Here is a 57,671-nt window from a genome sequence, read left to right as displayed (position 1 = left end):
TCGTTGATTTTTACACCTTGCAAACGGTACACCTCTTGAATTTCATTAACCAAATACTGTTGAACAGCAGCCGGCCCTTGAATTCTCAAGATATCATCTGGAGTAATAGCACCATCAGACAATGGAACTCCAGCTCTAACAAAGTCATTTTCTTGAACAAGAATCTGGCTTGAAAGTTTTACAAGATATTTCTTGACTTCACCAAATTTAGATTCGATAACAATCTCACGGTTACCTCTTTTGATTTTTCCAAAAGAAACAACACCATCAATCTCAGAAACTACTGCCGGGTTTGAAGGATTACGAGCCTCTAACAACTCTGTAATTCTTGGAAGACCTCCTGTAATATCACTCGATTTAGATGAACGACGTGGTATTTTCACCAAAATCTTACCTGCTTTGATCTTCTCACCATTTTCAACCATCAAGTGGGCTCCAACTGGTAAGTTATAAGAACGGATCAATTCACCATCTTTACCGTAAACCAATAAAGTTGGGATTAATTTTTTGTTTCTTCCTTCAGAAATTACTTTTTCCTGGAATCCTGTTTGCTCATCGATTTCAACCATGAACGATTGTCCTTGCTCTAAATCTTCGTAAGCAATTTTACCAGTAAATTCAGAAATAATAACTCCATTATATGGATCCCACTTACAGATTACAGTTCCTTTTTCTACTTTATCTCCGTCTTTAACGAAAATACTAGAACCGTAAGGTAAGTTATGCGTATTCAATATAATACCTGTTTTATCATCAACCAATTTCAATTCAGTTGAACGTGAAACCACAATGTCAACAGTATTTCCTTCAGAATCTTCACCTTTAACCGTTTTCAAATCTTCTATTTCTAGACGACCGTTGAATCTTGTAACGATGCTTGACTCTTCAGATAAACCTCCCGCAACCCCTCCAACGTGGAAGGTACGAAGTGTCAACTGTGTTCCTGGCTCTCCAATTGACTGTGCAGCAATTACACCAACAGCCTCACCTCTTTGAGTCATTTTTCCAGTTGCAAGGTTACGACCATAACATTTGGCACAGATACCTTTTGTAGCTTCACAAGTTAATGGAGAACGTACTTCTACTTTCTCGATTGGAGAAGCTTCAATAACTCTCATTATTGCTTCGGTAATTTGCTGACCAGCTTTCACTAAAACTTCAGTCGTCAAAGGATTGATTACATCTTGCAATGCAACACGCCCTAGGATTCTTTCACCTAAAGTTTCAACTATTTCTTCATTCTTTTTCAATGCAGAAACTTCCACACCTCTTAAAGTACCACAATCTTCGATGTTAACGATAACATCTTGAGAAACGTCGTGAAGTCTTCTTGTCAAGTATCCAGCATCGGCCGTTTTCAAAGCCGTATCCGCTAGACCTTTACGAGCACCGTGAGTAGAGATAAAGTACTCAAGGATCGAAAGACCTTCCTTAAAGTTAGAAAGAATCGGGTTTTCAATAATTTCACCACCACCGGCTGTAGATTTTTTAGGCTTAGCCATCAAACCACGCATACCAGTCAACTGACGAATCTGTTCTTTAGAACCCCTCGCTCCAGAATCAAGCATCATATATACAGAGTTGAAACCTTGTTGGTCTTCTCTAATATTTTTCATTGCCAATTCTGTCAATTGAGCATTTGCTGAAGTCCAGATATCAATAACTTGGTTGTAACGTTCGTTATTGGTAATAAGACCCATATTATAATTCGCAGAAATACCTTCAACTTGTTCTCTGGCATCGGCGATTAATTGTGTTTTTTGTTCAGGAATTCTAATATCCCCTAATGAGAATGACAATCCACCTTTAAATGCAAACTTGTACCCCATATCTTTCATATTGTCCAAGAAGGCAGCCGTTGTAGGTACATTGGTTACACTTAAAATGTGACCGATAATATCTCTAAGGTTTTTCTTAGTCAATACATCATTGATATAACCAGCAGCTTCTGGAACTACTTCATTAAACAATACACGACCAGCGGTTGTTTGAATGATTTTGTATACCAATTCTCCATTTTCGTTGAAATCTTTTGCTCTAATTTTCACTCTAGCATTCAATTCAACTTTACCTTCATTCAAGGCAATGTTTACTTCTTCTGCAGAATAGAAAGTTAAATCTTGTCCTAAAATTTTCATTTCTGGAGTTGACAGACGCTCTTTGGTCATATAATATAGACCCAAGACCATATCCTGAGAAGGTACCGTAATTGGAGCACCATTTGCGGGGTTCAAGATATTATGAGAAGCCAACATCAATAATTGAGCTTCCAAAATAGCTTCTGGTCCAAGTGGCAAGTGAACTGCCATCTGATCCCCATCAAAATCCGCATTAAATGCCGTACAAACCAATGGGTGAAGCTGAATGGCTTTTCCTTCAATCAATTTTGGCTGGAATGCCTGAATACCTAGTCTGTGCAAAGTTGGAGCACGGTTAAGCAATACAGGGTGCCCTTTAATTACGTTTTCAAGAATATCCCAAACTACTGGCTCTTTCTTGTCGATGATTTTTTTGGCCGACTTAACTGTTTTTACAATTCCTCTTTCTATCAATTTACGGATCACAAAAGGTTTGTAAAGCTCAGAAGCCATATCTTTTGGCAAACCACACTCAAACAATTTCAATTCAGGTCCAACGACGATTACCGAACGAGCAGAATAATCCACACGTTTACCCAAAAGGTTTTGACGGAAACGACCTTGCTTACCTTTTAACGAATCAGAAAGTGATTTTAATGGTCTGTTTGATTCTGTTTTAACAGCAGATGCTTTTCTTGTATTATCGAATAACGAATCTACAGATTCCTGCAACATACGTTTTTCGTTTCTCAAGATAACCTCAGGAGCTTTGATTTCCATCAATCTTTTCAAACGATTGTTACGGATGATTACTCTTCTGTACAAATCATTCAAATCTGAAGTTGCAAAACGACCTCCATCAAGTGGCACCAACGGACGTAATTCTGGTGGAATAACTGGAACTACTTTCATAATCATCCATTCAGGGCGATTTTCTCTGTTCAAGTTAGACTCACGGAACGATTCAACAACTTGAAGTCTTTTTAAAGCCTCAGTCTTACGTTGTTTAGAGGTTTCGTTATTAGCAGCGTGTCTTAAATCATAAGACAAAGTATCCAAATCGATTCTTGCCAATAAATCCATAATACATTCAGCACCCATTTTGGCGATGAATTTATTAGGATCATTGTCATCTAAATATTGGTTTTCCATTGGAAGAGTGTCCAAGATATTCAAGTACTCTTCTTCAGTTAAGAAGTCCAATCTTTGTAAAGATTCTCCATCAGGATTTTGAGCGATACCAGCTTGGATTACTACATATCTTTCGTAGTAGATAATCATATCTAATTTCTTAGATGGAAGACCAAGGATATAACCAATTTTGTTTGGAAGAGAACGGAAATACCAGATATGAGCGATTGGCACAACAAGGTTGATGTGTCCTACTCTATCACGACGTACTTTCTTTTCTGTAACTTCCACACCACAACGGTCACAAACGATACCTTTGTAGCGGATTCTTTTATATTTACCGCAAGCACATTCGAAATCCTTTACAGGTCCGAAAATTCTTTCGCAGAAAAGACCATCACGTTCTGGCTTATGCGTTCTGTAATTGATCGTTTCAGGTTTTAAAACTTCACCTCTAGATTCTGCCAAGATAGATTCTGGAGAAGCCAAACCGATTGAAATTTTATCAAACCTTTTTACGGTATTTTTGTCTTTATTATTATTTCTATTATTCATCATAGTTTTTACTATTGATTTATTTGCAATTAAAATTGATTTTGTTGTACAGCCGTTGTACTGCAACGGCTCTACCCACGAATTACTTCTCTAAACTTCAAGCGACTCTTGAAGTGCTAATTATTAAACTATTTGCTTAATAAAAAATCGGAACGGTTTACGGGTATAAATCCTAAAAACTTTATAAACATCAAAATAGAGAACGTTGCAATGCAACGTCTCTACAATGATCTATTTATTATTCTTCTAAACGAATGTCTAATCCAAGACCTTTCAATTCGTGCATCAATACGTTGAACGATTCTGGCAATCCTGGTTCTGGCATGCTTTCACCCTTAACGATAGCTTCGTAAGTTTTAGCTCTACCAATAACGTCATCCGATTTCACTGTCAAGATTTCTCTAAGTGTGCTTGATGCTCCATAAGCTTCAAGTGCCCAAACCTCCATCTCTCCAAAACGCTGACCTCCAAATTGAGCTTTACCTCCAAGTGGTTGTTGTGTAATCAACGAGTATGGTCCGATAGAACGAGCGTGCATCTTATCATCAACCATGTGTCCAAGTTTCAACATGTAGATCACTCCGACAGTTGCAGCTTGATGGAAACGCTCTCCAGTTCCACCATCATAAAGATAGGTGTGACCGAAACGTGGAATTCCAGCTTCATCCGTCAATTCATTGATTTGGTCTAGAGTTGCACCATCAAAAATTGGAGTAGCAAATTTTCTACCCAAATTCATACCTGCCCAACCTAAAACTGTTTCATAAATCTGACCGATATTCATACGTGAAGGTACCCCAAGTGGGTTCAACACGATATCAACTGGTGTTCCGTCTTCCAAGAAAGGCATATCTTCGTGACGAACGATTCTTGCAACAATACCTTTGTTACCGTGACGTCCCGCCATCTTATCCCCAACTTTCAACTTACGTTTTTTAGCGATATATACTTTAGCCAATTTCAAGATACCAGCTGGCAATTCATCTCCAACAGTAATCGTGAATTTCTCTCTTCTCAATGCACCTTGTAAATCGTTCAGCTTGATTTTATAGTTATGGATCAAATCATTAACCAACTTGTTAGTTTCATCATCAGCAACCCATTGACCTTTACTCAAGTGAGCGAAATCTTCAACAGAATTCAACATTTTTTGAGTGTATTTTTTACCTTTTGGCAAAACTTCTTCACCCAAATCATTCATAACTCCTTGCGAAGTTTTTCCGTTTACGATATTGAAAAGTTTATCAACTAATTTGTCTTTTAACTCAACAAATTTCACTTCAAACTCCATTTCAAGAGAAGACAAATCGTCTTTATCTTTACCTCTCTTACGTTTATCTTTTACGGCTCTTGCGAATAATTTTTTATCCAAGACAACACCGTGCAATGATGGAGAAGCTTTCAAAGAAGCATCTTTTACATCACCCGCTTTATCACCGAAGATCGCTCTTAAAAGTTTTTCTTCAGGAGTTGGATCCGATTCTCCTTTTGGAGTAATTTTCCCGATTAGGATGTCGCCAGGTTTTACCTCTGCTCCAATTCTAATCATACCGTTTTCATCTAAATCTTTGGTAGCTTCTTCAGAAACGTTCGGGATATCGTTCGTTAATTCTTCGTTACCTAATTTAGTATCCCTAACATCCAATGAATAATCATCAATGTGGATAGAAGTAAAAATATCGTCTCTTACAACTTTTTCAGAAATCACAATCGCATCCTCGAAGTTATACCCTTTCCAAGGCATAAATGCTACTTTAAGGTTTCTACCTAAAGCAAGTTCTCCGTTTTGAGTTGCATAACCCTCAGAAAGTACTTGGCCTAATTTCACCCTGTCACCTTTTCTTACGATAGGTTTCAAGTTGATAGAAGTACTCTGGTTGGTTTTTCTGAATTTGATCAAATTATAAGTTTTTTCATCTGGGTCAAAACTTACCATTCTCTCTTCTTCGGTCCTGTCGTATTTAATGGTGATGATATTAGCATCAACATATTCAACAGTTCCATCACCTTCTGCATTGATCAATACTCTAGAATCAGACGCCACTTGTCTTTCAAGACCCGTTCCAACAATTGGAGCTTCTGGTCTCAACAATGGTACCGCCTGACGCATCATGTTCGATCCCATCAAGGCTCTATTCGCATCATCATGTTCCAAGAAAGGAATCAATGAAGCTGAAATCGAAGCAATTTGGTTTGGAGCAACGTCAGCATAATCAATTCTAGATGGCTCAACTACTGGAAAATCTCCTTCTTCTCTTGCAATTACTTTATCAGCCATGATGTTTCCATCAGCATCAATTTCAATATTCGCTTGAGAGATTAATTTTCCTTCTTCTTCTTCAGCACTTAAATATACTGGAGTAGAAACCAAGTCAATTTTACCATTTGTTACTTTACGGTATGGAGTTTCAATGAATCCCATTCCGTTTACTTTCGCATAAACTCCAAGAGAAGAAATCAAACCAATGTTTGGTCCCTCTGGTGTTTCAATCGGACATAAACGACCGTAGTGTGTATAGTGAACGTCACGTACCTCAAATCCGGCTCTCTCTCGCGAAAGACCCCCTGGTCCAAGGGCAGACAATCTTCTTTTGTGTGTAATCTCTGCTAATGGATTCGTTTGATCCATAAATTGAGACAACTGGTTCGTTCCAAAGAAAGAGTTGATAACTGACGATAATGTTTTTGCATTGATCAAATCAATTGGTGTAAACACCTCGTTATCTCTAACGTTCATTCTCTCACGGATGGTTCTTGCCATACGAGCCAAACCTACACCGAATTGAGCAGAAAGCTGTTCACCCACTGTTCTAACACGACGGTTTGACAAGTGATCGATATCATCAATCTCTGCTTTAGAGTTGATCAATTCGATTAAGTATTTAACAATGGTAATGATATCTTCTTTGGTAAGCACTTGCTTTTCCATTGGAATATCCAAACCAAGTTTTTTGTTCATTCTGTAACGACCTACTTCACCTAAATTGTAACGTTGGTCAGAGAAGAACAATTTATCGATAATACCACGAGCAGTTTCTTCATCAGGCGGTTCTGCATTACGCAATTGTCTGTAGATGTGCTCAACGGCTTCTTTTTCAGAGTTGGTTGGATCTTTTTGAAGCGTGTTGTGGATGATGGCATAATCAGCTTGATTAGCATCTTCTTTATGCAACAAAATAGATTTAACGTTAGCCTCAATGATCTCTTCCACATTATCTTTATCGATAATAGTGTCACGATCAAGGATGATCTCGTTACGTTCGATAGAAACTACCTCACCAGTATCTTCGTCCACGAAATCTTCGTGCCAAGTATTCAATACACGTGCAGCTAATTTTCTACCTACATATTTTTTTAAGCTTGTTTTAGAAACCTTAATTTCTTCAGCTAGGTCAAATATTTCAAGGATATCTTTATCTCTTTCAAAACCAATTGCTCTAAATAGAGTGGTAACTGGTAATTTTTTCTTTCTATCGATATAAGCATACATTACGCTGTTGATATCGGTAGCAAATTCTATCCAAGAACCTTTGAAAGGAATTACTCTGGCAGAATATAATTTGGTTCCATTTGCATGGAAAGATTGTCCAAAGAAAACACCTGGTGATCTGTGCAATTGCGAAACAACAACACGTTCAGCACCATTGATAACAAATGTACCACTTGGCGTCATATAAGGAATTGTTCCAAGATAAACATCTTGTACAATAGTTTCAAAATCTTCGTGTTCAGGATCTGTACAATATAGTTTTAGCCTAGCTTTTAAAGGCACACTATAAGTAAGACCTCTCTCTATACATTCTTGAATTGTATAACGTGGTGGATCAACAAAATAATCAAGGAACTCTAAAACGAATTGGTTTCTAGTGTCAGTGATTGGAAAGTTTTCCATGAAGGTGTTATAAAGGCCTTCGTTGCCTCTTTCGTCAGATTTGGTTTCCAATTGGAAAAAATCTTTAAAAGATTTAACCTGAATATCCAAGAAATCAGGATATTGAGGAATATTTTTTGTAGAGGCAAAATTCAATCTTTCAGTCTGATTTGTTATCATCAATGGACAAAATTTTGATTAAAAAAAAGTGATTTTTTTGTGTGTAAACACTAAGTAATCCTTACTTTCTTTTATAATCTGTACATCTTTAAAAATAAACCAAGTTGGAGTTTATTTCTTTCTTCGTACGGATTAAAAGCTATTCGTATTCAACTCAATGACTAATAAAACCGGATATAATTTTATTATACGAAAAATGGTTTAGGTCATTGAGCATAACTCAAGACCTAAACCTAGTTCTTAAAACTGAGTAAACTTATTTAAGCTCAACTACAGCTCCAGCCTCTTCTAATGATTTTTTAAGACCCTCAGCCTCATCTTTAGAAACACCTTCTTTAACGTTTGCAGGAGCTCCGTCAACTAAATCTTTAGCTTCTTTAAGACCTAAACCTGTAAGTTCTTTTACAGCTTTAACTACTGCTAATTTAGAAGCACCAGCTTCTTTAAGAACAACTGTAAATTCAGTTTGCTCTTCAGCAGCAGCAGCATCACCACCACCACCAGAAACTACAACAGCAGCTGCAGCTGGTTCAATACCATACTCGTCTTTTAATATTGTTGCTAAATCGTTAACTTCTTTAACTGTCAAGTTAACTAATTGTTCTGCGAATTGTTTCAAATCTGCCATTTTTTCTATCGTTTAAAATGATTTGTAAAATATAATTTATTATTGTGCGCGTTTTTTTGACTTAATTCAAAAGAATTAAGCAACCTCTTCGTCTTTGAATTGGTTTTTAAGAGCTGAAATAACTCTTTGAGCAGGAGATTGAAGCAATCCGATGATTTCTCCAATAACCTCTTCTTTAGATTTAAGCGATGCTAATGAATCTAACAAGTTATCTCCGATGTAAATTTCAGAATTGATGTAAGCTCCTTTAAGAACTGGTTTATCTGATTTTTTACGGAACTCTTTCATGATTTTTGCTGGAGCATTTGCAGTATCAGAAAGGAAAATAGATGTATTCCCTTTCAAGATAGATGGCAAATCACCATAATTATTATCTGAAGCTTCCATTGCTTTTTCAAGCAAAGTGTTCTTAACAACTTCTAATTTGATACCTGCTTTAAAGCAAGCTCTTCTTAAGTTTGAAGTAGTTTCTGCATTTAATCCAGAAATGTCTGCTACATAAACAACATTTGTCCCGGCTAACTGTGCAGTTAAATCTTCAATCGCGATTGATTTTTCTTCTCTAGTCATACTAAAAATTTTTAACTACCAATTATACAGCTTTAGGATCTAAAGCTATAGCAGGACTCATTGTTGATGAGATGTGGATACTTTTGATATAAGTACCTTTCGCTGCAGTTGGTTTCATTTTGATTAATGTTTGAATAATTTCATGTGCGTTTTCAGTAATCATGTCAGCTCCAAATGAAACTCTTCCGATTCCAGCATGAACGATACCAGTTTTATCAACTTTAAAGTCGATTTTACCAGCTTTTACTTCAGTTACAGCCTTAGCAACATCCATAGTAACTGTACCAGTTTTAGGGTTTGGCATAAGACCTCTTGGCCCTAAAATTCTTCCTAATGGACCTAATTTACCCATTACAGCTGGCATAGTGATGATTACATCAACATCCGTCCAACCGTCTTTGATTTTTTGTAAATAGTCATCCAAACCTACGTAGTCAGCACCAGCAGCTTTTGCTTCAGCTTCTTTATCTGGAGTTACAAGAGCCAAAACTCTTACATCTTTACCAGTTCCGTGAGGTAATGTAACCACACCTCTAACCATTTGATTTGCTTTTCTTGGATCTACACCCAATTTTACAGCGATATCTACAGACTCGTCAAATTTTGCAGAAGCAATATCTTTAATCAATGCAGAAGCATCTTTCAAAGAATACAATTTGTTCTTTTCAATTTTTGAAGCAGCCTCTTTTTGCTTTTTTGTCAATTTTGCCATGTTTCTCTTATTTTAAAGGAGAATCTCCAGTTACAGTTATACCCATTGATCTAGCTGTTCCTGCGATCATACTCATAGCAGACTCGATAGTGAATGCATTTAAATCAACCATTTTGTCTTCAGCAATTGTCTTGATTACATCCCAAGACACGTTTGCAACTTTCTTACGATTAGGTTCACCTGATCCAGACTTTAGCTTTGCAGCTTCCATTAACTGAACAGCAGCTGGTGGAGTTTTTACAACAAAATCAAATGATTTGTCTTTATAAACTGTAATTTGCACAGGGCAAACTTTGCCGGCTTTATCTTGGGTTCTAGCATTAAATTGCTTACAGAATTCCATGATGTTAACACCAGCAGCTCCCAAAGCAGGTCCAACCGGTGGCGACGGGTTCGCAGCACCTCCCTTAACTTGTAGTTTAACTACTTTACTAATTTCTTTAGCCATTTCTTAAATTTTTACATCTATCAATTGGAAGCGATTGATGCGGTTATTATAATATGTGTGTAACAAAAAATTATACTTTTTCAACTTGCATAAAACTCAATTCCAAAGGTGTTTTTCTTCCGAAAATTTTCACCATTACTTCAAGTTTACGCTTTTCTTCATTAATTTTTTCAACCGTTCCATTGAAACCGTTGAAAGGACCATCAATAACCTTGATTGTTTCTCCTATGTTGAAAGGAATAGAATGTGTATCGGTTTTAACAGCCAATTCATCGACCTTACCAAGCATTCTGTTTACTTCTGATAATCTTAATGGAACTGGGTCTCCGTTTTTAACTTCTCCCAAGAAACCAATAACACCTGTAATAGACTTAATAATATGAGGAATTTCGCCAGCAAGATTAGCCTCTATCATTACATAACCAGGAAAATAAACTTTGTCTTTTGTGATTTTTTTACCCTCACGCACCTGCACTACTTTTTCAGTTGGCACAAGAACCTGAGAAATATAATCACTCATTCCTAATCTGCTGATTTCGGTTTCGATATAAGCTTTCACTTTATTCTCTTGTCCGCTAACCGCTCTAACAACGTACCATTTTTTCACATTACTGTCTGTCATCACAAATTAAGCTTTTATCCAATTAAAAAAACCAGCCAATGCTTTTGCAAAAACCTCATCTACTCCCCAAGTTGCCAAGGCGAATAATATTGAAAAAACAGCAACTACAATTGTAAGACGTTGTACTTCTGCCCATTCAGGCCACGTTACATTTGATCTTAATTCAACAAATGCTTCTGATATATAATTAACAACTTTTGACATTATAATTTTGTTTTATTGCACGGGCGGAGGGATTCGAACCCCCATCAACGGTTTTGGAGACCGCTATTCTACCCTTGAACTACGCCCGTATTAAAAACCAGTCTCGTTTTCAGAACGAGACTGGTTTTGGAAAATATTCTTATAGATTAACCTACAATTTCAGTTACCTGTCCAGCACCTACAGTTCTACCACCTTCACGGATAGCGAAACGTAAACCAACGCTCATTGCGATTGGGCTCAACAAAGAAACATTGATAGTTAAGTTATCTCCTGGCATTACCATCTCTACTCCCTCTGGTAAAGTAATAACTCCTGTTACGTCAGTTGTACGTACGTAAAACTGTGGACGGTAGTTATTGTGGAATGGAGTATGACGTCCACCTTCTTCTTTTTTCAAGATATAAACCTCAGCTTTAAAGTTAGCGTGTGGTTTTACTGATCCTGGCTTAATGATAACCATTCCTCTTTTGATAGATTCTTTATCAATACCTCTTAACAATAAACCTACGTTATCTCCAGCTTCACCTCTATCAAGGATTTTACGGAACATCTCAACTCCTGTAATAGTAGAAGTTAATTTATCAGCTCCCATACCAATGATTTCAACAGCATCACCTGTATTAGCAATTCCAGTTTCGATACGACCTGTAGCAACAGTTCCACGACCTGTAATTGTAAATACATCCTCAACTGGCATCAAGAAAGGTTTTGCAGTATCACGAACTGGCTCTTCGATCCAGCTATCAACAGCCTCCATCAATTCAAGAATTTTAGGAACCCATGTAGCATCTCCATTCAATCCACCTAAAGCAGAACCTTGAACTACAGGACCATTATCTCCATCATATTCGTAGAAAGACAATAAGTCTCTGATTTCCATTTCAACTAGCTCTAAAAGCTCAGCATCATCAACCATATCCACTTTGTTCATGAAAACAACCATTCTAGGAATACCTACCTGGCGACCTAAAAGGATGTGCTCACGTGTTTGTGGCATTGGTCCGTCAGTTGCAGCTACAACTAGGATAGCTCCATCCATTTGAGCAGCTCCAGTAACCATGTTCTTTACGTAATCCGCGTGACCCGGACAGTCAACGTGAGCATAGTGACGGTTAGCTGTTTCATACTCTACGTGAGATGTATTAATTGTAATACCTCTTTCTTTTTCTTCTGGAGCGTTATCAATCTGATCGAAAGATTTTGCAGCATTTTTAGAAAAACCAGCTTCAGTCAATACTTTAGAGATTGCTGCAGTCAATGTAGTTTTTCCGTGATCTACGTGTCCAATTGTACCTATATTAAGGTGTGGCTTGGTACGACTAAAATTTTCTTTTGCCATTTTACTTAATTTTTAATCTTAGTTATATATTAGTGTTCAAATTCTTACTTATTGAGCCAATGTCGGGAATTGAACCCGAGACCTCTTCCTTACCAAGGAAGCACTCTACCCCTGAGCTACACCGGCAGAGTTCTAATTTCAGATTGCAGATTTAAGAATTTAGATTTAAAACCTCAAATCTACAACCAAAAGCCTAAAACTTTAGTGGGGAGAGCAGGATTCGAACCTGCGAAGTTCTCACAGCAGATTTACAGTCTGCCCTCGTTGGCCGCTTGAGTATCTCCCCAGACAATTTATGATTTTAGATTAATGATTTTAGATTTAATCCAAAACCATCACCAACCACAAATCAAACCTTTTTTATTTTTTGCCTTAAATAGAAATCTGAAATCTAAATTCCGAAATCTATAATTTTTAGAGCCGGCGGAGGGACTCGAACCCACGACCTGCTGATTACAAATCAGCTGCTCTAGCCAACTGAGCTACGCTGGCAAATACAATAAAAAAAGTCCGCTATTTCTAACGGACTGCAAATGTATATCTTTTTGTTTTTTAATCAAAACATTTTTAATAAAAAATTCATATTAAATATGAGTTCTAATTTTTTCTTTTCTCTTAACCAATAATCGCTCTAAAGCTTCTGCTGATTGTTCTACCGCTTCTTCAAAAGTCTTACATTGTTTTTTTACCATAAAATCATCTCCCGGGACGTGAACTTTTATCTCCACAATCTTATTTTCCTTATCGCTTGTTTTTTCAACCTTCAGAAAAACATCTGATGACACTACCTTATCATAATACTTCTCCAGCTTATCCATTCTTTCTTGGATAAAATCTACTAACTTTCCGTCAACAGTAAAGTTAACTGCGTGAACATTTACCTTCATAATCGATATTTTAATTGGTTATACATTTCGAATTACTATCTGTTTCTTGGATGAGCATCTTTGTACACTTTTTTCAACTCACTTAAACTACTATGAGTGTAAACCTGTGTTGATGCCAAGCTAGAATGTCCTAATAATTCTTTAACTGAATTTAAGTCGGCCCCGTTGTTTAAAAGATGAGTCGCAAAGGTATGCCTCAAAATATGCGGGCTCTTTTTTACCTTCTCGGAGACATTACTAAAGTAGTAATTTATTAATCGATAGACAAGTGAATCATTCAATTTAACGCCTTTTTGAGTGAGAAAGAAAAACTCAGGATTGACAATCACCTCTAAATTAGACCTTTCCCGAAGATATACCTTTATTTGTTTTGATATAATTGGCAAGACAGGCAAAATTCTTTCTTTATTTCTTTTACCCAAAACCTTGAGTGTATTAGTAACCAAATCAACATTACTCACTTTTAAATGAATGAGTTCGGCTCTTCTAATTCCAGTTGTGTAGAACAAATCAATGACAAGCTTATCTCGCAGACCTTCAAATCCGTCCGGATAAACTATCTTAACAAGCACATCATCAAGTTCTTTTTCTGAAAAAGGAATCTGGATTTTTTTTGGAGATTTCAAAGCTTTGTGCTTCAAAAGAGGACTTGCAGTTATTTGCTTCGTCTTGAGCAGAAATTTATAATAGGCTTTTAAGGAAGATATTTTTCTGTTTACCGAACTATTAGAAATTCCACCGTCGATCATTTCAACAATCCAGCTACGGATTTGACTGTAATTTACTTCATCTATATTTTCCTGTTCGAAATTAACTTTATTGAATTTCTCAAAATCAAGCAAATCATTACAATAAGCAGTAACGGTGTGAGGAGAATAATTCTTCTCCTTTTCCAAATAATCTTTAAAAGACAGCTTGTTATTTTCCATAAAAAAAACCGTTAGCATCAAAAGTATAAAACTTTGATGACTAACGGTAAGTATTTATCAAAAAGACTTAATTTAGTTTTCTAAATTATCTTTCATGTTTTGAATATAAGCAGCTTTCTGAATTTTCATTCTGTTCACAACAGATGGTTTCGTGAAGGCTTGACGTGCTCTTAATTGACGAACAGTTCCTGTTTTATCAAATTTTCTTTTGTAGCGCTTTAATGCTCTATCGATATTTTCTCCGTCTTTAATTGGTATAATTAACATAATATGACACCTCCTCTCGTTAAGGGTGCAAATGTAATCATATTTTCGGATTACAACTTACTAATTCCGATTTATTTTACCGCAGGTTTATAATTTTGTTTATCAATGATCATTTTCGATAAAATTTCTTTTAAAATTTCTGAAGTTCCTCCACCGATTGGCCCCAAACGGCTGTCTCTCCATAAACGAGCTAAAGGATATTCTTCCATATAACCATAACCTCCCAACATTTGCAAACAGCTGTAAATGGTTTCGTCAGCCACTTTTGTAGATTTCAATTTTGCCATTGTAGCCTCTTTCACTACATATTCTTTTTGGTTTAATCGTGCAACTGCAGCATAATTGAAGATTTTGCAATGCTCAACATCTGTAGCATGCTCAACTATTGTGTGACGTAATGCTTGGAATTTATTAATTGTCGTTCCAAAAGCTTCTCGTTCCGACATGTAACCAATTGTATATTCAATTGCATATTCAGCTCTTGCATGTGCATTTATTGCCATTATTAATCTTTCAAGTGCAAAATGTTGCATGATATAAGGAAAGCCTTTTCCTTCTTCTCCCATTAGATTTTCTAAAGGAATTTCAACATTATCAAATGCAATTTCTGCAGTATCTGAAGCCCTCCATCCTAATTTATCCAATTTTGTAGCGGCAATTCCTTTTAAATTTGAATCTACTAGAAACATACTTATTCCTTTGTTGCCAGATTCAGGATTTGTTTTTGCAGCAACTATATAATAGTCTGCATAAACTCCGTTTGTAATGAACGTTTTTGAACCATTTATGACATACTTATCTCCTTGCTTTACAGCTGTAGTTCGCATTCCAGCAACATCACTCCCTCCAAAAGGTTCAGTAATACACAAAGCTCCAATTTTATCTCCAGAAATACTTGGTGCTAAATACTCCTGCTTGATTCTTTCGTCTCCTTCGGCATTTAAGTGTGTCATTGCTAAATAGGCATGAGCCCACATTGCAGCTGCAAAACCGGAGGATTTAACTTTTTGAAGTTCTTCTAAAAAAACTACTGTATAAAATAAATCCAAGTTCATTCCTCCATAAGCTTCCGGATAATTGATTCCGAAGAAGCCCATATCGCCAAATTTTCTCCAAATGAAGCGTTCGATTGTTCCTGTCTTTTCCCATTTTTCAATGTGTGGAACTACTTCCTTTTGCAAAAAATCTTGTAGACTCTTTCTAAATGATTCGTGTTCTTCTGTAAAATATGTTGAATTCATATAAATATAAGTGAGTGTTTTTATCTTATTTTTTTAGAATTCCAAATATAAGGCATTTATTTTTTTGTTTTAAACAGAAATGTTATTATTTTTTATCAAATCCGCAATTTAAGAAACATTTAAGTAGTAATGAATCATTTTAGGGAAAATACAAAAGCTAGTTTTATGAGAACATACATTTATATTTCAAAGCTAATACTTCAAATATTTGTCAATTATGCTTATTTTTTCAATAGGAAAGCCTTTAATGTTCACCAAATCTTCAGCACTTTTAATTCCACCCTTCATGCTTCTGTAGATCACAATTTCCTTTGCCAAAGCATATCGAAAATAAGGAAATTGAGTCAGCTCTTTTATTGAAGCATTATTGATGTCTATTTTTTCTATTTCGGGTAATGTTTTAATTTCGAAATGTTTGTTGAGATTTTCTATAACTTCAGGAGAAAGTCCCCAAATATCCTGCATCTGCTCCATGGTCATAAACGCCCCGAACTTTGCCTTTTCTTTCAATATCCTTTCAGAAAGTGCAGGCCCAATTCCATATACTTTTATCAAATCCTCTTGGGTTGCATCGTTAATGTCCATTACCACAATTTTTGGCTTGCTCTTCTCAAATTTTGATTTTGAATAATCAACAAATGGTTTGCTCTTTTTGTTGTTTACCCAATCTGGAAATTTGAAATAAGGCGACATGGTTTTGAGCAATGAATCCGACACCAAAGTGACTTGCTGAAATTCTTGGGCAGAATTCACATATCTATTTGTTTTTCGAAAAGCCAACAATCGGTCAATTTCCTCAACCGACATTCCGAGCTTATATCCTTTGAAATCGGTTATAAAATTTGGATTAAAAGGATAAATCTTGGGCACATATTCTTCCTTTTCTTTTTTCAAAGAATCTACAACAGGCTGAAGTGCCATCCATTTTTGTTTTGCTGGATCCTGATTTTCTACAACAGAAAAATCACAGAAGAAGTATAATAATTGGATACAAATTATGATAAATAAAAGCATAATGATTCCGTTTCGCTGTATCCGCGAAAACTTTAAAAACGATTTTTTCATAGCAAAATTTTTACAAATCGAATACCGACGTGCGTTTTGCCCTAATCAAATCTTTAAGTTTTATCCAGAAAGCCAAAGTTAAATAGACTCCAAACCAAAGGCCTGCAGTTACAAAAGAGATGTAGATGAAGAACAAACGAACGCTACTGGCTCGCATGCCCAATTTATCTGCCAATCGCGAAGTGGCATTAAAGCCGTGCTTTTCGAAGAAATATTTGAGCCTGAGTACGAATGACATTTTGTTCTTTACTTTGGATTGGTAAAATTAATGAATTTAATTAAGAGCTGATTAATTTTTTAAAAGTTCTGTTCCAATTGCACATTCCAAACATTTACCTTTATTGCAGTATTCATTTTTGAGTTGCAACAAGGCTTGAGTTGAAAATGCATTTTCAGATTTGATTCCGAAAGAGGAAAATTTTTCGATTATGGCGTTGTTTTCCGGGGCAACTTCATTTGACAATTCAATAAGATCTTCATAGACTTCTTTGTTTTGGTTTTTGTAATAGGTGAACTGAATTGGTATAATCGTATTGATGATAATCAAATCGATGAACGACTTTGAGAGTTGTTTTTTCTTTTTTGGACTTTCCTTGTCAAACTGATAATGGTTTTGCCAATATGGAGAAACGGCAACATCGAGGATTGAATAAATTTCTTTTGCCTTTTTCACAGTCATCAATTTTGAGAATAAATTGTGCTGATTAAAATACAAATGGGCAAATTGCGACAATCGGATGGTTGGGAAATTATCCGGCCGATGCTTGAAAAACTGTAACGGAGCGACAGTAGTTTTTTCAATTTGGTATTTATGAAGCAAATAAAAATACCTGAATTTTAAATCCTGGAAATAATTATCTTCCTTTTCCACATCAAGTAAACCCGATCTTCCAAAAAGCAAGGCTTCTATATTTTCAACTTCGGCATTTTCTTTTCTAATGATTTGAAAAGGTATTGATGTGGCAATTTTAAGAAAACTTTCGCCATTGGTATTCAATCCGAAGTTTTTCGCCAAGAGGCAAAATAACACGGCTTCCCAATCTTTGCTTAAAGTCTCAAACAAATCCTGGATGGGGAGTGATTTTCGTTCAAGACGCTCCAAAAACAAACGCTCTTTCCAATTTTCGAAAGTAAAATCATTAATTTCTTTCAACTGTTTTTCGCAGAATATCCAAGATTTAGGCGACATTAACGATTGATAATTATCTAAAGAATCTTTAGAAACGTAATGTTTTAATTCTAAAACAGGAATCTCGGTATTGTTCTTCCTGAAAATTTCGGCATCGTGTTCCCAAACTACGTGAAGGATTACGTTTTCATAAGCTTCGTCCCGTTCGTGATGATGCACATACCAATCCGAAGATTTAAGATGGATTTCTACATTTCCAGCCCATTTTTGATTTCCAATAATGATTTGGGCATTAAAAAAATCCGGTCCGGCCAATTGGAGATATTGACCCGAATGCAGAATTGTAATTTGCTCCTTGTTTGAAGTTTCTAAATTCGAAGTATCGAACTTTTTGAATTTCCAGAGATAGTGTAGGAAGTCTTCTTTCATCTATTTGGCGTTTAGTTATTTAATTGGGTCTAACTCAAAACTAAATTAGAAAATATTTATAACTAAAACAACAAAATCAACCATTTTTTCAACAACAATACCACAGATTGAAACTTCACAAATTAAAAAACATAAAAAAACCTAACAGTTTTTGACTGTTAGGTACTTTTTTATAAACTTCAAGTATACTATATTTTTCGCAATTCCGAAGCTTTTATAGTTATAACTTTTCCTTCTCTCATAATTACGACAGATTGATTTTTTTCGATTTTGCTTTGAATTAATCTTTCATAAGATAATTTCAAACCCTTCATTACTTTTGCATGAAAATCATCAGTTTTAGTCACAGCTTTTTTACTCATATCTAGCTCTTAAAATTGTTAATTGAATTCCAACTTTGGTTATCGAAAATTTCGCTTTCTTGATTTATAATTCCTTGAGCGATTATTTCAGGTTGAGATTCATTTTCATAAATCATCCAACTATCGCACAAAGGTAAATAAATTTTAAATAGGTTTTCAATTCCACGTTGGTATCTTCTTGCAACTACTTCACTTGGAATATTATGTCCGCCTTCTGATACCCTTATGGCCACTCTGTTGATTGCCATTTCAATGGTTGGCAACCAAAAAAACAATAATTTTACCTTAAACCCATTTGCTTTTGCTTTAAGTAATTTATGTTTGTATGTTTTGGTAGATAGCGTTGTTTCGAACGCAAAATTTTCATTCGATTTTAATAACGTATCTATTCTTTCAAGCATAATTCTTCCTGCTTCAAAGGCAACTTTTTCAGGTTGAAAAGGCGATAAACCCTTTGCAATCTCGTCTGCATTTACAAACTCTTTGCAATCTAATATTTCTGGCAATATGGTAAAAGAAGCTGTTGTTTTTCCAGCTCCATTACAACCTGCAATAATATAGATGTTTTTTTCTTTCACGATTTTATAAATACATAACAGGTTTTGAAAACCTGTTAGGATGCTATTTATTTTATTGAACCAATAATATCATATTTGGTAATGATATGATGCTTTCCGTTTCCTAAATCAACCAAAACAGCCTGATTGTCTTTTGTGAAAAGCTTTGAAACTTCCTCAATTGGTGTTCCAATTTTCACAATTGGATAAGGTTTTCCCATTACTTCACGGATTGGCTTTTCGGCTACATTCTTATCAGAAACATAACTTTGGAACAAATCTGTTTCGTCAACAGAACCTACAAAACCGTTGATGTCTATAACTGGAATTTGAGAGATTTTATATTTACGCATTCTTTCGATGGCGTGGGAAACCAATTCTTCTGTACGAACTATTACCAATGGCTTGTCGATATGGTCTTTGATAACGTCTTCTGCCTTTTTGATATCCTCATCAAGGAAACCTCTTTCACGCATCCAATCATCATTAAACATTTTACCAACGTAACGACTTCCTGAATCGTGAAACAAAACTACGACCACATCTTCCGGCTTGAAATGTTCCTTTAATTGCAACAATCCCTTGATAGCCGAACCAGCGGAATTCCCAACAAAAATCCCTTCTTCTAGGGCAATTTTCCTTGTATAAACTGCAGCATCCTTATCGGTTACTTTTGTAAAACCATCAATTAAAGAGAAATCAACATTTTTAGGGAGGATATCCTCCCCGATTCCTTCAGTTATATAGGAATAAATTTCATTTTCGTCGAAAATACCAGTTTCATGGTATTTCTTGAAAACAGAACCGTAAGTATCGATTCCCCAAATCTTAATGCTTGGATTTTTCTCCTTTAGATATTTTGCTACTCCAGAAATAGTTCCTCCAGTTCCTACTCCAACCACAAAATGTGTAATCTTGCCTTCTGTCTGTTCCCAGATTTCGGGACCCGTTTGCTCATAATGTGCAATTGCATTCGAAGGATTATCATATTGATTCACATACCAAGAATTTGGTGTTTCTTCTCCCAATTTTTTTGATACTGAATAATATGATCGTGGATCGGTTGGTTCAACATCAGTAGGGCAAACCACAACTCTAGCACCAACGGCACGAAGAATGTCCATTTTTTCTTTTGATTGCTTGTCGGTGATCACGCAAATAAGCTTGTAGCCTTTTACGATTGCCGCCAATGCCAATCCCATTCCTGTATTTCCTGATGTTCCTTCGATGATTGTTCCGCCTGGTTTTAAGCGTCCGTCGGCTTCGGCATCTTCAACCATTTTAACGGCCATTCGGTCTTTTACGGAATTTCCCGGATTAAAGGTTTCTACTTTGGCCAAAACCAATGCATTCACTTCTTTTGTAACCTTATTTAGTTTTACCAACGGTGTGTTCCCGATGGTTTCTAATATATTTTTAGCGTATTTCATTTTTATTTGCTGTTTTATTGCGAAATCCTTGCAAAGGTATTGATATTTAAATGGTTTCCAAAAGTACTATGGCTTTTTCTCTAACCCTGATTACTTCACTATACATTTATTTTCATTTGAGTTCAGTGAATTTCATTTGGAGCAAATAGCTTTTTGTTCTGGGGTTCAGAACAAAAACTATTGTGGAAAGCAGGAATATGGATTGCTGAAAATGCCCGAGCGTTTCGTTCCTAAATTTTATTGGAAGAAATTCCACACTAGACCGAAACGCACCATAAAATCTCTATATGGGTAGCTTGGTGCAGAATAGAAATCGTTGCCTGTGAGGCTTGAATTGAAATGTTCGGCTTTGAGATAGATTCGGGTTTGGCGAATTTTAGCGTTGATGAAGAAATCGAACATGGGAAATTCACCTATTTCCTTTTTATCTTGGACATAGAATTCGCCGATCAATGGATTGTAGTCGTTGGCGAAATATTTGGTAAAATAATTAAATGTTATACCGGTTTGGAGGAACATTGCCTTCTTGAAAAAGTGATCAGAGAAGTAAAGTGTATTTCTCGTAACAAGTTCGGGCACATTCAAGATTGGACTATCCTGATCTACTTTTTGATAGAGAATGGTATTGTCTAGGGCAAATTTGCCCACTCTTATTTCCTTGCTTATTTTTAGGGATAGGTAATTTATAGTATTACCGTATTGCTTTGGCGATACTAGAAGGGTATCTTGTGCAGTACTATTATCGCTGAAATATAGTTTATTGTTTAGGGTTGTTAGCTGTAGCGATGCACTTGCCCATTGCGTTTCGGCTTTTACTTCGAAATTATTTATCTTTTCGTTATTAAAATCGTTTACCCAATTGTAAGCCTTATAGCTACTTTGGTACAGATTGTAGATATGATCGGGCAACTTGCTTATATTTTGGTATTGGAATGAAAACAGGTTGTCTTCATTTAGGGTATAAGTCGCCGTTAGATCTAAATTGGACATTTCTTGGTCTGAAATCGAATTTGAATAAAGTGCTTTTCCGTTCCAATTTCCTTTCTGGTAACGGTATTGACCGCCAACAGTATTGATTCGGTCGCCAATAGAGCTTGGAATTGTGGGTTTATCATCAAAAATCAAGATGGAATTGTAGTAATGATTGTATCTGAAATCTTCGACGAAAAACTGAAATTGACCTAGGGTTTTGTTTTCATAGGTTGCTCCAAGTTTATTGTACATCCTGTTGTAACGGGTTTTGTCTCTGATGTTTCCAGATGTGTAAGAATCTCCAAAACGTTGCACTACAATATCCAGTGGTTCACTTGGAATCAAGGATGTTAGATTTGTTTGGGTGTATTCGAAAAACTTATTTTCGTAATTGAATTGATGATCAATGTATAGATTATTTTCTCCTTCTTCTTTATTAAATCGGAAATGATGGTCAACAAAATAGCGATTTCCATCAAGCAGAGAAGTTGCGTCTTGAAAGTAAACATTTAGCCTTGCCCGATCCCTAAAGTCTTGATCTTTGCCTTCAAAATCTTCTGGATTTGTAATTCCGCCATTTTCTCCGTTGGACATGTCCTGTGAGGTGATGTGCATATTGACTGCGTATCGCTTACTTGAGGTATGATAACTGGTTGTAAAACGAAAATTCCCTGTGCTTGATAGCTGATTGACATATTTACCTAACGAACGGAGCCCTTTGTAGGCTATGGAAAAATTTAATCTCTCGGATGTGTTTACTGCAATAAAAGCGTCTAAAGACTGTCCTTGTTCCATGACCGTCTTGAAATAAAGTTCGGTTAAAGGTGTGGCAACGGAATAATACTTAATTTGGTTGGCTTCTAGAAAATTAAAATGCTTGGCTTTAAACCCGAATTCAGGAAAAGGGGAGAAATCGTTTAAACCAAATTGAAGTGTTTGATAGGTTTGTCCTTCGTTTGCAAATGCTAAAAGTCCGAAACTGTCTCTTCGAAGGTAATTGTAAATATATTCTTTTTGAATTGATAGTGATGTATCGATGTAGGTTGTATCCCTTTCCAGTGTTATAACGCGGTACAGATCTATAGGAGCTTTTGGTGATTTTGGCTTGACATTTTTTTCTGCATCAGGATTACCACTTCTGTCATTAGCAGAACTCTGACTGCTAGGAGCTGGATTCCCTTTTTGCTTCCTTTGCGCAAAAGTTGTTAGCGATAAGAGTAAAAATATAAATAGTAAAAACTTCTTTGCCATCGATGTGAAACATTTGAGCAAAGGTAATTTTTTTTGTGTTAACTAAAATAAAAAACCCGCTATAAAGCGGGTTCAGATTATATTAAAATTACTTAGAATTCTTGTAATTTATATTTTGATAAACTTTCTGGTCAAAGATTGTCCTTCAGAGTCGAATCTAACGAAATAAACACCCGATTGTAAGCTTGAAACATCAATGGTTTTAGCATTCAAATCAAATTTTGGTGTAATAACTTTTCCAGTTACATCAATGATTGAAATGCTGTTGATTTCTGCTAAATTACCAATACTAAAATTTAAAATATTATTTGTTGGGTTTGGGAAGATGCTTAAAGCCTTAAATTCACTTTCAGCTCTATTTAAAGATATTCCTGTTCCAGTTAAAATCAAGGAGAAATTCTGGCTGCCACTGATTAAAGAGTTTTTATGAGTAACTGTTAGAGTGTATTGACCTGTAACTGTTGAACTAACATCAACTCTTTCAACATTGTCTACCACATTGTCACCTTTAATCGCAGCTAGTGAAACATTACTTAATTGTAGTTTCCAAGGAAAAAATGTTTCGGTTCCATTTGTTATTCTTAAATCTAAATCATTCATTAATGCTGGCACACTGCTGTTTAATACATTTGACTGGCTGTTTCCAGCTGGGTCTGTCCAACAAATTGTAGCCTTCAATTTTTCAGGATTGGAAACAAAAAAACTAGTAGTATAGGAAGGGTTTAAAGCATTCAATTCAAGTTCCAGTATAAGTGCCTCATTATTCAAATCTTTTGTAATAGTTTGAGCTGCCTCTTTGGCGTCTAAAAATCCCCAACCAAACCTAGCATCTGGACCTATTCTTTGATTATCATCCAAAGCAGTGTGACAAACCAACCCTTTCAAGGTAGAAGCTCTCATATAACTGTCATTCAAATTATGATAATGCTCCTGTAAAAGCAATAATGAACCTGCAGCATTTGGGGAAGCCATTGAAGTTCCTGTTAGTGTTGTATAAGTTGTATTATCTACATTAGATGTTGATAATACACTTGTTCCCTTCGTTGTGATATCTGGTTTAATTCTACCATCATCTGAAGGTCCCTGACTACTAGTTGAATTTAAAACTAAATTACTAATTTGACCTGTTACTGGATTTAATGTTGGATTTGCATTTGCTACAACCAGATTATTCTTTGCGTTTTTATCCGTTGTAAGCTTATCATAACCAGTCATCAAACCTCCTACATAGCTAGTAGTTCCATTATTACCAGCAGAAGCCACCATTAAGTAATAAGGTGCTGCATAACTAATTAAATCCCAGTCACGTGCATTTGAATCATAGCATCCCATCATCCATGCTGGTGCAGTTTGCACACCTGCATCATTCACAATTGGCACACCATAAGAATGGTTTGAAATTAACAATCCCGCTGCGGCTTCAAGAGTGGCCTCTGTTTCATCATTTGTCCAATTATAAGACTTTAGTGTTGCCTTTGGAGCCATCCCTTTTGCAGAGGCATTTGCTCCTCTAGCTCCAACAGTGCCTGTTACATGGGTTCCATGTAAATTAGTTGCAGGATTAGGATTTGGTGTATCGGGAGTAGAAACCCTAGTTACTGGCGGAACAGCATTATTTAAAAATTCAGTATGGGCTTTTCTTGCATATCCTTCATCCCAAACACCAACAATCATATTTTCACCTTCCAAACTTAACCCTAATTCTCCACCAGGATATAATGAATTTGTTTTTGAAGCTAGTGCACAACTTGCATTATCGGTTGCTCTGTAAATTGGCTTATCATCTATAATATCAAGCAAATCATAGCCCACTCCATTTGACTGGAATGCTCTTTGAATTGATGTATTCCTAGCTATATAATTTTCAATCCTTGCGTTACGTAACTCTTCTTTTTTCTTTAGTAAAGATTTTACTTCTTCCAATCGCTCAACATTGTAGGATTTACTAATCTTTTCTCTATCGTTTTCACTTTGAGCCAAACCTAGCGAAGTGGTGAGTAAAATTCCAAAAAATATACTTTTGTTCATAAAATTAAATTATTAAAGCGGTAAATATATAAATAAAAATTAAAACAAACTGTTAAACTTGACTATCACTTGTTATCCAACTAGACTAAATTTAAAACATCTTGAATCAAAATAACCCTATTATTCTCTATATAAAATTATAGTTAAAGAAAATAATCTACCAAGAAAATAAATGCTATTCAAAATTTGCAAGGCAGTAGTAGTTTTATCTTTTTAAAGTAAAATGTCCCTTGAATATTCCATTTTGCCGATTGACAACAAACCAATAATCATCAGAAGGGAGATTATTTCCTTCAAAGGTGCCGTCCCATCCTTTTTCAGCTCCAAAAAACTTTTTTAATAGCTTCCCATACCTGTCAAAAATTAAAACTTCTAAGTTTGGCTCTTCTTCGGATGAAAACTTAATCTTCCAGAAATCATTATATCCATCATTATTTGGTGTGAAAAATCTAGGATAATCTAATAAAAAAACTTTTTCTTCAACTGTTCCGCAACCATATATATCATTTACATACACGGTATATTCGCCTGAAGCAAGATTATCAAAATATGGATTGTCCTGGAAATTGATTCCATCTAATGAATAATGATACTCGCCTATTCCTTCTGCATGTACAAACAAACTATTTTGCATTCCATTCCAATCCTGTATTTCAATATTTCTTATGGTAGCCAAACCTGAATTTCTAACTATAAAATTAATGGTTGTAAAACAAACGACGTCTCCATAATCTTCTGATACAGTAACAAAATGATTTCCTAAATCGTAAATTTCAGTTTGATTCGAGACATCTCCATTCGACCATAAATAAGAAGAAAATCCAACTGGCAAGTTAATTCTAACCGATTCCCTACCTTCACAAATAGCATATACATCCTTTAATTCTATAATTGGTTTGGCTTTAGAAAAAATTTCAAAATTGGTTATATCAAAACACTCTTCGTTTAATCTGTTACTAACTCTTGCGTAAATAGTTTCGTAAACTGATTGTGTGCTATAAAGCAATGGAAGTTCTTCCTCCCCATTAATAGCATCTTCCATATTTTTATAAAATGAAACTTCAAATTCGTCTAACGATTGATTTCCTAAAATAGATGGTATTTGTAGGTTCAAATCAAATTCCGCCCCGTTTTCATCATAACAGCCGAAAAAATTAGATGGCTGATTTGCAAAAGGCATTTTATAGAACCCAACATTAAATGATGAAATAGCGTAGCAATCTTCAGAGAGTACATTATAAATTCTTGCAAAAATCTGTTGCGGATTAGAACTATTTGAAAAGGAATTTTCTAAATCATTTTCACCTAATTCAGCTTCAGATTCACTTAAATGATAAGACACTCTAAAGGAATTCGAATCTTGATTTAATGCTATCAAATTATTGGACGAAAGATCAAACACCCCTAACCCATCATTCGCAATATCATCACAAATAAAAATATCGTTTAGTACTGTAGGTTTTGGTTTTTGATATAATTTAATTTTAAAATTAGAAACTACTGCACATTCTTTATTTTCCAAATGAAAAACCCTAACATAAATATCAGATTCCCCAAATGTCAAATTATAGTTAGTTGCAATCTTTTGTCCATCGTTCAGTGCTTTTTGATAAGAATCAAAATAACTAACTCCATAAGACGACGATGTCTGCTGATCCAAATAAAAATAATCATATTGTGTCAAATCAATAGATTCAATATTTTCGCTACATAAAAATACGTCAAGGCTTTCATCTGCAATTACTGGCGGTGTGTAAATTGTTATGTCTTTTTGCTTGGAAACAGTTCCGTCATTGGAAGTTGCTGTTACTGTTACTGTATAATTTCCTGCATTCTGATAGGAATGGACAGGAGCCAAAAGATTTGAAGAATTTCCATCTCCAAAATCCCAATGAATAGTATTTATCTCTATATCAGATAAAAATTTAAATGCTGTTGAACTCCCAAGGCAAAGATTATCTGCTAATATTGAACCATAAAAATAGGATTGATTGAATTGTGGCAATCCATTCATCACTACACCTGGACTAACATCAATACTGTTTCTTGCAAAATTACAGCCAGTTCCTAAAACTTCAGGATCATTAATCACACTCAAATAGTTAGTTCCTGACATAGCCACATAAATCTTAAAATCCGGAGCCATTTGCAATGCATACATTTCTCCGCCATCACTTTCAGTGTGAATAATTTTCTTTGACGAAGGAATATCCTGTACTGTTAAATCATATTGATGTAATTCATCGAGCTTTGCCCCCTCACCAGTAGTTAAATAAACCAAATTACCCGATAAAGAAAACTCAACTCCATAACAACTATGATTAGTAGAAATAATTTTTGGATTAGTTATTTGCCCAGTTTCTCTATTAAAATCAAACAATTCGGTTAACAGACCATAATTAGCGGATATGATTTTCTTACCATTAGGAGAAACTTTAAGATAACCTATCGTATGATAAAGCAATCCATCAATAACTGCTCCAACTTGACTAATTACTGGATTGGGATTAACACCTTCACTTGTTACAGAAAAAGAAAAAAAACTATCACCTGTATCACTAAACATCCCGCTAAATCCATGTGTTATGACCCAAAAACCATTACCTTCGGAATTTCTGACTACAGTTAATTTTTCACAAACAGGACTTATTAACGATACATTTTTCACTTCATTTACATCTCCAAGACCATTATTTAGTTCCATATCTACTTCTGAATATCTTAACGCACCTGTACCCAAATTAGGAACTGTAAAAATATAATAAATTGAAGAAGAACCTGGTTTAGGAAGTATAATAGAAGATTGCGTACTTGAAATATTACCATATAACCCCGTTCCATTAGGCATAATTTGATGGCTTTTATCATATACATTCATTCCATCTGTATAAAACAACAATTCTCCAAAAGGAGTAGAAATTGAAGAACAGCCTTCTTCTGTAGATAATTCACCATCATGAATTACTGTTGGCGAACCAGAATTGAAATTTAATCCACAATTATCACCAAAATACCAAAAATTTGCTTCCCCTTGAGAAAAGCAAAATCCCGACATGAGTAATAGTAAAAATGAAAAAATTTTCTGAAAATTCATAATCTCAAAATAAACTTACAATATACAAAAAAAATTATAAAAAAAGAGCTATCAAATTTTGATAGCTCTTTTAAAAAAAAATTAGATTTATTGCTATTGAATAACAAACGTTTTAATCTCTTGAAAAACTCCTGTAGGTGCTCCAGATATTAATGTCTCTCCTCCAACTTTTATAGAATATGCTCCATTACCAGTTGCACAACATATACCATCTCCATAAGAATCATAAAGGACGAAAGTATACTCCCCAGGAATCAAACAGAATGACTTTTCAAATGTTGCTCTACCACGAACATAAGGACCATCTCCATCAACTAACGTAGAACCACGGTAAAGCTCCCAAGAAGTCTCATCTGCATATTGATCAAAGGTTATTAGCAATGTAGCTTTACTTTGACCATCGCCACATGCTCTAGTAAAACTAAACACAACACGATCTTTACCATTAGTAAACTTACCATCTTCACCTGGTGAAACCAAATCAAAAGCCATTGTTTTAGTAACTCCCACTACAAGATTTCCAGGCGTGATATTAATCTGACCATACCCTTTTACAGAACCAGCAGGAACAGTAATCTGCCCATTAAAGGTGTAATCTGCCGATGTAGCTTCAATTAGCTGATCATTACCAGGTATATCTGCAAAAGGCACATTTACAACTGTAAAAGTCCTATCAACGTTAGAAGGCTTAGTAACATTAACTTCTAATTCATAAACCGGAGTCGCTGGATGTATATCCGCCAAAATAGTAGGTCGTGGAAAAGATACTGAATTAAACGGTACATCATTTATCGAGGCAACATCATTTTCCTCACAACTATTGAAAAGTAGTGATACAAACAATACCCCGACTATTTTATAAACATTTTTCATAATAAACTTTATTAATTATTAAAGAGGATTTTGATCTCCTATTAAAGGGTTACCATTAATTTCAGATTGAGGAATTTGAAAAACAAACTTAGGAGAAGCAGCAGGATAATTAAACAATCCGAACGAAACATGATTCGTACCTGCATAATCACGCTCTAGAGCCATATTCCATCTTTTCATATCAAAGAAAGCAAAACCTTCACCCCATAACTCCAATTTTCTTTGAAAACGGATTTCATTAAGCAAGGCAGGTCCGCTGTTAGATGACAAATTATAACCTGCATCTCTTGTAGAAACCAAATTATATAATGCTTGTCTCGCTCCAGCTTCATCTCCGCTCAACGCTTTTGCTTCAGCCTCAATCAAGAACATTTCAGCAGAACGCATGAACACATAATCTCCTTCGAAATTAGTATCATCCACAAATTTTATATTTGCATATTTAGGCAATCCAAAAGGATTTCCGTTATCAACAAACCAACCTTTTCTTGAATCTGTAGCTGAAATGTTATCAAAAATTCTTCTATCAACTGACTTATAAATTCCTAACTGTCCAGCGTAACCAGGATTTAAATTCCCTATCTGAGAGAAAAAAGATGCATAAACTGTTGAAGTTACTGTATTGATATCAGCTCCCCAAATCCATTCAGAATTTGTGATTTTATTAAAACCATCAAAAACATCTGTCATTAAAGGATGACCGGTTCTAGCTATCACAGCATAATTAGCTGCCTCAGCATAAGATCCATACTCCAAGTAATATCTTGCCAAGAAACCAGCAACAACATTTTTGTCAATAGCCACTTTATTAGGTCTAGTATAAGATCCTAACAAAGTGTAAGCCTCTTCCAAATCATCAATAATCAATTCTTTGATTTCAGAAGTTGGACGTCTTTCAGGGAAGGTTAAATCAGTAGTGTAAACTGGAATACCTAATTCTCCGTTTCCATAAAGACGGATTAATTGAAAATATGCATAACCTCTCATTGCCAGCATACGCCCTCTAATTTGTTTCAGTTCTTCAATTTCTGTGCCTTGTGGCACCAATGCAAGACCCTCATTCATATTATAAATCACTTTATAATAAAATTTCCAAACCATATCAGTACGTATAGAAGGCTCAGTACGTGCAGTATAATTATAATAATTAACAAACCAATGAGAGGCTACCTGAACCATATCATTACTCATCAAATCAGTTCCCAGATTAACAGCCATGTGACCGAAATCATCATGAATATTTCCATTACCAGCTGTATTAAAATCATTTAGGAAAAGATTATTTCCTCCTTCTAACCCAGAAGTCAAAAGCAAACTAGCTTCGGGCGAAGAACTAGCCAAATCCTGTAACTGCCCAGTTGAAACCAAACTTTCTGAATCACTTTCCAAAAAGTTGTCTGAACAGGACGACAGTATCAGTATGAATACCATCGCAAATAAAGCATTAAAATTATTTTTCATAACTATTATTATTAAAATTGAATATTAACTCCAAACGAAACAGTTCTCAATAATGAATACTTATTATCTGAACCACCCGTCACACCACCTACACGTGGATCGAATCCTTTTCTTTTAGACCAAAGAGCTACGTTATCTACCAATCCATAGAATCTTAAGCTACCCAATCCCATTTGTTCAACAAAAGCTTGTTTAAATGTATATCCTAAAGATATATTTTGGATACTCAAATAATCAGACTTAATAAGACCAAGTGTAGAAGTATTATAATATTGATTTGGATTTCCAACATCAACTCTAGGAAGCGTACCTCCTGTATTATCAGAAGTCCATGTTTGAGAAAAATCTCTATGTAGATTTTGACCTCTTTCATCAAGCGAAATAAGTCCCATATAAATACCATCATAAGAATAACCTCCCATTTGGTAAGCAAAACCAACTCCAAGATCGAAACCTTTATACTTCATATCAAAACCGAAACCTCCATAAACATCACTTAATGCTGATTTTCCAGTGTCATAACGATCTGCATCAGTATAATTTTCTGTTAAAATTCTCTGTCCAGGATTTGCAGCATCATCCATCCAAAACAAAGCTGCTCCAGTAGCCGGATTAACCCCAGCAAATTCCTGCATGAAATAATCATAAGCACCACCACCTTCTATAAAACGACGCTGATTATTAACAACAATATTGTTACCCTCACGACCAGGAAGTTCAGGCAATCTTGTAATTTCGTTTTTATAATGAGTAGCATTAAAGTTAACAGCAAACTGGAAATCTTGACCTCTAATTACATCTGCATTGATTGTTAACTCTATTCCTTTATTAGTCATATCACCAATGTTTTCTGGTTTAAATGAACCACCACTTGATGGCCCTAAAGGTCTCAAGAAAAGCATGTCTGTAACGTTTCTTTGAAAATATTCTGCTTCTACATTTAATCTTCTATCAAACAAACTAATATCGAATCCAGCATTGAAATTAGCATTAGTTTCCCAAGTAATATCCTTATTACCGACATAAACTCTAGTAAAATTCAAACCATCATCAGTATTTGTCAAAAAAACACTGTATTGATCGGCATAAGGAAAATCAACAGTAGCACCAACTTCAGCTCCAATAGCATCAGTAATATTATCATTTCCTTGCTCACCATAACTGGCTTTTAATTTTAATTCATCCAACCAGGAAACATCTTTTAAGAAACTTTCTTGAGAAACTCTCCAAGAAGCACCTAAACCATAGAAAGTACCCCATCTGTTATCTTGATGAAATCTAGAAGAACCATCTCTTCTAACACTTGCATTGATATAATACTTATTGTCATAATCATAAGCCAAACGGCTGAAAAAACCTTCAGTAGAATAAAGACTACCTCCTCCAGAATGACCTTGGTTAACCCCAGCATGATTTAAAACCGGACTGTTCGGCAATAGCAATCTAGAACGATTAGCACTAATAAAATCTCTTTGCCTATCAAGTGTTTCATGTCCTAATAAAACATCAAAATTATGGTTACCGAAAGACTTGTTATAATTCAACAACTGCTGTTGCGTATAAGACATTGTTCTGCTTGCCTGATAATTGACTCTACCACCTACATTTACTGCATCACCATATAGAGGAGTATCCAAAGATTTATAAGTAGACGAAAACAAGTCTCCTGTTAAGGTATAAGTAAACTTCAATCCATCAGCAATCTTATACTCTAAAAATCCAGTGGCAAACAAGTTATCTGTCTGGTATTTTTTAACATCATTTACAGCAGTAGCATAAGGATGCTGTAAAGACCCATAAGGTCTTACTGGCGAACCACCCACTCCAGTTCCATCATCAAACAAATGAGTACCGGTTGGTCCTAAAACTGGATTTCCAGCCGCATCATATAATCTTACAGGATAAATTGGTGCTATGTTACGTACCCAACCAAATGGACTACTGTAAGTACCTCCTCCATCCCATCCATCAGGAGCATTTTGTGTATTATGTGAATATGCAAGATTAGCCCCTACTTTAAATTTATCTGTAACTTGAGAATCAAACTTTAGTCTTGTAGTAATTTTCTCTAAACCAGAATTAACCACATATCCATCATTTTTTTCGTATCCAACAGAAAAGAAGTGAGTAGAGTTTTCAGTACCACCCGATACACTCATATGACTTTGAGTAAAAAACCCATCTCCAAATAAATAATCAGACCAATCTTCATTATACTTCAACGAAGTAGCATTTGGATTCAATCTACCTGTTAAAGGATCTACCAAAGAACCATTCGGCACATCTCTATACGCATTATAATTTAATCCCAACTCTCCATTTATCAAACCAGCACTTGCAGCATTTGAAGCAGCAGCAGCACTTAAATTAGAAGGACCAAACATAAAACCATTCTTCAATGCCTGATGATAACCTTCATAATATTCTTTTTGACCCGTCATAATATCATACTCAGGCACTGCACGTGAAGCAAAACCAGATTTAGAGTCAACAGTAATTACCGTCTTCTTGTTTTTACCTTTTTTAGTTGTAATAATGATTACACCATTCGCACCTCTATTTCCATAAAGCGCTGCCGCTGATGCATCTTTCAAAAACGACATGGACTCTATGTCATTATTATTTATAGAAGCAACATCACCGTTAAACGGAACACCGTCAACAACATACAAAGGAGCAGCCGACGCACTAAGCGAACCTATACCTCTAAAACGAATTACAGCAGGCTCACCCGGCAAACCATTATTGTTAAAAACCTGAACACCCGCAACTTTACCTACCAAACCTTGCGTTACGTTACCTGAAGTGATTTTTGTAATCGCCTCTGCTTTTACCTCACCAACAGAACCTGTTAAAGATTCTTTTGTCTGAACACCATAAGCTACTACAACAACTTCACCTAATTGCTGTGAATCTTCTTCCATTACAACATTAACAGAATTTGAAGCTCCAACAGTTGCTGATTGTGTTTTAAAACCAACATAGGTAAACTCAATAACTTGTCCTGAACTAGCTTTGATAGAATATTTACCATCAAAATCAGTTTGCGTACCAACTGTAGTACCTTTGACTACAACAGAAACACCTGGTAAAGGCATTCCTTTTTCCGTAACAATACCTGTGATTGTTTTTTCTTGTGCAAACGAAAACTGCATAGAAAACGCTAATAATAGCGCAAAAATCCATTTGAATTTCGATCTCATATAAAATTTAATTTGAATTAGTTATTCCGCAAACTTCTTAATAATTTCTTAATTAAACAAATATTTACAATGAATAATCTGAAAATTAACTTTTGAAGAGTTTTCAATAACTTGCTTCTTTCACTACATTATTCTCTGTTTAGATGAACTAATTTTAAAAAGGTTGCGTTATAATATTCACTTTTCTTAAATAATTCTCTAAAATACTTTTTAATTCATTAAATCTCAAATACTTAAATCCCTTTGTTTATAACCTTTTTCAGCGTTATGATAATTTAACTTAATCATAATCTTATACTAGGAAATAAATAAAAAAAACTTAATTTTAGCATTCCAAAATCACTTTAAAAACCAACTTTAAAGCATCAAAAAACTTTTATGCTACTTAATAATTTTTCCAATTTTACCCTCGAAGCTGGTACAGATGAAGCCGGAAGAGGTTGTTTAGCCGGTCCCGTAACCGCCGCCGCTGTCATTTTGCCCGAAAATTTCACCTTAAATCTGCTTAACGACTCGAAAAAACTCTCTGAAAAAACCAGAGATTTATTAAAACCCCTAATTGAACAGCAAGCCGTTTGTTTCTCAGTCACCCATCTTGAACCAATAATTATAGACGAAATAAATATCTTGAACGCTTCCATTAAAGCAATGCAAGAATGTATTCTCAAATTAAATACTACTCCTTTATATATCATAGTAGATGGAAATCGATTTAAACCGCTTGAAAACATTCCTCACAGTTGTATCATTAAAGGCGATTCTCTATATACGAGTATTGCAGCCGCTTCGGTTTTAGCAAAAACATATCGTGATCAATATATGAACAAGATACACGAAGAATACCCTATGTATAACTGGAAACAAAACAAAGGCTATCCTACAAAAGAGCATAGAGAAGCCATCCAAAAATATGGAACAACAAAATACCACCGGATGAGTTTTAGGCTACTTCCGGAACAATTGGAGTTAGATTTATAATTGTAGATTTTAGATTGAAGATTGAAGATTGAAATGACACCCAAAAAGCGCAGCAAAATGCTTTAAGATTCTTTCCTTTACTTCTGATTCATCCACTTTTTCTACACCAAGTTCAACATTTAAAGAAGTAACGGCTTTTCCTCGGATGCCACATGGAATAATATTATCAAAATATCCCAAATCGACATTTACATTCAAAGCCAATCCATGCATTGTGACCCAACGTGAAGCACGAACTCCCATTGCACAAATTTTTCGGGCAAATGGTGTTCCAGCATCGAGCCATACTCCTGTTTCGCCTTCGCTTCTGGTAGATTTTATACCATAATCAGCAAGCGTTAGGATAATTGCTTCTTCCAAGAATCGTAAATATTTGTGGATGTCGGTAAAGAAATTTTCTAAATCTAAGATAGGGTAGCCTACAATCTGACCGGGACCATGATAAGTAATATCTCCACCACGGTTAATTTTATAAAAAGTAGCACCTTTAGCCTCCAACTGCTTTTCGGAAAGCAATAAATTACTCAAGTCGCCACTTTTTCCTAACGTATAAACGTGTGGATGTTCAACAAAAAGAAAATGGTTTGGAGTTTCAAGATTAGCTTCCTCTCTCCTATTTCGGATTTTCAAATCCACAATATCCTTGAACAACGTTTCCTGATACTGCCATGTTTCATTATAATCTTTTCTTCCTAAATCCTGAAGTTGTACTGACTTGTTCATTTTGCAAATTTACGGCTTTGTTCAGATTTATTTTCAAAAGAATCTCACAATTTAATCCTCCAAGACAACTTCTAAAAAAGCCAATTCAGGTTTTTCCAAACAATCCAGCATTGGCAACTTCAATGTCAGACTTTTTCTATCTTCCGATAGAATTGCATCAGTATGTGAAACCGATTTTATTTTTCTCGGAAAATGATAATTCGCTGTATAACTACAGTTTCCAATATGCAGGATCGGTTTATAAAGCTCAATCGTTTCTTTATATTCATCATATCGCTCCTGATTCAAAACCTTAAAAGTTCGTCGAAAAGTGGTTCCATCAAAATTATAAGCAAAAATGGTTCGCTTCCTACTTGGATTTATTGCATAATTATTTTGCAAATCATCAACGTAATCCGTCACATGCGACAAATCTCCCGCATCATTGATATTCTTAAAAGGTGTAGAAATCGTAGTTCGATACTCTTTTGCATAAGAATCCTTCTTAATATGCACCTTCACATTCTCATATTTCCGCAACAAGGCCTGATATTCCTCTAAAAAAACATCAAAAGTTTCTTGCTCTTTCGCAATAACATCCTTAACCACATAAGTCGAATCAACAAATTCTTGCTCCTTAAAATAGTCCTCACCAAGATATTTCATATAAATGCTTTCATCACGTAATGATTCAGCCGTCACGTTTCCACTTCCATCTTCGTTAATGTAAACCTCTTCTTTTAAATGACAGGCACTAACAAGAAACATCAAAATTAAAGTTCGTAAAAATTTTATTCTCATTTGGTAGATATTTTCTCGCATAAACTAACGAAAAAAATAAATCTACATTATAAAACCAACACTCTTTTTAACTTTTATTTATAGAGCCAATCCCGTCAACGTTCCAAGTCGAGCTCTTTAAGGCTTTTTTTCCAAACAACAAAAAGGAGCTTCCTCTGGTCGCTCTTTTTCTTGAGGAAAAAATAGCCTTAAAAAGCCGGAGCTTTCCACTAATACCGGGGCTAGCTTCGCCGTTGGAAACTTTACCCAAAAAATAATCTTTCAGCCAAAATCCAACCATTTGAAACTTTGCGACTTTCAAACTTATACCCTACATTTGCAACTTCAAAAATTTACATCAAAATGGCACTATCAGAACAAGAAATCATCCGAAGAGAAAAACTCGGAACCTTGCGTGAACTCGGCATCAACCCCTATCCTGCGAATTTATTCCCAGTAAATCACACTTCAAAGCAAATAAAGGAAAGCTTCGAAGAAGGTAAGAAGGTTGTAGTTGCAGGCCGTTTGATGAGTGTTCGGGACCAAGGAAAAGCTTGTTTTGCTGAATTGCAGGATAGCGAAGGCCGAATTCAATTGTATCTGAACCGCGATGTAATTTGCCCAGAAGAAGACAAAACACTTTACAATCAAGTTTTTAAGAAACTGACTGATTTAGGTGATTTTATAGGAGTTGAAGGCGAATTATTCACCACAAAAGTAGGAGCCCAATGCATCAGAGTAGACAATTTCTCAATATTAAGCAAAACGCTTCGACCACTACCTTTACCAAAAGTGGATGAAGACGGAAAAGTGCACGATGCCTTCAACGATGCAGAATTACGCTACAGAATGCGTTATGTAGATTTGGTAGTAAACCCAAATGTGAAAGAAGTTTTCATGAAACGAACAAAATTGTTCACTGCCATGCGAAATTTCTTCAACGAAGCCGGTTATATGGAAGTTGAAACACCAATTTTGCAAGCAATTGCAGGTGGTGCTGCAGCCCGACCTTTTATTTCACATCATAATGCTTTGGATATTCCATTATATTTGAGAATTGCAAACGAACTGTATCTGAAAAGATTAATCGTTGGTGGTTTTGACGGCGTTTATGAATTCTCGAAAAACTTTCGTAACGAAGGAATGGACAGAACTCACAACCCGGAATTTACGGCTATGGAAATCTACGTAGCCTACAAGGATTACAACTGGATGATGAAGTTCACAGAGAAATTGCTCGAACATTGTGCAATTGCCGTAAACGGTACTTCAGAAACTACTTTTGGCGAACATAAAGTTGATTTCAAAGCACCTTATGCAAGAGTTACCATGACCGATGCCATCATAAAGTATACAGGTTTTGATATTTCTGGCAAAACCGAAGAAGAGCTTTTTACAGCCGCAAGAGGAATGGGAATTGATGTGGATAACACAATGGGTAAAGGAAAACTGATTGATGAGATTTTTGGAGCCAAATGCGAAGGAAATTTTATCCAGCCTACTTTTATTACTGATTATCCAAAAGAAATGTCGCCTTTATGCAAAGAACACCGCGACAATCCTGAACTGACAGAGCGTTTTGAGCTGATGGTTTGCGGAAAAGAAATAGCAAATGCCTATTCTGAACTTAATGATCCAATTGACCAAAGGGAGCGTTTTGAAGCCCAATTAAAACTAGCCGAAAAAGGGGATGACGAAGCAGGACAATTCATTGACGAAGACTTCTTAAGAGCTTTAGAATACGGAATGCCACCAACATCTGGACTTGGAATTGGTATGGACCGATTGATCATGTTCTTGACCAATAATGCTTCTATTCAAGAAGTTTTATTTTTCCCACAAATGCGTCCGGAAAAGAAACAAGTAGAACTTACCGAAGAAGAAAAATTGGTTATTGCCTTATTAAAAGCTAACGAAAATAAAATGGATTTGAACTCTTTGAAATTAAATTCAGGTTTAAGCGGAAAAAAATGGGATATCTCAATGAAAGGCCTTTCTAAACAAGGCTTGACAAAAGTTGTTGTGGATGGGGATTCAAAAATTGTGGAATTGGTTGGTTAATCTCAATACATATCAAAGAATGAAAAGGAGTTCAAATTGAGCTCCTTTTTTATGACTGGAAAAATCATAGACTTTAAAATTTCACTAATCCAATTAAACCTTTTCAATTGCTTAATGTCCAAGTGATATAACTTTAAAAAAAATATCATGAAAAAATTAATTGCAATTGCATTATTATTTGTTGGAATGACAAGTTTTGCACAAGAAAAAATTTCGAAAGAAAACAGAAAAGCACAAAGAGCAGAAATAGAGCAACTTACTCCAGAGCAAAGGAATCAATTACGCTTAAAGGAATTGACTCTTAAGCTTGACTTAAACGCTTCACAACAAAAAGAAATGGCTAAAATCATTGCTGAACAAACCACAAAACGTGAAGCCTTAAAAGCAGATATGAAATCTGCAAAGGAGAGCAACAAGAAACTAACAGCCGATGAACGTTTTGTGATGAAAAACAAAATGCTAGACGAAAAAATCGCCATGAAAGAAAGGGTGAAAAAAATCCTTACCCCTGAACAAGTTGAAAAATGGGAGAAAATGAAGGACGATAAAAAAAATCATTTCAAAAAAGGAATGAAAAAACATCAAGGAAAGAAAATGGAAAAGAAGTAATAAAAATAAAAGTTGTGTCTTTATCTAAAATTAATTAGATTTGACACAACTTAAAAACTAATTTTTATTAATTATGAAAAATATATTTGTAGCATTGGCATTGTTTTTTGCTCTTGGAGCAAGTGCTCAAGTCAAAAAAACTCCAGTAAAATCAAGTCCAGCAAAGGTAACTCCAGCAAAGGAATTGACCACTCTTGAAGTTGCTGAAAAAGATTTCAAAGCATTGAATGAAGTTGTTAGTATCACTAACGAATCTACAAAAGCTAATCTTATCAAGACTTTCGAGACTAAACATAGAGAATTGAAAAATGATTTATCTCAAGATAGAAAAGATGCCGTAAATCAATTCATTACAGCTCGTTTAGAGGAGCTTTTAGGAACTGCAGATTTCGCTAAGCTGAAAGCTAATACCAAATTGTTTAACAAATTGACAAAATAAAAAATACTTCTTTCATAAAAAAACGTCCTGAAAATCAGGACGTTTTTTATTTAAAATGATTTTGACACTTTCTTTACCGCTTCTATCGTAAAATCTAAATCTTCATAGCTCAATGCATCCGTTATGAACCATGTTTCATAAGCAGATGGAGCGATGTAAATTCCCTCTTTCAATAATCCGTGGAAGAATTTCTTGAACAATGGATTATCGCCTTTTCCTGCAGTTTTGAAATCCACAACCGGTTCAGGATCAAAATGAACCGATATCATTGACCCAACCCTATTGATGGTGAATTCCACATTATTTTCTTTTAGAACCTTGTCTATTCCAGCTTCCAGATAAGCTGTTTTTGCATCCAATCTCTTAAAAATTTCTTCATCTTCATTCAAAGCCTTCAACATTGCCAAACCGGCAGCCATAGCCAACGGATTTCCAGACAATGTTCCTGCTTGATAAACAGGTCCAACTGGAGCGAGATAATTCATAATTTCTTCTCTTGCTGCAAATGCACCAACAGGCAAACCTCCACCAATTACTTTTCCGAAGCAAACAATATCGGCTTGGATGTTGTATAATTCCTGGGCTCCACCTTTTGCAAGACGGAAACCGGTCATTACTTCATCGAAAATAAGCAAGATGCCATTATCGTCACAAAGTGTTCTCAATCCTTCTAAAAACCCTTCTTGAGGCGGAATACAGCCCATGTTTCCAGCAACTGGTTCAATAATTATGGAAGCGATTTCGCCTTTGTTAGCATTTATTAAAGTTTCAACACTTTCTAAATCATTATAATTTGCCAATAAAGTATCTTTGGCCGTCCCTGCTGTAACACCTGGACTATTTGGCGAACCAAAAGTAACAGCTCCGCTTCCTGCCTGAATCAAAAATGAGTCGGAATGACCGTGGTAGCAACCTGCAAATTTGATGATTTTATCTCTGTTTGTAAATCCTCTGGCCAAACGAATGGCACTCATACAAGCTTCTGTCCCTGAATTTACAAACCTGATTTTGTCAATTCCAGGTACCATATTTACAGCCAAAGTTGCAATTTCAGTTTCTAAAGCAGTTGGCATTCCGAAAGAAGTTCCCAGTTTTGCTCGACTGATTACAGCTTCAACAACAGGCTCATAAGCATGACCTAAAATCATTGGCCCCCAAGAGTTGATGTAGTCGATCAATCTTCTGTCGTCTTCATCATACAAATAGGCTCCTCTAGCATATTTTACAAAAATTGGCGTTCCTCCCACTGCTTTGAAAGCCCTTACTGGGGAATTTACACCCCCAGGAATTACTTTTTCTGCTTCAACAAAAAGCTGATTACTTCTTTGGTATATCATTTTAGATTTTAGATTTTAGACTTCAGATTTTGTTCTCTTAATTGAACACATCTGAATCCAAGAATTATTTTATGATTAATTTTTGTCCGATTGAAAGTGTGTTGTCCGAGAGGTTATTCTTCTTCTTCAACTCATCGACCGTTAGATTGAATTTTTTTGAAATTGAATAAAAAGTGTCGCCTTTTTGAACCTCATATAAATTCCCTACCTGATGATCGGCAATTTGAATCGGCTTATTTGATTTTTCAGAAGGAACAAAATTGTTTCCTAGAACTTCTGCATCATATTGATGCAAATTGTATCGTTCAATGTAGCCAATTAATTTTTCTGGATACTTTGGATCGGTTGCATATCCCGCTTTTCTCAACCCTTTTGCCCAAGCCTCATAATCGTCTTTTTCTAATTGAAACAAACTTGCATAACGGCTTCTTCCTGTTAAAAATAAAGCATGATCTTTGTAGGATTCAGCAGGATCTTTGTATTTTCTAAAACATTCCTGTGCGGCATCATCGTCATGGTGAACCGTTTCTCCTGTCCAGCCCGTATGGCATTTTATTCCAAAATGATTGTTGGAGTTTTTAGCCAATTCGCCTCTTCCTGCTCCAGATTCTAAAATTCCTTGTGCCAAAATGATACTGGCCGGAATTCCATAGGTTTTCATATTTCCTTTTGCAATATCCTTAAAATCATTTACATAATTAAAAACCACATCGCTATAAACCACTGTTTTTGAAGTAGATTCAATCACTTCCTGTCTTCCATTTGAATTGGAATTTGTTGTTGCAACTGGCTTTTTTGTTGTGACGGGCTTTTTTGTTGCAACCGATTTATTTGTTTTTGGAGGTGTTTTCTTGGTAGTTCTTACATATTTCTTGGAAGAATTACAACTAAAGAAAACCAGAATGGTGAGTAGAAATAGAATTTTTTTAAACATCTGTATTTATTTTGGATAATTTCTTTTTTTCTAACAACTGATTCATTCCTGCAATTCCCTGAAGGCCACCGGTATGAATAATTAAAATCTTGGAATTGCTTGGAAAATAATCGTTTTGCATCAAATCCATAACGCCAAAAACCATCTTTCCTGTATAAATCGGGTCTAAAAGAATCTTGGTCTTTTCTGAAAATTGATTCAAAAACAGCACTAATTCTTCATTAATTTTCCCGTAACCTCCAAAATGATAGTCTGTTATCAGTTGCCAATTATCGTGCTGTGCAAAATTACGAATTTCATTTTGTAAAAAGTCACCTTTTAACGCAGGAAAGCCCAAAACTTTTTGATTTAGAGAAGCACTGTTGATGATTCCAGAAATGGTTCCGCCTGTTCCAACAGCACAACATACATAGTCAAAAACTGCATCTTCTATCGTTAAAATTTCTTCGCAACCTCTTACAGCTAAAGTATTCGTTCCGCCTTCAGGAATAAGATAAAAACTTCCAAATCTTAATTTCAAAGCTTCCAAAAATTCTAAATTTTTCTTATTTGAATATTCTTCTCTCGAAACAAATTCAAGTTGCATTCCGTTTTCCTTTGCGAATTTCAAGGTTGGATTTTCGTTTATCTTATCATTCAATTCATCGCCTCTAATGATGCCAATCGTTTTGAAACCTTCCAGTTTTCCAGCCATTGCAACTGCCGAAATATGATTTGAAAATGCTCCTCCAAAAGTCAGTAATGTCGTTTGATTTTCATTTTTTGCTTGAAGCAAATTGTATTTCAACTTTCGGAATTTATTTCCCGAAACAAAAGGATGTATCAAATCTTCACGCTTGATGAAAACCTCAATATTTCGCTTTTCGTCCTTAAAAGCAAATTGATTTTTGACCTCTATTATTTCAATCATTTTTTTAAATAGTTATGAAAACTCCAAAAACGCATCTCGTTTATATAATTCAAATTTTGTTCGTTAGCATAGGCTTCCCGTTCAAAACTTATGTTTCGATACGCTTTATTTCTATCCTTAAATTGAAACCATCGAAATAAAAATTCAATCATATACCAAATCAAAAAAGGAAAAACCAATAATTGCATTTGCTGTTTGATGTGAATTTTTTCGTGATTGATGAGTACTTTATTTGCCTTATCGAAATCATTCCGAACCATTATAAATGGAAACAGCGTTAAACCATTATATCCTTTCGGAATTAAATATTTCGTAACGATAACAAACATTTGTTGTAAAGTTTATATTTTTGTGCTTATGAACGAGCAAAATAAGGAAAATAAATTAATTGAGGGCGAAGATTTTTATTATACTCCCGAAGGTTATAAATGTTTTACCGAAAAACACCATCTCAAACGAGGATATTGTTGCAAAAGTGGCTGTCGACATTGTCCTTATGGCTTTGATAAGAAAACTGGCGAAATTAAAAAGTAAACAGTGTTCAGTAACAGCTAAAAAAAATACAACTCATAACTTACAACATACAACTAAAATGACTTTCCAAGAACAAATACAACAAGGAATTCCATCCATTTTACCACAACCAAAGCCTTACGAAATTGCTATAAATCACGCTCCTAAAAGAAAAGAAATTCTTTCGGATGAAGAAAAAAAACTGGCCGTTCGTAATGCTTTAAGATATTTTGAACCAAAAGACCACACTGTTTTGGCAAAGGAATTTTTGGAAGAATTGAATACCTACGGTAGAATTTACATGTACCGTCTTCGTCCTGATTATAGAATGTATGCAAGGCCAATTTCTGAATATCCTGGAAAATGCGAACAGGCGAAAGCTATCATGTTGATGATTCAAAACAATTTGGATTATGCCGTGGCACAACATCCTCACGAATTGATTACATATGGCGGAAATGGAGCTGTTTTCTCGAATTGGGCTCAATATCTATTGACTATGAAATACCTTTCGGAAATGACCGAAGAGCAAACTTTGGCAATTTATTCTGGACATCCGATGGGATTATTTCCTTCACATAAAGATGCTCCAAGAGTTGTGGTTACGAACGGAATGATGATTCCAAATTACTCCAAACCGGATGATTGGGAGAAATTTAATGCTTTAGGAGTAACCCAATACGGTCAAATGACGGCCGGAAGTTATATGTACATCGGACCTCAAGGAATTGTTCACGGAACGACAATTACAGTTTTGAATGGTTTCAGAAAAATAAAAAAATCGCCTTCTGGTGGATTGTTCGTGACTTCAGGTTTGGGCGGAATGTCGGGAGCTCAACCAAAAGCCGGAAACATTGCAGGTTGCGTTACGGTTTGTGCAGAAGTAAATCCGAAAATTACACACATTCGCCATTCTCAAGGTTGGATCAATGAAATTATCGAAAACATTGAAGAACTGGTGCCTAGAGTCAAAAAAGCATTGGACAATAAAGAAGTCGTTTCGATTGCCTATTTAGGAAATGTGGTAGATGTTTGGGAACGATTTGACCAAGAAAATCTGCATATTGATTTAGGTTCCGACCAAACTTCGTTGCACAATCCTTGGGCTGGTGGTTATTATCCAACTGGTTATACTTTTGAAGAATCGAATGAATTGATGGCGAACAATCCTGAAAAATTTAAGGAAGAAGTTCAAAAAACACTTCGTCGTCATGCCGATGCCATCAATAAACATACGGCAAAAGGTACTTATTTCTTCGACTACGGAAATGCTTTTCTATTGGAAGCTTCGCGAGCTGGAGCTGATATTATGGCCGAAAATAAAATCGATTTCAAATATCCGAGTTATGTTCAAGACATTATGGGACCAATGTGTTTCGATTATGGATTTGGACCTTTTCGATGGGTTTGTACATCTGGAAATCCAGAAGATTTAGCCAAAACTGATAAAATTGCTTGTAATGTATTGGAAGAAATGATGAAAAATTCGCCAGAGGAAATCCAACAGCAAATGGCTGATAATATCCAGTGGATCAAAGGAGCTCAAGAAAACAAATTGGTTGTTGGGTCTCAAGCCCGAATTTTATATGCCGATGCCGAAGGAAGAATCAAAATTGCCGAAGCTTTCAACCAAGCGATTGCCAGAGGCGAGATAGGCTATGTAGTTTTAGGCCGTGATCATCACGATGTTTCCGGAACCGATTCTCCATACAGAGAAACTTCAAATATCTATGACGGTTCGCGTTTTACGGCCGATATGGCGATTCAAAACGTAATTGGCGACAGTTTTAGAGGTGCCACATGGGTATCCATTCACAACGGTGGTGGAGTTGGTTGGGGCGAAGTTATAAACGGTGGCTTTGGTATGGTTCTTGATGGCTCTAAAGAAGCCTCAAGACGTTTAGAATCAATGCTTTTCTGGGATGTAAACAACGGAATTTCCCGAAGAAATTGGGCACGAAACGAAGGAGCTATTTTTGCAATAAAACGAGCAATGGAAACGCAACCTTTGCTAAAAGTAACCATCCCTAATTTAGTAGATGATGCTATTTTAGATTTTTAATTTATTCAGATGAAAAAAGCAAATAGTATATCTTTGATGATTCTCGGTTGTGCTCTTCTTCCAATAGGAATTTTGACCGAAAATCTTTTTGTAAAATACTCCACGCTTTTTACTTCTATATTGCTGAATATTATTGCAATTGTATTGAGTTTCAAAGAGAAAAACGAAAATAAATAAAATGATTTAGCTATGAAAATATTAAAATTTGCACCCGTATTATTGCTCCTGATTTTGGGATCTTGTTCCTCCGTTAGAGTGGCAAGCGACTATGATAAAAACGTAGATTTCACTCAATTCAAGACTTTTGCTTTCTATAAAAACGGAATCGACAAGGTTGAGATTTCCGATTTGGACAAAAAAAGAATTCTTCGTGCCATTGAAGAACAAATGTTGGCTAAAGGATTCACTAAAAGCGAAAACCCCGATTTATTGGTGAATATTTTCACAAAATCAAGAGAACAAGTTGACGTGAATACCTTCAATGCTGGCTGGGGTTACGGCTGGGGATGGGGTTGGAATCCTTGGATGTGGGGAGGAAATAACACCTCTATTACCCGTTCTACAGAAGGAACTCTGTTTATCGATTTGATTGATGCCAAAAAGAAAGAAATGATTTGGCAAGGTGAAGGCGATGGCAATCTGACCAAAAACACCGAAAAGAAAGAAGAACGAATCAAGGAATTTGTGACGAAGATTTTAGAGCAATATCCTCCGAAGAAGAAGTAAACAGTGTTCAGTGTTCAGTCGCAGTTTACAGTCGCAGTATTCAGTGTCTGAAAAAAATATATAACCGTAGCAGAGATGTTGCGGTTTTTTTTATATCCTGCAAGGTTTTTTTAACCTTGTAGGATTTTTGTTTTTATGGAAATTATCTAACGCAAGGTTTGGCATAAAAATTTAATCTTTTGTGATTATTTTTACTATAAAATGTTGATAACTAAAATTAAATGAGATTGTTAAAAGAATTAAATTAGCAAATCATTGAAAATCAAAAACAAATGTACATATCAGAACTTAAGCTTTGGAATTTTAGAAAGTATGGATCAAATGGTTCGTTTGATTTAAACAATCCTGATTTAATTGTCCCTTTAACTAGAGGTTTGAATGTATTAATAGGTGAAAACGATTCTGGTAAAAGTGCTATTTTAGATGCTATTAAGTTAGTTCTGAAAACTCACGCTTATGAATGGATTAAGGTTGAAAAAGAGGATTTTAACAATGAAACTGATAAATTAAGGATAGAATTAGAATTTTCTGGAATGTCTGATGATGAAGCCAAACATTTTATTGAATGGTTGGGTTGGGAAAACGAGAAAATTGAAGAAGGAAAATTTGAAAAACGCCCTAAACTTATTTTGATTTATCAAGCGGAATATAGAAACAATAGAGTTATTCCTTCCGATGTAAAAGCTGGAATGGATGGAACTGGTCATTTATTAAATGCTGATGCAAGAGATTATTTAAAATGCACCTATTTAAAAGCTTTAAGAGATGCAGATAGTGAATTAACTGCAAAGAAAAATTCTAGACTTTCTCAAATTTTACAAGAACATCATCTTTTTAAAAAGATCGGTGGTATTAAACATGACTTTGAAAATCAATTCAAATTAATAAACGATGAAATCACGAATGATTTTAAAGTAGATGAACAAAACAAAGGGTATAAAGCAAAAATAAAAGATGTCATTGATGATTTTATTGAAGGATTTATTGATGACAAACACAAAGGAGAATTTTCATTTGGCAATACTGATATAAAAAACATTTTAGAAAAATTATCTTTAGGAATTGAGGAACAAAATGGTTTAGGACTCGGCACTATGAATCGTTTGTATATGGCGACCGAATTATTACATTTAAGAAAAGAAAATTGGGATGGTTTAAAGCTTTGTATGATTGAAGAACTTGAGGCTCATTTACATCCACAAGCACAAATGAAAATCATTGAAAAATTAAGTAAGGAAAAAGACATCCAGTTCATCTTAACAACTCACAGTCCAAATATTGCATCAAAAGTTGATTTGAAATCATTGATTATATGTAAAAACAGCGATGTATTTCCTATGGGAGAAGATTATACTTTACTGGGAGAAGAAATAAAAAATGGAAAATATGAAAATAGTTATAATTATTTAAAACGTTTTTTAGATGTAACTAAATCAAATTTATTCTTTGCAAAAGGCGTAATAATAGTTGAAGGATGGTCGGAAGAAATTTTAATTCCTGAAATAGCTAAAAAAATAAAAAATGATCTAACTCAAAATGAAATTTCAATAATTAATGTAGGTTCAGTTGCTTATCTGCATTTTGCAAAAGTTTTTTTTAGAAGTGATAATAAAGACATGAAAATTCCTGTAGCTATTATAACTGATTTAGATTTAAGAGAATATGAAAGAGAAAAGCAAAATAATGAATACAAATACTTTAAGCAAGATATTAAAAACCACGGAAGTAAATTACAAGAAAAAGAAAAAGAGATTTTAGATAAGGAAAACGTATCTGTAAAACCTTTTATTTCTTCTATTTGGACTTTTGAATGGTGTTTATTGAAATCAGAATCTTTAAGTCTAATATTTAAAGATGTTTTAAAAAATATTCATTCAACAACATTTTCAAATTGTATTTCAGAAGCTGATTGGGAAGTAGGACTTGCTTCAATACTTTTAAGTAAGAGTATTAAAAAGACAGAAATTGCATATCAGCTATCTGAAAAGATTAAAACAATGACAGAATTAAATTTTAAATCAGATGATACAATGTATTATTTAGTGAAAGCAATAAAACATGCTTGCAATGAAAATTGAGATAGATGATAAACACATAAAAGAAGCTGAAAGCATTTTTATTGGAGGAAAACCTTTCGATGAAGAACGCATTAATTTTATAAAAAAACTTGATACTTGTGATTTACTTGCAGTTCCTGGAAGCGGAAAAACAACTGCCTTGATTGCAAAGCTGTATTGTTTGTCTCAAAAATTGCCTTTTATTGACGGTTCGGGTATTTTAGTTTTAGCACATACCAATCATGCTGTTGATGAAATAGAAAAAAAACTAAAAAAACATTGTCCTCATCTTTTTGAATATCCAAACTTTGTGGGTACGATTCAGAATTTTACAAATAAGTATCTAGCAAATCAATCTTGTTTTGATAAATATGGATCATATATTAGTAAAAATGATAATGACTTAATTTACGAATCGATTTTAAGCCAAGTAAAATCTAAATACAAATTAAATTATTTTTTACAATCCAAAACTCGTGAAGATGAAACTTTAATTGATGTTATTAAAGATATTAGCTATGGAGAAGATAATTTTTTTTCTCCAAAATTCGGAAAATATAAAACTTTAAGTTTTACTTCTGATTCTGGGAAAGCACTTAAAGAAATTTATGAAAATTTGAAGAAAAGAGGAATTATATTTTTTTATGATTCATATGAATTAGCGAATGAACAATTAAATAATTTCCCTAAAACAAAAAGCATTCTTCAAAAACGTTTCAAATATGTTTTTATTGATGAAATGCAAGATTTAGAAGAATTTCAAATTAAAATAATTGATGATGTTTTCTTTAGTGAAAGTACTGAAACAGTTATTCAAAGAATTGGAGACATAAATCAATCGATTTATAGCTCTGGTAAAAAGATAAAAGTAGAATGTGATTGGAAACCACGAAAAATAGAGTATTTAAATAGTTCATATCGTTTAACAGAAGAAATTGCAAGTTTAGTAAATGGCTTTACATTAGATCCACAAAAAGATGAAAATCAAAATCCCCGTTTTGTTGTAAAAGGATTGAATAAACTTGAAAAAAACATAAAACCACATCTGATTTTATTTAATAAAGACACGACGGGAGAACAATTACAGCAAAAATTTGAAGATTTAATAACTGCAAATAATTTGCTTGAATGTGAAGAGAACATTAAAAATGGTTTTAAAATAATTGGTTGGAGTACGGTGTGGGATAAGGATGAACAAAAGCAAAGTAAAGATGGCATTAATAAAATTCGTCTTAAAGATTTGTTTACAGGATATTCCAAAGAAAGTAAAGCTAAAAAAGAAGATTTTGATTGTCTAAAAAAGCATATACAATTATTTGACCAAGAAAAACATACTTTAGAAGCAGTTAGAAAGTCTATTTTAAATTCTTTCATCAGAATTTTAAGGTTTGAAGATATTTATTTTGATTTAGAAACAAAAAAGCACTTTAGAAAAAGTACATTAATTGTATTTATAAAAAATCAAGGAGAGGAGGTCTATAATAATTTTAAAGCAAATCTATTTGATTGGTGCTTTTACCTTGTAACAAAGAATGATTATGAAAATATTTACAAAAAGGTAAAAGAATACATTTCAAATATATTTATTAAATGGAATTGGTATAATGAAGAAAATTATATTCCGAAATTCATAAACAAATCAACTGACTTTATTAATAGTGTGAATTATCAATTTATCGAAATTAATAAAAATGAAACAATTGAAAAAAAAGAAATGAAGAGCGAAATTAATATTGAAGTAAGTTCTGTGCATTCAGTAAAAGGGCAAACTCATTGTGCAACAATGTATATCGAATCGGCATACAAAACCCCTGTTTATGAGACAAATAAATTAAATAAGCAAACTAAAACGAATCCTCTTTTCTTTCAAAATCACGATTGCAATAAACCAACTGGCAAAGAGGCAATTAAAATGATGTATGTCGGCTTTTCTCGTCCTACTCATTTACTATGCTTTGCTGTATTGGAAGATAATATAGATGCGAAAGAGTTATTAAAATTTGAAAATGATAATCGATGGAATGTTGATAAAAACCTAACCTAATAATACTAAACTTACCTACAAGCTTCAAAAAAAACCTTGCAGGATTTCAGCACCCCCGCCCTAGCCCGGATTGAAATGGAAATCCTTTTTCCTGAAAACCTATTTTTTCTTGAACGGGCAGAGCGACCAGAGGAAGCTCCTGACGGTTCGTAGAAAAAAAGGTTTTCGGGAAAAAGATTGTAATGGAAAGCTGGAAATAGCTCCTAAAAATTTGGATGAGATTCCTCGTTCCTCGGATGGCAACAATAAAAAAAATCGTAACTTTACGACAAACTACAAAGTTGAAGTTATGACGAATTCATTTGAAAGTAACCCCTTGATTGACAGGTTGCCAAAGCATTTAAAGCAGTTTATTAAACCTCAGGATTATGCAGATTATACTCCGATAAACCAGGCAGTTTGGCGTTATGTGATGCGAAAAAATGTGGATTATTTGAGTAAAGTGGCCCATAATTCGTATTTGGATGGCTTGAAAAAAACGGGTTTGGAGATTGAAAATATTCCGAATATGTATGGCATGAACCGAATTTTGAAAGAAATTGGTTGGGCTGCAGTTGCCGTTGACGGGTTTATTCCGCCAAATGCTTTCATGGAATTTCAGGCTTATAATGTGTTGGTAATTGCTTCGGACATTCGTCAATTGGAGCATATTGAATATACTCCGGCTCCGGATATTATTCACGAAGGTGCTGGTCACGCTCCAATTATTGCCAATCCGGAATATGCAGAATATTTGCGTCGTTTTGGTGAAATTGGTTGCAAAGCCATTTCCTCGCATAAGGATTATGAAATGTATGAGGCCATCCGATTGCTTTCGATTTTGAAGGAAGCCGAAGGAACGCCACAGGCTGAAATTGATGTTGCGGAAAAAGCAGTGGAAGATTTGCAGAACAATATGGGCGAAATGTCGGAGATGGCAAAAATCAGAAACCTGCATTGGTGGACGGTTGAATATGGCTTGATTGGAACGGTTGAAAACCCAAAAATATATGGTGCTGGATTGCTTTCGTCGATTGGAGAAAGTGCTTGGTGCATGACGGATGAAGTGAAAAAGATTCCTTATTCTATTGACGCTGCGGAACAGAGTTTTGATATCACGAAACCTCAACCACAACTTTTTGTGACACCCGATTTTGCGTTTTTGAATCAGGTTTTGGAAGAGTTTGCGAATACGATGGCGTTGCGAAAAGGCGGACCTAAAAGCGTTCAGAAACTTATTGATTCCAAAGCTTTAGGAACGATTGAATTGAGTACAGGATTACAGATTTCAGGGAATTTTACCAACGTAATTGAACACAACGGTAAATCTGTTTATGTGCAAACGGTTGGAAAAACGGCACTTTCCTACAGAAATAAAGAACTTGTGGGTCATGGAACTAACACTCATGCTGAAGGTTTTGGTAGTCCGATTGGAATGCTGAAAGGCATCAACTTGGCAATTGAAGACATGAGTCCGAGGGATTTGAAAGCCTACAATATTTATGAAGCCGAAACCGTAACCCTTGAATTTGAAGGCGACATCACAGTTAGTGGTGAGATCATTACAGGTTCGAGAAATTTGCAAGGCGAAATTACCTTGATTAGTTTTAGAAATTGTACTGTGAAACATGGTGAAACCATTTTGTTTCAACCAGAATGGGGAATCTACGATATGGCGGTTGGAAAGAAAGTTGTTTCGGCATTTTCTGGTCCGGCTGATGTAAATAGTTTTGATTTGATAACTCACGTTCCGTCGAGCAAAACGATTAAGGCAAAAAAATCGGAAGAGCGTTCTAATTTGGAGCGATTGTATCGTGAAGTGCGAGATATTCGAGAAGGAAGAGAACGTGCTTTTGATCCTGAATCGGCCTTGCACGATACCTTTTTTGCTTTAAGAATTGGACATCCTAAAGATTGGTTATTAGCATTAGAAATTGTTGAGCTTATTAAAGATAAAAATGACCCTCGATTTTTAGAGGAAGTTTTAACTTATCTTGAAAAACTCAAAAAAAATAGACCCGAATTGGATAAATTGATTTCGAATGGTTTGGAATTAATTTTTGAAAATGAGAGTGTGAATTGAAAGTAATTTTTTAGGTTATACCCTGACTATTCCGATTATGAAATGCATTTCCAAAAATTTTGTTCAGGAAAACAAGCCAAGCTAAACCAAAAGTGAATTGGCATAATAAACAAAAAAAATCCGCCTCATAGCGGATTTTTCTATTTGCTGATAAAAGTAAAATTATACTTCCAATACGCTGTTTTCTGCTCCAGCAAAATCATTCCATTTGTATGAATCTGCTTCAGGTTCGTTTACAAAAGCACCATCAATTACATACTTAAATTCATAAGATGCATCTTTTTCTACGTCAAAAACTCCTTTAAAAACACCTGTTTTCGACTTGTTTAATTCTCCTGCTTTTGGATCCCAATTGTTAAAATCACCAATAACTACAGCAGTTGCTGCTTCTTTTGCTTCAACCGAAAAAGTAACTTTACAAACTGGCTTCGTTTTTACAAATTGTTTCTTAATTGCCATAACTATTTAATTTTTAATATTATAAGACAAAGAAAATAAATTCAGATGAAGTGGCAATACACCTAATAAAGATTTAGCATAATGATAATAAGAGAGGAGATTTATATATGTATTCTTAATTTTTAAGCTGTTAAATTAAACATCTATAAACAGAAATCGTTTGCTTGCTGAACAATCTTCAGCTAAATAATTGTTGTATTTTGAAAATAAACTTTATCTTTAAGTGCTAAATTAACTCAAAATGGAAAAAGAACAACAAGAACTCTACGAATATGCTAGAAAAAGAATAAAACAAAAGAAAAATCTTTATTATCATTTCGTGTTTTTTTTAATTGGGAGTTTGTTTATGTTTGTTGCCAACGAATTGCTTGAATTTGGAATGCCTACAATATGGTATCCTTGGGCAATTACAATTTGGTTTTTCCTTGTTATTCTTCACTTTATCAAGGTATACATCACCGATAGATTTATGAACAAAAATTGGGAAAGGGAACAAATTGACAAACTTGTTAAGCGACAAGAACGAAAAATTCAACAGCTGGATTCAAGAAGGGATGATCTATTACCTAAACAATAATTTACCATAATGACAATAATGATTGCGGCAGCGGCCGAAAACAATGCACTTGGAAAAGACAACGAGATGGTTTGGCATTTGCCAGATGATTTTAAAAGATTCAAGCAACTCACAACCGGACATCATATTATAATGGGAAGAAAAACTTTCGAAAGCTTCCCTAAACCGTTGCCCAACAGAACCCATATCATCATTACACGTCAAAGGGATTACAATCCTGAAAATTGCTTTGTTGTTGATGGAATGGATAAAGCTCTTGAAAAAGCACCTCAAAATGAAGACGTTTATATAATTGGTGGTGGCGAAATATATAATCTAGGACTACCTTTTGCCGACAAAATTGAACTTACCAAAGTGCATGCTGAATTTGAGGCAGATGCTTTTTTTCCAGAAATAAACCCTAATGAATGGAAATTGGAAAAAGAGGAATTTCATCCCAAAGACGAAAAACACAATTTTGATTTTACTTTTCAAACTTTTATTCGAAAATAAATTTAACCTTTTCAAATTTTCAAATTTTCAAATTGGCTAATTAGCCTTACCTTTGACCAAATTTTAAAAAAATGTCCAAAAGCGTTACACCTTATAAAGATTCTGATTTAGGAAAAAAAGAACAGGTTGCCCAAATGTTTGATACCATTTCTGGTAATTATGATGGCTTGAACAGGGTTATTTCTTTTGGTATTGATGTGAAATGGCGTAAAAAAGTATTGAAAATGGTTTCGGCTAAAAATCCAGAAATGATTCTCGATATAGCAACCGGAACTGGAGATTTGGCTATTTTAATGACCAAAACAAAAGCCAAAAAAATCATCGGTCTTGATATTTCGGCAGGAATGCTGGAAGTTGGAAGAAAAAAAATCACACAGAAAAACTTGTCGGATAAAATTGAAATGGTCTTGGGCGATTCTGAAAACATTCCTTATGAAGACAATACTTTTGATGCCATTACTGTAGCTTTTGGTGTTCGGAATTTTGAAACTCTAGACAAAGGACTTGCCGAGATTTTAAGGGTTTTAAAACCCAATGGTATTTTTGTAATTCTAGAAACATCAGTTCCTGTAAAAACACCATACAAACAAGGCTATAAGTTCTATTCAAAATACATCCTTCCTTTAATTGGAAAAATGTTTTCTAAAGATGATTCAGCCTATCAATATTTATCCGATTCTGCTTCGGTTTTTCCTTATGGCGAAGCTTTAAACAATATTTTGCGTAAAATTGGGTTTATAGAGGTTAAGGCACTTCCACAAACTTTTGGAGTAGCCACTATTTATTCAGCTTCTAAAAAATAATATGAAAAGATTTCTTCTGCTTTTTCTACTGATAATCTCCCTTAATTGTAATGCACAATTGTTTGGCAGAGACCCAATCATAAACCTTGAAAACTTTGATAAGCAAAGGGTTTCCTGGGGATATTATCTTGGATTCAACTACTATGATTTCAAGTTCGAGTATGAAGATATTGATAAAGATATTTTGGTTGAAAGCACAGTTGGATTCAACGTAGGTTTGATTGGAAATCTGCGTTTGAATGAATATTTTGACCTTCGGTTTGAACCAGGCTTGAGCTTTAATCAACGAAATTTAACTTTTCCTAATTTTGCTCTTGAAGAAGAAGGTTTGCGTGAAGTTCGATCGACTTACATTCACTTTCCACTTCTTGTGAAATTTTCTTCGGCTAGAACGGGAAACATCAAGCCCTTTTTGGTAGCAGGAGTTTCATCAGCTTTGAACCTTTCAAGTAATATAAACTCCAAGGAAGACAACTCCAACAATGTTTTCAGGATGGCAAAATGGACCAACTTTTATGAAGTAGGACTTGGGATAGACTTGTATTTGGAATATTTCAAATTCACTCCTTCATTGAGAGGGGTTTTCAGCTTCAATGACGAGTTGATTCGTGACAACGACCCGAACAGTCCATGGACCGGAAATGTTGGAAGCATGAAAACTAGAGGTGTGTTTTTGAATTTTACGTTTCAGTAAATCAATTATTTCTACAAAATTCACTCAAGATTATTGCAGTAGCAGTAGCTACATTCAAACTTTCGATCTGTTGCAAATTTCCGAATCTTGGAATCGTTAATCGGTTTTTAGTTAAGGTTTCAATGTTTGAAGAAATTCCATTGGCTTCATTTCCCATTACTATTATTCCTTGTTTTGGAAGATTGGTTTTGTAGATGTTCTCACCATCCATAAAAGTCCCAAAAACTGGAATATTTGTGGTTTTTATATACGTTTCCAAATCCCGATAAGCAACATTTACCCTTGCAATCGAACCCATCGTTGCTTGAACTACCTTTGGATTGTAAATATCAACCGTTTGTTCCGAACAAATCACCTGCTCAATTCCAAACCAATCACACAAACGTAGTATTGTTCCCAAATTTCCCGGATCGCGAATGTCGTCCAAAGCAATTATCAATCCGCTTTCTCTTATACTTTTAAATTCTGGAATTTTAAAAACCGCCAAGCAGTTATTTGGCACAGTTAATGCACTGATTTTTTTTAAATCATTTTCCCCTATCAGGTTGAATTTTTCTTTTGGAATTGCCGGAAAAAGTGTTTCGGTGGCAAAGATATTTTCTAATTCAAAGTTAGAATTAAGCAGTTCATTGATCACCTTTACTCCTTCTGCAATAAATAAATTATTGACCTGACGAAACTTTTTTTGATGTAAACTGGTTATAAGCTTTATTTGGTTTTTACTAACCATAGAAATAATGTACTTTTGAATTAAATTTCCGAATCACTTGAGAAAGACTGTTGCAAAAATATCACTATTTATTCTAATAGGAATAATAATTTCGGCATGTGATGCTGTGAAGAGGGTTCCCGAGGGAAAATACCTTCTCAAAAAAAACAATATCACGATTGATGGCGAAAAAGAAAAAGGCGATAACATCTCCAGTTTGCTGTATCAACAACCCAACAGCACCATCTTGGGCTATCCTTTCCGATTGAATCTCTACAATATTGCCAAGAAAAATCCAGATTCGTCCTATAAGGCAATGTTTTTGGACAATCCTAAAAAATTTGAACGTCAAAGCAGGCTTTTATCTGCCAAGCAAGTACAGCGAAAAGGAAAATCTTTCTTCTATTCCGGCATTCATAGTTTTTTAAAGAAAACGGGGGAAGCTCCTGTGATTGTTGATTCTAATCGGACAGACAAATCGCTTATTAGGATAAAATCGCATTATTTCAATAACGGCTATTTTAATGCAAAAGCGAGCTACACTGTTGATACTTTATCCAAAAAAAGAGCTAAAATAAACTATTCTATTGCAAGAGGCGAATTGCACAGGATTGATTCCTTGACTACAAAAATTGCCTCGCCTGCTTTGGATTCTTTATATGAAAAGACAAAAAACTTGTCGGCTCTAAAAACGGGAGATATTTTCAAATCGGAAAATTTTGATTTGGAAAGAGAACGCATCACAACCAATTTCAGGAACAACGGAGCTTTTTATTTCCAGCAAAGCAACATCACTTTTGACATCGATACGGTTGATACCGGAGATAAAACGAATGTTAAAATGATTATTGACGATCAGGTTTTGAGAGAAGGCGACTCCACTGTGACACGACCTTTCAAACTTTATAATGTTAGCGAAGTAAATATTTATACCGATACGCCTTTAAATAAATCAGCAGCAAAAGTTACCGATTCCGTTACCTACAAAGGGTTTAATTTATACAGTTATAAAAAATTAAAATACCGTCCGAAAGCAATTACTGATGCCGTTTTTATTGCTCCAGATACTAAATATTCAGACATCAGGACAAGTGTTACAAGCCGCTATTTAAGTAATTTAAAGGTTTTTAACTCTCCCGCCATTCAATATAAATTGGATCCAAATGACAGTTTAAACAATTCATTAATTGCCAATATTTATCTGACTCCCAGAAAGAAATTCAGTTTTGGAGCTTCACTGGATTTTACCCATTCTAACATCCAGGACTTTGGTATTTCGGCCACGACCTCTGTAACCATCCGAAATGTTTTTAATGGTGCCGAAACGCTTGATGTTGCTTTAAGGGGAAACATCGGTTCATCACGAGATTTTGCAAACCCAAATAATTTGTTTTTCAATGTTTCTGAATATGGTATTGATACAAAACTTAGTTTTCCTAGAATCCTGATGCCTTTCAATACGGAAAAAATTATTCCGAAAAGCACAATTCCTTCAACAAGTATCTCTATGGGTTTTGCAAAGCAACAGAATATTGGTCTTGACAAAGAGAATTTTACTGGTGCCATGACCTATAATTGGAGTCCAAGGAAGGGAACAATCCGTCATGAAAACAGGTTTGACCTTTTTAATGTGCAATATGTAAACAATATCAATGTGGGGAATTATTTTAATGTTTATAAATCTTCCTATAATGCCTTGAATAATTTAGCCCAAACTTATAATACCAATCCTGAAAACGTGAATCCCGAGAATGGCGAGTTGACTATTCCCGTAGGTGCCGACCAATTTATCGCCGATGTTTTAAACAATAACACGACTTTAAATCCCGGAGATCCTGAATATAAAACCGTAAATACCATCAGCGAAAGAAAAAACAGGCTTTCGGAAAACAACTTTATTTTGGCTTCAAGCTACACTTTCTCTAAAACTACAAAAACAAGTTTGACTGACAATACCTTTTATGTATTCAAAACAAAAGTAGAATCAGCTGGAAATATGCTTTCTCTTTTCGGACAAGCCGCCAAAACGATTGATGATCAAAACAACAGCAAGGCAATTTTTGGGTTGGCCTATTCGCAATACATCAAAACAGAGCTAGAATATGTAAAGCATTGGGATTTAAAAAGAGAAAAGGTTTTTGCCATCAGAACTTTTTTTGGAATTGCAATTCCATACGGCAACTCCACCAATATTCCGTTTTCACGA

General features: G+C 34.9%; 48 protein-coding genes and 4 tRNA genes (2 of these 52 cut by a window edge). 16 read left to right on the top strand and 36 right to left on the bottom strand.

Annotated features, from left to right (window positions below):
- The 29 genes from rpoC to J2X31_RS04695 all read right to left on the bottom strand — a co-directional run.
- Positions 1–3,767, bottom strand: partial view of a DNA-directed RNA polymerase subunit beta' gene (gene rpoC, locus J2X31_RS04835; protein ID WP_310024897.1) — the 5' portion only. 544 nt of this gene lie to the left of the window's left edge; only the first 3,767 of its 4,311 coding nucleotides appear in the window; the start codon lies at positions 3,765–3,767; its stop codon lies beyond the left edge, outside the window.
- A 235-nt stretch (positions 3,768–4,002) separates the two neighbouring features.
- Positions 4,003–7,815: a DNA-directed RNA polymerase subunit beta gene (rpoB, locus tag J2X31_RS04830; RefSeq protein ID WP_310024896.1), complete on the bottom strand. Its 3,813-nt coding sequence runs from the start codon at positions 7,813–7,815 to the stop codon at positions 4,003–4,005.
- 256 nt (positions 7,816–8,071) lie between these two features.
- Positions 8,072–8,443 carry a 50S ribosomal protein L7/L12 gene (rplL, locus tag J2X31_RS04825; protein WP_310024895.1) on the bottom strand — a complete coding sequence of 124 codons (372 nt, stop codon included), beginning with the start codon at positions 8,441–8,443 and terminating at the stop codon, positions 8,072–8,074.
- A gap of 75 nt (positions 8,444–8,518) precedes the next feature.
- Positions 8,519–9,013 carry a 50S ribosomal protein L10 gene (rplJ, locus tag J2X31_RS04820; RefSeq protein ID WP_310024893.1) on the bottom strand — a complete coding sequence of 165 codons (495 nt, stop codon included), beginning with the start codon at positions 9,011–9,013 and terminating at the stop codon, positions 8,519–8,521.
- A gap of 22 nt (positions 9,014–9,035) precedes the next feature.
- Complete coding sequence (gene rplA, locus J2X31_RS04815) at positions 9,036–9,725, bottom strand: 50S ribosomal protein L1 (protein ID WP_310024892.1); 690 nt, start codon at positions 9,723–9,725, stop codon at positions 9,036–9,038.
- Between the two features lie 7 nt (positions 9,726–9,732).
- A complete protein-coding gene (gene rplK, locus J2X31_RS04810; protein ID WP_310024891.1) occupies positions 9,733–10,173 on the bottom strand; it encodes a 50S ribosomal protein L11 in 441 nt (146 codons plus the stop codon).
- A 70-nt stretch (positions 10,174–10,243) separates the two neighbouring features.
- Positions 10,244–10,795, bottom strand: a complete 552-nt coding sequence (gene nusG / locus J2X31_RS04805; protein WP_026704162.1) for a transcription termination/antitermination protein NusG — start codon at positions 10,793–10,795, stop codon at positions 10,244–10,246.
- A gap of 6 nt (positions 10,796–10,801) precedes the next feature.
- Positions 10,802–10,999, bottom strand: a complete 198-nt coding sequence (gene secE, locus J2X31_RS04800; RefSeq protein WP_026704161.1) for a preprotein translocase subunit SecE — start codon at positions 10,997–10,999, stop codon at positions 10,802–10,804.
- Between the two features lie 18 nt (positions 11,000–11,017).
- Positions 11,018–11,088 (bottom strand) — tRNA-Trp (locus J2X31_RS04795).
- A gap of 57 nt (positions 11,089–11,145) precedes the next feature.
- A complete protein-coding gene (gene tuf / locus J2X31_RS04790; RefSeq protein ID WP_310024889.1) occupies positions 11,146–12,339 on the bottom strand; it encodes an elongation factor Tu in 1,194 nt (397 codons plus the stop codon).
- Between the two features lie 54 nt (positions 12,340–12,393).
- A tRNA-Thr gene (locus J2X31_RS04785) sits at positions 12,394–12,465 on the bottom strand.
- Between the two features lie 79 nt (positions 12,466–12,544).
- Positions 12,545–12,625: transfer RNA gene (locus tag J2X31_RS04780), tRNA-Tyr, on the bottom strand.
- 132 nt (positions 12,626–12,757) lie between these two features.
- Positions 12,758–12,831, bottom strand: a tRNA-Thr gene (locus tag J2X31_RS04775).
- Positions 12,832–12,923: 92 nt separating this feature from the next.
- On the bottom strand, positions 12,924–13,226 hold the full coding sequence (gene hpf / locus J2X31_RS04770) for a ribosome hibernation-promoting factor, HPF/YfiA family (protein WP_310024888.1): 303 nt from the start codon (positions 13,224–13,226) through the stop codon (positions 12,924–12,926).
- Between the two features lie 35 nt (positions 13,227–13,261).
- Complete coding sequence (locus tag J2X31_RS04765; RefSeq protein WP_310024887.1) at positions 13,262–14,155, bottom strand: tyrosine-type recombinase/integrase; 894 nt, start codon at positions 14,153–14,155, stop codon at positions 13,262–13,264.
- Between the two features lie 72 nt (positions 14,156–14,227).
- Entirely contained in the window at positions 14,228–14,422 is a 195-nt protein-coding gene (gene rpsU / locus J2X31_RS04760; protein ID WP_026704157.1) for a 30S ribosomal protein S21, read from the bottom strand.
- A 71-nt stretch (positions 14,423–14,493) separates the two neighbouring features.
- The gene (locus J2X31_RS04755) at positions 14,494–15,663 is read right to left on the bottom strand and encodes an acyl-CoA dehydrogenase family protein (RefSeq protein ID WP_310024885.1); all 1,170 of its coding nucleotides are present in this window, start codon (positions 15,661–15,663) and stop codon (positions 14,494–14,496) included.
- Between the two features lie 192 nt (positions 15,664–15,855).
- Positions 15,856–16,728 carry a ComEA family DNA-binding protein gene (locus J2X31_RS04750; protein ID WP_310024883.1) on the bottom strand — a complete coding sequence of 291 codons (873 nt, stop codon included), beginning with the start codon at positions 16,726–16,728 and terminating at the stop codon, positions 15,856–15,858.
- Between the two features lie 10 nt (positions 16,729–16,738).
- Complete coding sequence (locus tag J2X31_RS04745; protein ID WP_310024882.1) at positions 16,739–16,966, bottom strand: PspC domain-containing protein; 228 nt, start codon at positions 16,964–16,966, stop codon at positions 16,739–16,741.
- Positions 16,967–17,017: 51 nt separating this feature from the next.
- Positions 17,018–18,286, bottom strand: a complete 1,269-nt coding sequence (locus J2X31_RS04740) for a DUF2851 family protein (protein ID WP_310024881.1) — start codon at positions 18,284–18,286, stop codon at positions 17,018–17,020.
- Positions 18,287–18,474: 188 nt separating this feature from the next.
- On the bottom strand, positions 18,475–18,648 hold the full coding sequence (locus J2X31_RS04735) for a DUF8506 family protein (RefSeq protein WP_310024880.1): 174 nt from the start codon (positions 18,646–18,648) through the stop codon (positions 18,475–18,477).
- A gap of 2 nt (positions 18,649–18,650) precedes the next feature.
- The gene (locus tag J2X31_RS04730; RefSeq protein ID WP_310024879.1) at positions 18,651–19,226 is read right to left on the bottom strand and encodes an ATPase; all 576 of its coding nucleotides are present in this window, start codon (positions 19,224–19,226) and stop codon (positions 18,651–18,653) included.
- Between the two features lie 47 nt (positions 19,227–19,273).
- Positions 19,274–20,635, bottom strand: coding sequence for a pyridoxal-phosphate dependent enzyme (locus J2X31_RS04725; RefSeq protein WP_310024878.1), 1,362 nt, complete (start codon positions 20,633–20,635; stop codon positions 19,274–19,276).
- A gap of 237 nt (positions 20,636–20,872) precedes the next feature.
- Positions 20,873–22,858, bottom strand: coding sequence for a putative porin (locus tag J2X31_RS04720; protein ID WP_310024876.1), 1,986 nt, complete (start codon positions 22,856–22,858; stop codon positions 20,873–20,875).
- Between the two features lie 108 nt (positions 22,859–22,966).
- Positions 22,967–24,886, bottom strand: a complete 1,920-nt coding sequence (locus tag J2X31_RS04715) for a S8 family serine peptidase (protein WP_310024875.1) — start codon at positions 24,884–24,886, stop codon at positions 22,967–22,969.
- A 205-nt stretch (positions 24,887–25,091) separates the two neighbouring features.
- The gene (locus J2X31_RS04710; RefSeq protein ID WP_310024874.1) at positions 25,092–27,980 is read right to left on the bottom strand and encodes an FIDD domain-containing protein; all 2,889 of its coding nucleotides are present in this window, start codon (positions 27,978–27,980) and stop codon (positions 25,092–25,094) included.
- A 93-nt stretch (positions 27,981–28,073) separates the two neighbouring features.
- Positions 28,074–28,853, bottom strand: a complete 780-nt coding sequence (locus J2X31_RS04705) for a hypothetical protein (RefSeq protein WP_310024873.1) — start codon at positions 28,851–28,853, stop codon at positions 28,074–28,076.
- Positions 28,854–28,871: 18 nt separating this feature from the next.
- Positions 28,872–30,314, bottom strand: a complete 1,443-nt coding sequence (locus J2X31_RS04700; RefSeq protein ID WP_310024871.1) for a RagB/SusD family nutrient uptake outer membrane protein — start codon at positions 30,312–30,314, stop codon at positions 28,872–28,874.
- A gap of 11 nt (positions 30,315–30,325) precedes the next feature.
- Positions 30,326–33,517: a SusC/RagA family TonB-linked outer membrane protein gene (locus tag J2X31_RS04695; RefSeq protein ID WP_310024869.1), complete on the bottom strand. Its 3,192-nt coding sequence runs from the start codon at positions 33,515–33,517 to the stop codon at positions 30,326–30,328.
- Between the two features lie 378 nt (positions 33,518–33,895).
- On the opposite strand from J2X31_RS04695, the gene rnhB reads away from it, so the two are divergent.
- The gene (rnhB, locus tag J2X31_RS04690) at positions 33,896–34,495 is read left to right on the top strand and encodes a ribonuclease HII (protein WP_310024866.1); all 600 of its coding nucleotides are present in this window, start codon (positions 33,896–33,898) and stop codon (positions 34,493–34,495) included.
- A gap of 9 nt (positions 34,496–34,504) precedes the next feature.
- On the opposite strand, the gene lipB is transcribed toward rnhB, so the two are convergent.
- Positions 34,505–35,218 (bottom strand): lipoyl(octanoyl) transferase LipB, encoded by a 714-nt coding sequence (gene lipB, locus J2X31_RS04685; protein ID WP_310024863.1) that lies wholly within the window; start codon positions 35,216–35,218, stop codon positions 34,505–34,507.
- A gap of 51 nt (positions 35,219–35,269) precedes the next feature.
- Complete coding sequence (locus J2X31_RS04680) at positions 35,270–35,998, bottom strand: hypothetical protein (RefSeq protein WP_310024860.1); 729 nt, start codon at positions 35,996–35,998, stop codon at positions 35,270–35,272.
- 342 nt (positions 35,999–36,340) lie between these two features.
- Between J2X31_RS04680 and lysS the strand changes: the two genes are divergently transcribed.
- The 3 genes from lysS (at position 36,341) to J2X31_RS04665 (ending at position 39,086) form a co-directional block, all read left to right on the top strand.
- Positions 36,341–38,038 (top strand): lysine--tRNA ligase, encoded by a 1,698-nt coding sequence (gene lysS, locus J2X31_RS04675; RefSeq protein WP_310024859.1) that lies wholly within the window; start codon positions 36,341–36,343, stop codon positions 38,036–38,038.
- 147 nt (positions 38,039–38,185) lie between these two features.
- A complete protein-coding gene (locus J2X31_RS04670; protein WP_310024858.1) occupies positions 38,186–38,647 on the top strand; it encodes a hypothetical protein in 462 nt (153 codons plus the stop codon).
- Between the two features lie 73 nt (positions 38,648–38,720).
- Entirely contained in the window at positions 38,721–39,086 is a 366-nt protein-coding gene (locus J2X31_RS04665; protein WP_310024857.1) for a hypothetical protein, read from the top strand.
- A gap of 50 nt (positions 39,087–39,136) precedes the next feature.
- On the opposite strand, the gene hemL is transcribed toward J2X31_RS04665, so the two are convergent.
- The 3 genes from hemL to J2X31_RS04650 all read right to left on the bottom strand — a co-directional run bounded on the left by hemL (position 39,137) and on the right by J2X31_RS04650 (position 42,267).
- Entirely contained in the window at positions 39,137–40,423 is a 1,287-nt protein-coding gene (gene hemL / locus J2X31_RS04660; protein WP_310024856.1) for a glutamate-1-semialdehyde 2,1-aminomutase, read from the bottom strand.
- 64 nt (positions 40,424–40,487) lie between these two features.
- On the bottom strand, positions 40,488–41,357 hold the full coding sequence (locus J2X31_RS04655; RefSeq protein WP_310024854.1) for a glucosaminidase domain-containing protein: 870 nt from the start codon (positions 41,355–41,357) through the stop codon (positions 40,488–40,490).
- Complete coding sequence (locus tag J2X31_RS04650; protein ID WP_310024852.1) at positions 41,350–42,267, bottom strand: 1-aminocyclopropane-1-carboxylate deaminase/D-cysteine desulfhydrase; 918 nt, start codon at positions 42,265–42,267, stop codon at positions 41,350–41,352. Before J2X31_RS04650 ends, J2X31_RS04655 begins: the two co-directional genes overlap by 8 nt.
- A 357-nt stretch (positions 42,268–42,624) precedes the next feature.
- Between J2X31_RS04650 and J2X31_RS04645 the strand changes: the two genes are divergently transcribed.
- From J2X31_RS04645 to J2X31_RS04615, 7 genes are all read left to right on the top strand, one after another.
- Positions 42,625–42,801: a C1orf53 family protein gene (locus J2X31_RS04645; protein ID WP_310024851.1), complete on the top strand. Its 177-nt coding sequence runs from the start codon at positions 42,625–42,627 to the stop codon at positions 42,799–42,801.
- 58 nt (positions 42,802–42,859) lie between these two features.
- A complete protein-coding gene (hutU, locus tag J2X31_RS04640; protein WP_310024850.1) occupies positions 42,860–44,842 on the top strand; it encodes a urocanate hydratase in 1,983 nt (660 codons plus the stop codon).
- A 9-nt stretch (positions 44,843–44,851) separates the two neighbouring features.
- Entirely contained in the window at positions 44,852–45,019 is a 168-nt protein-coding gene (locus J2X31_RS04635; RefSeq protein WP_310024849.1) for a hypothetical protein, read from the top strand.
- 12 nt (positions 45,020–45,031) lie between these two features.
- Positions 45,032–45,568, top strand: a complete 537-nt coding sequence (locus J2X31_RS04630) for a DUF4136 domain-containing protein (RefSeq protein WP_310024847.1) — start codon at positions 45,032–45,034, stop codon at positions 45,566–45,568.
- Between the two features lie 272 nt (positions 45,569–45,840).
- Positions 45,841–47,646 (top strand): ATP-dependent nuclease, encoded by a 1,806-nt coding sequence (locus J2X31_RS04625; protein ID WP_310024844.1) that lies wholly within the window; start codon positions 45,841–45,843, stop codon positions 47,644–47,646.
- On the top strand, positions 47,636–49,669 hold the full coding sequence (locus tag J2X31_RS04620) for a UvrD-helicase domain-containing protein (protein WP_310024842.1): 2,034 nt from the start codon (positions 47,636–47,638) through the stop codon (positions 49,667–49,669). The genes J2X31_RS04625 and J2X31_RS04620 overlap by 11 nt, the downstream gene beginning before the upstream one ends.
- 289 nt (positions 49,670–49,958) lie before the next feature.
- On the top strand, positions 49,959–51,731 hold the full coding sequence (locus tag J2X31_RS04615) for an aromatic amino acid hydroxylase (RefSeq protein WP_310024840.1): 1,773 nt from the start codon (positions 49,959–49,961) through the stop codon (positions 51,729–51,731).
- A 162-nt stretch (positions 51,732–51,893) separates the two neighbouring features.
- Here J2X31_RS04615 and J2X31_RS04610 read toward each other — a convergent pair whose 3' ends face one another.
- Positions 51,894–52,190 (bottom strand): isoamylase early set domain-containing protein, encoded by a 297-nt coding sequence (locus J2X31_RS04610; protein WP_310024838.1) that lies wholly within the window; start codon positions 52,188–52,190, stop codon positions 51,894–51,896.
- A 241-nt stretch (positions 52,191–52,431) separates the two neighbouring features.
- Between J2X31_RS04610 and J2X31_RS04605 the strand changes: the two genes are divergently transcribed.
- The 4 genes from J2X31_RS04605 (at position 52,432) to porT (ending at position 54,756) form a co-directional block, all read left to right on the top strand.
- Positions 52,432–52,767: a 2TM domain-containing protein gene (locus J2X31_RS04605; protein ID WP_310024837.1), complete on the top strand. Its 336-nt coding sequence runs from the start codon at positions 52,432–52,434 to the stop codon at positions 52,765–52,767.
- 9 nt (positions 52,768–52,776) lie between these two features.
- Complete coding sequence (locus tag J2X31_RS04600) at positions 52,777–53,259, top strand: dihydrofolate reductase (protein ID WP_310024836.1); 483 nt, start codon at positions 52,777–52,779, stop codon at positions 53,257–53,259.
- Positions 53,260–53,330: 71 nt separating this feature from the next.
- Positions 53,331–54,062, top strand: coding sequence for a bifunctional demethylmenaquinone methyltransferase/2-methoxy-6-polyprenyl-1,4-benzoquinol methylase UbiE (ubiE, locus tag J2X31_RS04595; RefSeq protein WP_310024834.1), 732 nt, complete (start codon positions 53,331–53,333; stop codon positions 54,060–54,062).
- 1 nt (position 54,063) lies between these two features.
- The gene (porT, locus tag J2X31_RS04590) at positions 54,064–54,756 is read left to right on the top strand and encodes a type IX secretion/gliding motility protein PorT/SprT (protein WP_310024832.1); all 693 of its coding nucleotides are present in this window, start codon (positions 54,064–54,066) and stop codon (positions 54,754–54,756) included.
- Position 54,757: 1 nt separating this feature from the next.
- Here porT and J2X31_RS04585 read toward each other — a convergent pair whose 3' ends face one another.
- Positions 54,758–55,486: a TrmH family RNA methyltransferase gene (locus J2X31_RS04585; protein WP_310024830.1), complete on the bottom strand. Its 729-nt coding sequence runs from the start codon at positions 55,484–55,486 to the stop codon at positions 54,758–54,760.
- Between the two features lie 37 nt (positions 55,487–55,523).
- On the opposite strand from J2X31_RS04585, the gene tamL reads away from it, so the two are divergent.
- Positions 55,524–57,671, top strand: partial view of a translocation and assembly module lipoprotein TamL gene (gene tamL / locus J2X31_RS04580; RefSeq protein WP_310024829.1) — the 5' portion only. 420 nt of this gene lie beyond the right edge of the window; 2,148 of the gene's 2,568 nt are visible here — the first part of the coding sequence; its start codon is at positions 55,524–55,526; the stop codon falls past the right edge of the window.

It is taken from the genome of Flavobacterium arsenatis, assembly GCF_031456785.1.
GTDB lineage: Bacteria > Bacteroidota > Bacteroidia > Flavobacteriales > Flavobacteriaceae > Flavobacterium > Flavobacterium arsenatis.
This window is presented reverse-complemented; position numbering and strand designations above follow the sequence as displayed.

Excerpts from the sequence above, each read along its gene's own strand:
- J2X31_RS04710 (WP_310024874.1), bottom strand. The coding sequence starts at position 27,980 with ATGAATTTTCAGAAAATTTTTTCATTTTTACTATTACTCATGTCGGGA.
- lipB (WP_310024863.1), bottom strand. The coding sequence starts at position 35,218 with ATGAACAAGTCAGTACAACTTCAGGATTTAGGAAGAAAAGATTATAAT.
- rpoB (WP_310024896.1), bottom strand. The coding sequence starts at position 7,815 with ATGATAACAAATCAGACTGAAAGATTGAATTTTGCCTCTACAAAAAAT.
- rplK (WP_310024891.1), bottom strand. The coding sequence starts at position 10,173 with ATGGCTAAAGAAATTAGTAAAGTAGTTAAACTACAAGTTAAGGGAGGT.
- secE (WP_026704161.1), bottom strand. The coding sequence starts at position 10,999 with ATGTCAAAAGTTGTTAATTATATATCAGAAGCATTTGTTGAATTAAGA.
- J2X31_RS04615 (WP_310024840.1), top strand. The coding sequence starts at position 49,959 with ATGACGAATTCATTTGAAAGTAACCCCTTGATTGACAGGTTGCCAAAG.
- nusG (WP_026704162.1), bottom strand. The coding sequence starts at position 10,795 with ATGACAGACAGTAATGTGAAAAAATGGTACGTTGTTAGAGCGGTTAGC.
- J2X31_RS04725 (WP_310024878.1), bottom strand. The coding sequence starts at position 20,635 with ATGAAATACGCTAAAAATATATTAGAAACCATCGGGAACACACCGTTG.
- J2X31_RS04630 (WP_310024847.1), top strand. The coding sequence starts at position 45,032 with ATGAAAATATTAAAATTTGCACCCGTATTATTGCTCCTGATTTTGGGA.
- J2X31_RS04645 (WP_310024851.1), top strand. The coding sequence starts at position 42,625 with ATGAACGAGCAAAATAAGGAAAATAAATTAATTGAGGGCGAAGATTTT.
- J2X31_RS04620 (WP_310024842.1), top strand. The coding sequence starts at position 47,636 with ATGAAAATTGAGATAGATGATAAACACATAAAAGAAGCTGAAAGCATT.
- J2X31_RS04605 (WP_310024837.1), top strand. The coding sequence starts at position 52,432 with ATGGAAAAAGAACAACAAGAACTCTACGAATATGCTAGAAAAAGAATA.
- J2X31_RS04735 (WP_310024880.1), bottom strand. The coding sequence starts at position 18,648 with ATGAGTAAAAAAGCTGTGACTAAAACTGATGATTTTCATGCAAAAGTA.
- J2X31_RS04670 (WP_310024858.1), top strand. The coding sequence starts at position 38,186 with ATGAAAAAATTAATTGCAATTGCATTATTATTTGTTGGAATGACAAGT.
- J2X31_RS04700 (WP_310024871.1), bottom strand. The coding sequence starts at position 30,314 with ATGAAAAATAATTTTAATGCTTTATTTGCGATGGTATTCATACTGATA.
- J2X31_RS04705 (WP_310024873.1), bottom strand. The coding sequence starts at position 28,853 with ATGAAAAATGTTTATAAAATAGTCGGGGTATTGTTTGTATCACTACTT.
- hemL (WP_310024856.1), bottom strand. The coding sequence starts at position 40,423 with ATGATATACCAAAGAAGTAATCAGCTTTTTGTTGAAGCAGAAAAAGTA.
- J2X31_RS04585 (WP_310024830.1), bottom strand. The coding sequence starts at position 55,486 with ATGGTTAGTAAAAACCAAATAAAGCTTATAACCAGTTTACATCAAAAA.
- rplL (WP_310024895.1), bottom strand. The coding sequence starts at position 8,443 with ATGGCAGATTTGAAACAATTCGCAGAACAATTAGTTAACTTGACAGTT.
- J2X31_RS04765 (WP_310024887.1), bottom strand. The coding sequence starts at position 14,155 with ATGGAAAATAACAAGCTGTCTTTTAAAGATTATTTGGAAAAGGAGAAG.
- hutU (WP_310024850.1), top strand. The coding sequence starts at position 42,860 with ATGACTTTCCAAGAACAAATACAACAAGGAATTCCATCCATTTTACCA.
- rnhB (WP_310024866.1), top strand. The coding sequence starts at position 33,896 with ATGCTACTTAATAATTTTTCCAATTTTACCCTCGAAGCTGGTACAGAT.
- porT (WP_310024832.1), top strand. The coding sequence starts at position 54,064 with ATGAAAAGATTTCTTCTGCTTTTTCTACTGATAATCTCCCTTAATTGT.
- J2X31_RS04750 (WP_310024883.1), bottom strand. The coding sequence starts at position 16,728 with ATGAAAAAATCGTTTTTAAAGTTTTCGCGGATACAGCGAAACGGAATC.
- hpf (WP_310024888.1), bottom strand. The coding sequence starts at position 13,226 with ATGAAGGTAAATGTTCACGCAGTTAACTTTACTGTTGACGGAAAGTTA.
- J2X31_RS04720 (WP_310024876.1), bottom strand. The coding sequence starts at position 22,858 with ATGGCAAAGAAGTTTTTACTATTTATATTTTTACTCTTATCGCTAACA.
- rplJ (WP_310024893.1), bottom strand. The coding sequence starts at position 9,013 with ATGACTAGAGAAGAAAAATCAATCGCGATTGAAGATTTAACTGCACAG.
- J2X31_RS04755 (WP_310024885.1), bottom strand. The coding sequence starts at position 15,663 with ATGAATTCAACATATTTTACAGAAGAACACGAATCATTTAGAAAGAGT.
- J2X31_RS04610 (WP_310024838.1), bottom strand. The coding sequence starts at position 52,190 with ATGGCAATTAAGAAACAATTTGTAAAAACGAAGCCAGTTTGTAAAGTT.
- rplA (WP_310024892.1), bottom strand. The coding sequence starts at position 9,725 with ATGGCAAAATTGACAAAAAAGCAAAAAGAGGCTGCTTCAAAAATTGAA.
- lysS (WP_310024859.1), top strand. The coding sequence starts at position 36,341 with ATGGCACTATCAGAACAAGAAATCATCCGAAGAGAAAAACTCGGAACC.
- rpsU (WP_026704157.1), bottom strand. The coding sequence starts at position 14,422 with ATGTTAATTATACCAATTAAAGACGGAGAAAATATCGATAGAGCATTA.
- J2X31_RS04715 (WP_310024875.1), bottom strand. The coding sequence starts at position 24,886 with ATGAACAAAAGTATATTTTTTGGAATTTTACTCACCACTTCGCTAGGT.
- ubiE (WP_310024834.1), top strand. The coding sequence starts at position 53,331 with ATGTCCAAAAGCGTTACACCTTATAAAGATTCTGATTTAGGAAAAAAA.
- J2X31_RS04655 (WP_310024854.1), bottom strand. The coding sequence starts at position 41,357 with ATGTTTAAAAAAATTCTATTTCTACTCACCATTCTGGTTTTCTTTAGT.
- tuf (WP_310024889.1), bottom strand. The coding sequence starts at position 12,339 with ATGGCAAAAGAAAATTTTAGTCGTACCAAGCCACACCTTAATATAGGT.
- J2X31_RS04665 (WP_310024857.1), top strand. The coding sequence starts at position 38,721 with ATGAAAAATATATTTGTAGCATTGGCATTGTTTTTTGCTCTTGGAGCA.
- J2X31_RS04625 (WP_310024844.1), top strand. The coding sequence starts at position 45,841 with ATGTACATATCAGAACTTAAGCTTTGGAATTTTAGAAAGTATGGATCA.
- J2X31_RS04745 (WP_310024882.1), bottom strand. The coding sequence starts at position 16,966 with ATGTCATTCGTACTCAGGCTCAAATATTTCTTCGAAAAGCACGGCTTT.
- J2X31_RS04635 (WP_310024849.1), top strand. The coding sequence starts at position 44,852 with ATGAAAAAAGCAAATAGTATATCTTTGATGATTCTCGGTTGTGCTCTT.
- J2X31_RS04695 (WP_310024869.1), bottom strand. The coding sequence starts at position 33,517 with ATGAGATCGAAATTCAAATGGATTTTTGCGCTATTATTAGCGTTTTCT.
- J2X31_RS04680 (WP_310024860.1), bottom strand. The coding sequence starts at position 35,998 with ATGAGAATAAAATTTTTACGAACTTTAATTTTGATGTTTCTTGTTAGT.
- J2X31_RS04740 (WP_310024881.1), bottom strand. The coding sequence starts at position 18,286 with ATGAAAGAAGACTTCCTACACTATCTCTGGAAATTCAAAAAGTTCGAT.
- J2X31_RS04650 (WP_310024852.1), bottom strand. The coding sequence starts at position 42,267 with ATGATTGAAATAATAGAGGTCAAAAATCAATTTGCTTTTAAGGACGAA.
- J2X31_RS04600 (WP_310024836.1), top strand. The coding sequence starts at position 52,777 with ATGACAATAATGATTGCGGCAGCGGCCGAAAACAATGCACTTGGAAAA.